Raw genomic sequence first — 54813 nt, forward strand, 5'->3', positions numbered from 1 at the left:
GATGGCGGGCACGGCGGCGCAGCGCTTCCACGCTTTCGGCGGGGCCTGCGGGCGCTGCCTGGTCTTTGGAGGATCGGCCGAAACGGAACTTGAAGAACGCCATGTGGTTGAACCGTATTCAGTTGCCTGGCGGCAGGTGTCTGGCGTTCAGGCGGGGCATGCCTTTTGCAAGGACACCCCCCACCGTGAAGAACGAACCGAAGACCAGAATTCTATCAGCGGGGTCCGCGTCGGAGACGGCTGCGGACAGGGCATCCGTGACCGACGCGTGGGCTTGTCCGCGCACGTCCTGGCGCTTTTCCTGCGCCTGCCAGCGCGCCAGCAGATCGACCGCCTTCGCCGCACGCGGCGTGGGCAGATCGGCGAAATGCCAGCGGTCCACCAGCGGGCCGATGCGCGTGAACATCAGGTCCAGATCCTTGTCGGCCATGGCACCAAACACTGCATGGGTGGTCGGGTAGAAGCCCATGGCGTCCAGGTTTTCCGCGAGCGCGGCCACGGAATGCGGGTTGTGCGCCACGTCCAGCACGAGCGCCGGCTGGCCGGGAATGAGCTGGAAGCGCCCCGGCAGCTCGACCATCGACAGCCCGTTGCGCACGGCCTGCGCGTTGACGGGCAAGACCGGGCGCAAGGCGTCCAGCGCGGCCAGCACGCCGCTCGCGTTGATGAGCTGGTTGGCGCCCCGCAGGGCCGGATATCCCAGTCCGCTGTAACGCCGGCCCCGGCCCGCCCAACCCCATTGCTGCTGGTCGCCCGAAAAGTTGAAGTCGCGCCCCAACCGCCAGAGGTCGGCACCCAGGGCCTCGGCGTGGTCGAGCACGCTTTGCGGCGGCACAGGATCGCTCACCACCACCGGCTTGCCCGCGCGCATGATGCCGGCCTTCTCACGGCCGATGGTTTCGCGGTCGTTGCCGAGGAATTCCTGGTGATCCAGGTCGATGCTGGTGATCACCGCGCAGTCGGCGTCGATGATGTTGACGGCGTCCAGACGCCCACCCAGACCCACCTCGAGAATGGCCACATCGGGTGCGGACTCCGCGATGCGGCTCAGGATGGCGAGGGTGGAAAACTCGAAATAAGTCAGCGACACCACGTCGCCTTGCGTCCGTGCCTGCTCGACGCGCGCGAAATGCGGCACCAGGCTTGCGCCTTCGACGCTTTCGCCACGCAGACGGCAGCGCTCCTCGAAATGCACCAGATGAGGCGAGGTATAGACCGCCGTGCGGTAGCCCGCATGCATCAGCACCGATTCGAGCATGGCGCAGGTGGAGCCCTTGCCGTTGGTGCCGGCCACGGTGATGACCGGGCAATCGAGCTTCAACTGCATGCGCTGCGCGACAGCGTGCACGCGATCCAGCCCCATGTCGATGTTTTTGGCGTGCAGGCGCTCGCAGTGGGCCAGCCAGTCGGCCAGGGTCTGCGGCAGCGGCGTGCGATCGTGCTCGGAATGCTCAGGGGAAGAGATGGCGTTCATGAAAAAGGCGGCTCGCGGGAACCGGATTGTCGCAAAGCGCGGCATGCGGGATGATCCGGCCCATGAGCAACCCCAAGACCACGGTTTACGGCATCCCGAATTGCGACACGGTCAAGCGCGCCCGCGCGTGGCTGACCGGGCACGGCATTGCCCACGAATTCCACGACTACAAGAAGCAGGGTGTGCCCGAAGCGCGCCTGGCTGCATGGAGCCACACACTCGGCTGGGAGCCGCTGGTCAACCGCAAGGGCACGACCTGGCGCAAGCTGGACGCCGCCGAGCAGTCCCGCGTCCAGGATGCCGCCAGCGCGCAGGCACTGATGCTCGCCAATCCGAGCGTGATCAAGCGTCCGGTGGTGGAATGGGCCGACGGCGGACTGACCGTCGGCTTCGACCCGGCGCAGTGGCAGGAGCGGGCCTGAGGCCGAGGTTGTCGTAACAATCTCTTACGGCAACTTTACCCACGGCTTCAGGCTGTCATAAGGCGGGAATTCCTAAAATCCACCTGTGCCGCAAGACATGACACCAGACGCGGCACAGAACAGGGAAGCCACATGAAATCCGTCGTCCGATCCATCGCCCAGCACCCCTTGCGGACCGCCACGCTCGCCCTGCCTTTGCTGGCCGGCGTTACCGTGCCTGCCTTCGCGCAGGAAAACGCGCGCGTCATCTCCAGCACGCCGGTGATCCAGCAGGTGGCTGTACCCCAGCAATATTGCACGCAGCAGCCTGTGGTCACTTCCGCACCGAAGTCCGGCGCGGGTGCCGTGATGGGCGCGATCGCCGGCGGTGCCGCAGGCAATGCGATCGGCAACGGCAGCGGTCGGGCAGCAGCGACGGCCATCGGCCTCATCGGTGGCGCCCTTCTGGGAGACCGTATCGAGGGCTCGCCGCAGCAAGTCCAGAACGTGCAACATTGCAGCACCCAGACCACCTACGAAAGCCGCACCGTCGGCTACAACGTGGTCTACGAATACGCAGGGCGCCAGTACACCACGCAGACGGCGCAGGATCCGGGCCAGTACATCGCGGTGCAGGTTTCACCCGTCGGTGCACAAGGTGGCAGCATGGCCGTCCCGCCTGTCACTTCGCATCCACCGGTCATGTCGCCGCCGGTCACCTACGTGCAGCCACAACCGGGTGTGGTGGTGTCTACCGTACCGGTCGCCCCGGTGATCTACTCGCCCCCGGTCGTCTACCCGTCGCCTTACTACGCCCGGCCGTACTACCCGCCGGTCGGCATCTCGCTGAACTTCGGCTATTCGAACTGGCGCGGCCACCACGGCCCGCGCTGGCGCTGAAAGCCAGCCAACCCGGCTGAAACCGGGCGGCGACCCGGGCACACCGGGTCTGGTACATTTTCCGGCTCACCGAGCATTTCTGGCCGTGCGGCATCGTCGCGCGGCCATTTTCCGTTTCGTCCGTTCCACTGCTTCGTTTCCATCATGTCCAGCATCACCGAATCCCTCCCCGGCGTGGCGGTTGCCACCAAGGCCAACGTTTACTTCGACGGCAAGTGCGTCTCGCACGGCGTTACTTTCGCCGACGGCAGCAAGAAGACGGTGGGTGTCATCCTGCCCTCCACGCTGACCTTCAACACGGGCGCGCCGGAGATCATGGAAGGCACGGGCGGCAGCTGCGAATACCGCCTGGACGGCACCGACACCTGGGTAAAAAGCGGCGCGGGCGAGAAGTTCAGCGTGCCCGGCAACGCGAAGTTCGACATCCGCGTCACCGGCGAACCCTACAGCTACATCTGCCATTTCGGCTGATCGGGAGCGACGAGACATGGCCACGATCCTCCAGTCCCTGCCCACCGGCCAGAAGGTCGGCATCGCGTTTTCAGGCGGCCTCGACACCAGCGCCGCACTGCTGTGGATGAAGAAGAAGGGTGCACAGCCTTTCGCCTACACCGCCAACCTGGGCCAGCCCGACGAGCCCGACTACGACGAGATTCCCCGCAAGGCCACCGCCTACGGCGCCGACAAGGCCGTGCTGGTGGACTGCCGCCAGCAACTGGCTGCCGAAGGCCTGGCCGCGCTGCAATCCAACGCGTTCCACATCAGCACCGGGGGCGTGACCTATTTCAACACCACGCCGCTGGGCCGCGCCGTCACCGGCACGATGCTGGTGGCTGCGATGAAAGACGACAACGTCAACATCTGGGGTGACGGCTCGACCTTCAAGGGCAACGACATCGAGCGCTTCTATCGCTATGGGCTGCTCACCAACCCGAAGCTGAAGATCTACAAGCCCTGGCTGGACCAGACCTTCATCGACGAGCTCGGCGGCCGCAAGGAGATGAGCGAGTTCCTCATCGCCAACGGTTTCGACTACAAGATGTCGGTGGAAAAGGCGTACTCGACAGACTCCAACATGCTCGGCGCGACGCACGAGGCGAAAGACCTGGAGCAACTGAGCTCGGGCATCCGCATCGTGAACCCGATCATGGGTGCCGCCTTCTGGAAGCCGGAGGTGGACGTGAAGGCCGAGGAAGTGACCGTGCGCTTCGAGGAAGGCGTGCCCGTCGCGCTGAACGGCAAGGAATTCGGCAGCCTGGTGGACCTGATCCTGGAAGCCAACCGCATCGGTGGCCGCCACGGTCTGGGCATGAGCGACCAGATCGAGAACCGCATCATCGAAGCCAAGAGCCGCGGCATCTACGAAGCCCCCGGCATGGCGCTGCTGCACATCGCCTACGAACGTCTGGTCACGGGCATCCACAACGAAGACACGATCGAGCAGTACCGCATCAACGGCCTGCGCCTTGGCCGCCTGCTCTATCAAGGCCGCTGGTTCGACCCGCAGGCCATCATGCTGCGCGAAACCGCCCAGCGCTGGGTGGCACGCGCGATCACCGGTGAGGTAGCGCTCGAACTGCGTCGCGGCAACGACTACTCGATCCTCAACACCGAGTCACCCAACCTGACCTACGCACCCGAACGCCTGTCGATGGAAAAAGTGGAAGATGCGCCGTTCTCGCCGGCCGACCGCATCGGCCAACTGACCATGCGCAACCTGGACATCGTGGACACGCGCGACAAGCTGTCGGTCTACACGCGGGCGGGCCTGCTGTCACTGGGTGGCGGTGCGGCGCTGCCGAGCCTGTCGGACGACAGCAAGAAATGATGGTGGTCGACGCGCAGCACTGACGCGTCGTAGCATCAGTCTCCGCCGCAACTGCTGTCACCACTGTCGCCACTGGACGATTCGGAACCACCGAAGCCGTCCGCATCGCCGCTGTGGCTACCGTCGCCCATGCTGCCACCGCAGTGAACGGGCTTGCCGTCTTTCTCCGCATCCGACTTGCGTGCGATGTCGCTGCAGTCTGCCAGGTAGTGGAACCCATCCGGGATGGCCAGCTTCGCATCGAGCGCGAACAGCAGCGGCAAACGCGTGGGTGCACGTGGATCGATCGCCTCTTCCTTGCAGGACCAGAACCAGGCGCGACGCAAGCCGTCGTTGCGCCGCGCATCGCCCCCGAGCGCTTCGGACGGCGTGTGATGCAGGAAGCGGCCAAGCGCCACACGACACCACGCCTCGTAAGCCTTCGTGTGCAGGATGAATTCGTGCCACATCGCGTCGACCACGCGCGAGGGCATTGCCACGAACTTGTGGCCGCTGCGCAGGTAAGCGACGAAGAACTGGCGCAGCCCACGCTCGACGAGATCGCAGTCCTTCTGCGACAGCTGCGGATAAGCTTCGCGCAGTTTCCGCTTGAGGAACTGCGGAAGCGGCGATTCGCGAACGAAATGCTCGCGCTGCCAGCGCACCCAAGCCGCGATGAACCCCAGTGCGAACAGCGAGGCGATGAAGAAGCCGAGCCAACTGCTGCTTCGAAAGCGCCACCAGCCCATCGGGATGCCGATCCACACGACCACCCAGCACAGCACGATGAGCCAGCGCAGCAAGCGGCCCCAGAGCACGACGGAAGACATGTCCCATGTGCTCATCCGCATGGTCACACCACCACCGGTTCGGGTTCGAGCCGGATGCCGAACCGCTCGTAGACACTCGTCTGGATGGCCCGCGCAAGCGTGACCACCTCGCCGCCCGTTGCACCGCCCCGGTTCACCAGCACCAGTGCCTGCTTTTCGTACACGCCCGCATTGCCGACGGACTTGCCCTTCCAGCCGCAGGCGTCGATCAGCCAGCCGGCCGCGAGCTTCACGCTGCCGTCAGGCATGGGGTAGTGCACGATGTTGGGCTCGCGCGCGATGATGTCTGCGCACTGCTCGGGCGTCACGGACGGATTCTTGAAGAAGCTGCCCGCATTTCCGATCACTTTCGGGTCCGGCAGCTTGTTGCGGCGGATTTCGCAGATCCAGTCGAAGATCTGCTGCGCGGTCGGTTCGGCGATGCCCGTCTCGGTCCGCTTGCGTTCCAGATCCAGATAGCCCAGCACCGGTTTCCATGCCTTGGGCAGGCGGAAACGCACATGCGTGATGATGGCGCGTCCGGCCAGGCCCAGATCACCCGGTTGCGCGGCCGTGTGCTTGAACACGGAATCGCGGTAGCCGAAGGCGCATTGCGCGGCGTCCAGCGTGAACGGCTTGCCGGTGGTCAGGTCCACGCCGTCCAGCGAATCGAAGCGGTCCTGCAGTTCGACGCCGTACGCACCGATGTTCTGCACCGGCGCAGCACCGACGGTGCCGGGAATCAGTGCCAGGTTTTCGAGCCCGGGCCAGCCTTGAGCCAGCGTCCACGCGACGAAATGGTGCCAGCTTTCCCCGGCACCGGCTTCGACGATCCACGCGCGGTCGGTCTCCCCGACGAGCCGGCGGCCTGCGATCTCGACCTTCATGACCAGGGGACGCACATCGCCGGTCAGCACGATGTTGCTGCCACCGCCCAGCACGAATTTCGGCACGCCGGCCAGGGCCGGGTCGGCCAGGACGGCCAGGACATCCCCGCCGGAGCCGATGCGCACCAGCTGGTGGGCCTTGGCCACGATGCCGAAGGCATTCCACGCTTGCAGGGGTACGTTTTGCTCGACGAACATGGGACAATTGTCGCATCCAGTTTTCATAGAGACGATCCGGAAAATGCCTTCTTTCGACACGGTTTGCGAAGCCAATCTGGTTGAGGTGAAAAACGCGGTGGAAAACGCGGCCAAGGAGATCGGAACCCGCTTCGACTTCAAGGGAACGTCGGCGGCCATCGAACTCAAGGACAAGGAAATCACGCTCTTCGGCGATGCCGATTTCCAGCTCGAGCAGGTGGACGACATCCTGCGCAACAAGCTCACCAAGCGCAATGTGGACGTGCGCTTCCTGGACAAGGGCGCGGTCCAGAAGATCGGCGGCGACAAGGTCAAGCAGGTGGTGAAGGTGCGCAACGGCATCGAGAGCGAGCAGGCCAAGAAGATCCAGAAGATCGTGAAGGACAGCAAGCTCAAGGTGCAGGCGTCCATCCAGGGCGATGCAGTGCGCGTGACCGGCGCCAAGCGCGACGACCTGCAGGCCGCCATGGCGTTGATCCGCAAGGACATCACCGACGTGCCGCTGTCGTTCAACAACTTCCGGGACTGAGCTTCCTCATGCAGGCCCGCACCGGCTCACCGCTCCTGGCAACGCTGGGTTCGTTCGCGCGGGTCTTGCTGGTGGCGGCCGCGTTGGCGGGCGGTCCGGCGTGGGCCCAGTCCGTGGCCTTGTCAGGTGTGGTCGGGGCCCGGGCGCTGCTCGTCGTGAATGGCGGCACACCCAAGATGGTGGCCGTGGGTGAAACCTTCCAGGGCGTGCGCGTCGTCTCGGCGCAAAGCGACCAGGCCGTCGTCGAAGTGGAAGGCAAGCGCCTCACGCTGCGCATGGGTGACTCTCCGGTCAGCGTGGGCCAGGGCATCGTCGCAGGCCAGGGGACACGCATCGTGCTGCCCGTCTCCTCGGGTGGGCACTTCACCACCGGCGGGTTCATCAACGGCAAGCCGGTGCAGTTTGTCGTGGACACCGGCGCCACAGTCATCTCCATCGGCGTGAGCGATGCCCAGCGCCTCGGCCTGCAGTACACCTCCGGCAGCCGTGTCAACATGCACACCGCCAACGGCAACTCCATCGGCTATCTGATGACCCTCGACTCCGTCCGAATCAACGACGTGGAAGTGTTCGGCGTGCAGGCCGTGGTGACACCACAGCCGATGCCCGTGGTGCTGCTGGGCAACAGCTACCTGTCGCGCTTTTCGATGCGGCGCGACAGCGACCAGCTCGTCCTCGAAAAACGCTACTGAGCCGCAGCGGCGGAATCGGGACAGCGGGAGCGCCGCGTCAGAGCGGTCAGAGCGCCGCGGTCACGACGATCTCCAGGCGCCAATCGGGCTTGCCCAGCGTTGCCTGCACGGTGGCCCGTGGCGGGGCGTTGCCGGCCGGCACCCAGGCATCCCAGACCGCGTTCATGCCCGCGAAATCGGCCATGTCGGCAATGAATATCTGCGCCATCAGGATGCGCGTCTTGTCGGTGCCGGCCTCGGCCAGCAGCTTGTCGACCATGCCCAATACCTGCGCCGTCTGGCCACTGATGTCCTGACTGCCGTCGTCCGGCACCTGCCCGGCGAGATAGACCGTGCCGTTGTGAACGGCCATTTCGGAAAGGCGTGCGCCCACGTGGTAACGCTTCAGGCTGCTCATGATTTCTTCTTTGCTCCAAGTTTCGACTCACGCCCCTGCACGAGGCGTGTGATGTTTTCGCGGTGGCGGTACACCAGCAGCAGGCCCATGACGACGATGGCCAGCGCGATCCATTTATTGCTGAACCACTGCAAGCCATCACCGAGCAGGTAGTAGAACGGCGCGAATACGGCCGATACCAGCGAGGCGAGCGACGAGTAGCGGAAGAAAACCGCGATGATCACCCACGTCAGCAGCGTTGCAAGGCCGAGCCACACCGAGATACCCAGCAGCACACCCGCGGCGGTGGCCACGCCCTTGCCACCCACGAACCGGAAGAAAACCGGATACAGGTGACCGAGGAACGCCGCCAGCCCGACCATGGCCACCGTGCCCTCACCCAGCCCGTAGGGCTCGCCGTACAGCCGCACCAGCAGCACCGGCACGAAGCCCTTGAGCGCGTCGAGCAGCAGCGTCACGATGGCGGCTGCCTTGCTGCCGGAGCGCAGCACATTGGTCGCCCCCGGATTCTTGCTGCCGTAGGTGCGCGGATCGTTCAGGCCCATGAGGCGGCTGACGATGACGGCGAACGACAGCGAACCCAGCAGATAGGCCGCCAGCGCGGCCAGGACGGGATACAGGAAGTCCAACTTGTTCTTCTCCTCGGTTTATCGGGACGGCGTCATTCTGCCAGCGCGCAGTTCACCGGTTTGGCGCCGAGCAGCGTCACGCAGACCTGCCGGTCGATGCCCACCAGATAGCCGCGCCGCCCGCCATTGATGGCAATGCGCGGCAGCGACAGGATGCTTTCCTCCACATACACCGGCATCTCGCGGCGCGTACCGAATGGCGACGTGCCGCCCACAAGATAGCCGCTGTGCCGGTTCGCCACTTCGGGCTTGCAGGGCTCCACCGATTTCGCACCGATCTGTCGCGACAGGTTCTTGGTGGACACCTTGCGGTTGCCGTGCATCAGCACCACCAGCGGCTTCGCGTCCTGGTCCTGCATGATCAGCGTTTTCACCACCGAGAACGGATCCATGCCGAGCACCTCGGCACTGTGCTGTGCACCGCCGTGCTCCAGGTACTCGTAAGGATGTTCGGTGAACGGGACCTTGTTCGCCTTGAGCCACTGCGTGGCGGGCGTCTCGCTCACATGTTCCTTGCGCGCCACGGCTGCTTCAGTTGGCAGGGTCGCGCATCTCGAGGCGGACGCGGTCGATCTTTTCAAGCAGCCCGGCCGGCAAAGTGGTGCCCCAGGCGTCGATGTCCTCGTCGAGCTGGGCGATCGAGGTCACGCCGATGATCGTGCTCGCCACTTGCCACTTCGTGTAGCAGAACGCCAGCGCCATCTGCGTGGGTGTGAGCCCGTGCTCACGCGCCAGCGCGTTGTAGCGGCGTGCAGCGGCGAGTGCCTCCGGACGGCCCCAGCGCTGCTTGCGTACCGATTCGTACGTGGCTATGCGTGCGCCCTTCGGCGCATCGGGCCCTTCCGTACCGCTCTGGTCGTATTTGCCCGTCAAGAGGCCGAAGCCGAGCGGTGAATAAGGAATCAGCGACACGTTCAGGCGGTGCATCGTCTCGTCCAGGCCATTTTCCAGCGCTCGGCTGATCAGGCAGTAGACGTTCTGCACCGTCGCCACGCGCGGCAGGTTGTGCTGTTCGGCCAGACGCACGAACTCGTGCACGCCATACGGCGTCTCATTCGACAGGCCGATATGGCGGATCTTGCCGGCCTTGACCAGCGAATCGAGCGCCTGCAGTTGCTCGAGGATGGACGTGGCGGACTTTTCCAGCGACGGGTTGTAGTACAGGTTGCCGAACGACGGCACATGGCGCTCGGGCCAGTGGATCTGATAGAGATCGATCACGTCGGTCTTCAGGCGCTTCAGGCTGGCATTGCAGGAATTCACGATGTCCTGCGCCGTCATGCCACCGCCCTCTCGCACCCAGGGCATGCCGCGCGACGGGCCGGCCACCTTCGTGGCCAGCACGACCTTGCCGCGTGCGGACGGGTTCTTCGCGAACCAGTTGCCGATGATGGTTTCCGTGGCACCGTACGTGGCTTCGCGCGCCGGCACCGAGTACATCTCGGCGGTGTCCAGGAAGTTGATGCCGCGCTCGAGCGCGCGGTCGAGGATGGAATGCGCCGTGGCTTCATCGACCTGTTCGCCGAAAGTCATGGTGCCCAGGCAGATGGGGGTGACGTCCAGATCGCTCTGGCCGAGACGGACTGTTTTCATGGGAATGCTCCGTGATGCGGTACGGCGCGGACGCGCCGCAGACCACGGAGTTTACGGGTGATGCGTTGCTGTCGCTTGCGGCGCACGCCACAAACCCATGCCCGCCGTATGATGGCCGCGTGTACCAAGTCCAGAGAACGCCGCGCAGCGAATTCGTGCGCATCCGCAACCTGCAGTACCACGTGCTCACCTGGGGCACGCCGTCCAGTGACCGTCCACCGCTCGTCATGGTGCACGGCTGGATGGACGTGGCGGCCTCCTACCAGTTCGTGGTGGACGCCTTCTCGCTGGACCGTTTCGTCATTGCCCCCGACTGGCGCGGTTTCGGCCTGACCGCAGTACCCGGCACCGACAACTACTGGTTCCCCGATTACCTCGCCGACCTCGACCTGCTGCTCGACCACTATGCCCCCGGCCAGGCCGTGGACCTCGTGGGCCATAGCATGGGCGGCAACATCGCCATGTTCTATGGCGGCGTGCGGCCATCGCGCATCCGCCGGCTGGTAAACCTGGAGGGTTTCGGCATGCCGCAGACGCGTCCGGCGCAAGCCCCCGAGCGCTACGGCAAATGGATCGACGAACTCAAGTCGCTGCACAGCGGCACGATGGAGCTCAAGACCTACGACGACGCGGCAGGCGTGGCACGCAGGCTCATGAAGACCAATCAACGCCTCTCGCAGGACAAGGCCGACTGGCTGGCCACGCACTGGGCGCGCCCGAACGCCGCAGGCAAGTGGGAGATCCTCGGCGACGCGGCACACAAGATCATTAATGCGCAGCTGTTCCGCGTCGATGAGGTGCTGGAAATCTACAAGCGCATCACCGCGCCGGTGCTTGCGCTCGAAGCATCGGACGACAGCCTGGGCAAGTGGTGGGCCGGCCGCTACACGCTGGACGAATACCACGAACGTCTGCGCTCGGTGTCAGACGTGCGCATCGGCAGCGTCGCCGATGCGGGCCACATGCTTCACCACGACCAGCCGCATGAAGTGGCTCGCCAGATCGAGGAATTCCTGTAACTGCCGGCGGCAGAGTGTGAGTTTTGGTCTCTGCGCGCCGCATTCCACCGCGCCACCGGACATAGTGGTTCGAAGTTCCCGGAGTAAGGGCTTGGTCGGCGGCCGCCGCCCGGCGTGAGAAAATCCCCGGTTTCCCGGGAACCAGACACATCATGGACGCAGAACGCATCAACTCGATCGAAAGCAAACTGGCCGACCTGGCCGCGCGGACCGCTGACTTACGGAGGTATCTTTGACTTCGATGGCAAGTCGGAGCGCCTGAGGACGGTCAACGCATCCCTGGAAGACCCCACGGTCTGGAACGATCCCAAGAAGGCCCAGGAACTGGGCAAGGAAAAGAAGGCGCTGGACGGCGTGGTCGTCGTGCTCGAGCGCCTGACGCGTGAACTCGCGGACAACGCAGAACTCTTCGAGATGAGCAAGGAAGAAGGCGATGAAGCCGGCCTGCTCACCATCGAGACCGAAGCCGGCAAGCTCGAAGAGGACGTGAAGGCACTCGAATTCCGCCGCATGTTCAACAACCCGGCCGATCCGTTGAACTGCTTCGTGGACATCCAGGCCGGCGCCGGCGGCACCGAAGCGTGCGACTGGGCCAGCATGCTGCTGCGCCAGTACCTGAAGTACGCCGAACGCAAAGGATTCAAGCCGATCGTCGAGGATGAGACGCCCGGCGACACGGCAGGCATCAAGAGCGCCACGATCAAGATCGAGGGCGACTACGCCTTCGGCCTGCTGCGCACCGAGACTGGCGTGCACCGCCTGGTGCGCAAGTCACCATTCGATTCGTCGGGCGGCCGTCACACGAGCTTCGCGTCGATCTTCGTCTACCCCGAGATCGACGATTCGATCGAGATCGAGATCAACCCGTCGGACGTGCGCACCGACACCTTCCGCGCCTCGGGCGCGGGTGGCCAGCACATCAACAAGACCGATTCGGCGGTGCGCCTCACGCACATCCCGACCGGCATCGTGGTGCAGTGCCAGGACGGCCGCAGCCAGCACAGCAACCGCGACGTGGCGTGGAAGCGCCTGCGCTCGCGCCTGTACGACCACGAGATGCGCAAGCGCATGGAAGAACAGCAGAAGCTGGAAGACAGCAAGACGGACGTGGGCTGGGGTCACCAGATCCGCAGCTACGTGCTGGACAACAGCCGCATCAAGGACCTGCGCACCAACGTCGAAGTCTCCGCCACCCAGAAGGTGCTGGACGGCGACCTGGATGTTTTCATCGAAGCCTCGCTCAAGCAAGGCGTCTAAGGAGAAATCGAATGCTGCGTGACGGACAAGGCCAGCCCACGGCCATCCACCGCGAGGACTATGCCGCCCCGGCCTTCTGGATTGACACGGTCGACCTGACCTTCGACCTGGACCCGGCGAAGACGCGCGTGCTCAACCGCATGACGTTGCGCCGCAACGGCGACGTGGCGGCACAGCCGCTCAAGCTCGATGGCGAGGAACTCAACCTCGCGCGCGTACTGGTCAACGGCCAGGGCACCTCGTTCAAGATGGAGGGTTCGCAGCTCGTGCTGGAGAACCTGCCGGAGGGCATGGAGCCTTTCTCGCTGGAGATCTTCACCACCTGCTGTCCGGCCAAGAACACCAAGCTGATGGGCCTGTACGTGAGCAACGATTCGTTCTTCACGCAGTGCGAGGCCGAGGGCTTCCGCCGCATCACCTACTTCCTGGACCGCCCGGACGTGATGGCCAGCTACAGCGTCACGCTACGCGCCGACAAGGCCAAGTACCCGGTGTTGCTGTCCAACGGCAACCTGGTCGATCAGGGCGAACTGGAAGACGGCCGCCACTTTGCCAAGTGGGTCGACCCGCACCGCAAGCCCTGCTACCTGTTCGCGCTGGTCGCCGGCCAGCTGGTGGCGCGCGAGCAGCGCATCACTTCGCGTTCGGGTACGGACCACCTGCTGCAGGTGTTCGTGCGCCCCGGCGACCTCGACAAGACCGAACACGCGATGAATTCGCTCATGGCCAGCGTGGCGTGGGACGAGGCCCGCTTCGGCCTGCCGCTCGACCTGGAGCGCTTCATGATCGTCGCCACCAGCGACTTCAACATGGGCGCGATGGAGAACAAGGGCCTGAACATCTTCAACACGAAGTACGTCCTGGCCAACCAGGCCACGGCCACCGACACCGACTACGCGAACATCGAAAGCGTCGTGGGCCACGAGTACTTCCACAACTGGACGGGCAACCGCGTCACCTGCCGCGACTGGTTCCAGCTCTCGCTCAAGGAAGGCCTCACCGTCTTCCGCGATCAGGAGTTCAGCCAGGACCTGGCGGGCGAAGCCTCGGCCCGTGCGGTCAAGCGCATCGAGGACGTGGGCGTGCTGCGCACCGCACAGTTTCCCGAAGACGCCGGCCCGATGGCCCACCCGGTGCGGCCCGACAGCTACATCGAGATCAACAACTTCTACACCGTCACGATCTACGAAAAGGGCTCGGAAGTCGTGCGCATGCAGCAGACCCTGGTGGGCACACCGGCTGACCCGCTCGGCCGCAAGGGCTTCGCCAAAGGCATGACGCTCTACTTCGAACGCCACGACGGCCACGCCGTGACCTGCGACGACTTCGCGCAAGCCATTGCCGACGCCAACCCTGACTCAGACCTCGCGCGTCTGCTGCCGCAGTTCAAGCGCTGGTACAGCCAGTCCGGCACGCCGCGTGTGTCTGCTTCGGGCACATATGATGCCGCAGGCCGCACCTACACGCTGACGCTCTCGCAAAGCTGCCCGCCCACACCCGGCCAGGCGACCAAGGAACCGTTCGTCATTCCGGTCACGATGGGCCTCGTGTCGGCACAAGGCCATGACATCCCGCTCCAGCTCGCGCATTGGACGCAGGCCGAAGGCGGCTCGCGCACCTTCGTGCTGACGCAGCCGTCCGAAACCTTCCGGTTCATCAATGTGGATTCAGAGCCGGTCCCCTCCATCCTGCGCGGCTTCAGCGCGCCGGTGGTGCTGGAGTTCGACTACAGCGACGCGCAGCTCCTCACGCTGCTGGAACACGACAGCGACCCGTTCAACCGCTGGGAAGCCGGCCAGCGCCTGGCCCTGCGCCGCGCGCTGAACGCGATCAGCGCCAACAACACCGATGCGCCGCTGGACGATGCGTTCGTCCACGCCATGCGCGGCGTGCTGCTGAATCCGTCGCTCGACGCGGCCTTCAAGCAGCTCGTGTTGACGCTGCCGTCCGAGAGCTACATCTCCGAGCAGCTCGAAGTCGTCGACCCGCAGCGCGTGCACGCCGTCCGCGAAGCCATGCGCACGCAACTGGCGACTGCACTGTTCGACGAATGGGAGCAGGTGTACGAAGCCAACCACGAAACCGGTGCCTATTCGCCCAATACCGTGTCTTCCGGCCGCCGCGCGCTCGCCGGCCTGGCGCTCACCTGCCTGTGCATCGCCTCGCGCATGAAGGGCCTGGACGTGTGGCCCGGGAAGACGCTGCAGCGCTTCAAGGACGCAGGCAACATGACCGACCGGTTCAACGCGCTGAGCGCGCTGGTGGTGAGCGGTCATCCGCTGGCGCAGCAGGCGCTGGTGCGCTTCCACGCGATCTTCAAGAACGAGCCCCTGGTGCTGGACAAGTGGTTCTCGCTGCAGGCCGCCGCGCCGGACCGTGGCGGCGACGTGCTGCCCGTGGTGAAGCAACTGCTCAAGCACGCCGACTTCAACCTGCGAAACCCCAACCGCGCACGCAGCGTGATCTTCAGCTACTGCAGCGGCAACCCGGGTGGCTTCCATCGGCCGGATGCGGCGGGCTACGTGTTCTGGAGCGACCGCGTCATCGAGCTCGATGCCATCAACCCGCAGGTGGCTGCACGCCTGGCGCGCGCGCTCGACCGCTGGAAGAAGCTGGCCGAGCCTTACCGCACGGCGGCGCGCGAAGCCATTACCCGCGTGGCCACGCGCACCGACCTGAGCAACGACGTGCGCGAGGTCGTGACGCGCGCACTGGCTGACTGAACGAGAGGAAGCACCATGCCCAAGAAGATTTCCCTCACCCGCTACCTGGTCGAGCAGCAACGCGTCGATGGGCACATCCCGTCGCAATTGCGCCTGCTGATCGAAGTGGTGGCGCGCGCCTGCAAGAGCATCAGCCAGGCCGTGGACAAGGGCGCGCTCGGTGGCGTGCTCGGCACGGCGGAGACCGAGAACGTGCAAGGCGAGATCCAGAAGAAGCTGGACATCATTGCCAACGAAGTGCTGATCGAAGCGAATGAATGGGGCGGACATCTGGCCGCCATGGCCAGCGAGGAAATGGACAGCATTTACCTCGTGCCCAACCGCTACCCGCAGGGCGAGTACCTGCTGCTGTTCGACCCGCTCGACGGCTCCAGCAACATCGACGTGAACGTGAGCATCGGCACCATCTTCAGCGTGCTGAAGAAGCCCGAAGGCCACCCCGGCGTGACGGAGGCCGACTTCCTGCAGGCCGGTAGCAAGCAAGTGGCGGCCGGCTACTGCATCTACGGCCCGCAGACCACGCTGGTGCTGACGGTAGGCGATGGCGTCGCGATGTTCACGCTCGACCGCGAGCAGGGCTCCTTCGTGCTCGTGCAAGAGAACGTGCAGATTCCTGCCGACACCAGGGAATTCGCCATCAACATGAGCAACATGCGCCACTGGGACGCCCCGGTGAAGCGCTACATCGACGAGTGCCTGGCCGGCAAGGACGGCCCGCGCGGCAAGGACTTCAACATGCGCTGGATTGCCAGCATGGTGGCCGACGTGCACCGCATCCTCACGCGCGGCGGCATTTTCATGTACCCGTGGGACAAGCGCGAGCCGGACAAGCCCGGCAAGCTGCGCCTGATGTATGAGGCGAACCCCATGAGCTGGCTCGTCGAGCAGGCCGGCGGTGCCGCCACCAATGGCCGCGAGCGCATCCTGGACCTGCAACCGGGCAAACTGCACGAGCGTGTGAGCGTCGTGCTCGGCTCGAAGAACGAGGTGGAACGGGTCACGGGCTACCACACGAACCCAAGCCCCTGACCCGCTTCTCCGGACCCGCTATAATCTAGGGTTTTCGCCGGTGTAGCTCAGTCGGTAGAGCAGCTCATTCGTAATGAGAAGGTCGGGTGTTCGATTCATCTCTCCGGCACCAAACAAGAAGCCCCTGATTCGCAAGAGTCAGGGGCTTTCTCCTTTAGAGATGCTCTTTGAGCACATAACTCAGAAGCGCCTCCTCAATTTCGGAAAGCTCGTTCTCGAATACGACATTTGCTGGTAGTCGTGAAAACAATGTTTCTGAGCCTATAGACCAAATCGCCATACGAAAGATTGGCACTTGGCTCGTGTGTGTGGATCTGCAGCAAAGTGCGCCGCTGCTTCCGCGATTTGCTGACCTCCGCTAGCAGCCATCCGCCAGCTTGTCTGCATAGGTATCGAGCTTGCTTACCTTCCGGCTGTCATCACAAGATTGAGTAAGCACGCAAAGGGCTACTGCTTTTTTGCGGCGTGCTCTCGCGCGACACTCTCGTTGATATCCATGCCCCATCCCGGCCTGTTGCTCAGGATGAGCTCCCCATTCTGTATGGTAACGGGATGCGTCACCAGATCCTTGCGCCAAGGAACTTCATCAATATCGAATTCGAGTACACGAAAATTCGGTATTAGCGCGCAAAAGTGCGCCGAGATTGCAGTCCCGAGATGGCTGAATGTGTTGTGGGCCGCCGCATTGATCTCGCAAGTCTCCAGCAGCGACGCCATCCGGAGCGACTCCATCAGGCCGTTGAAGACGACGTCCACGATGCCGACATCCACACACTGAAGTTCAGCGAAGGGTCGAATCGCACGCCGACCCAGCATTGTTTCGAGGGATGCGATCGGCGTGCTCGTCGAGGCGCGGATTGTCGATAGTGCCTCCGGCGAATGCGAGTCCATCTCCAGCCATTGGAGTTCCAAGGGCTCCAGGGCCCTCGCAAGCTTCAGGAATCCTTCCGTCTTGTAGTTGAAATTGAGGTCCAGCATGAGCGCCACGTCAGGGCCAGCGCCATCCCGAAGCGCCTCCATTTGCGCCACCGTGTCCCGCACCATCCACGGCTCAATGTTCAACTCTGTCGCACCCGCACCTCTTGCCACACGGGGCGCTCCGCCACCGAGCCTTGCGGGATCCAACAACAACCTGTTGGTTTTCAACGCCCTGAATCCCGCCTTGCTCACCATTTCCCCGGCGGCCTTCACATCATCGAGCGTGCGGACCGCAGGCTGTCCAATGATCTTCTCAAAAACGTCGGGGTTCTTCGCGCGATACATCGCGCAGTGAGACCAGTACAAGGGCAATTTCGTACGTAGCGCGCCGCCGAAAAGGTCATACACCGGAACACCCAGGCTTTTTGCCCTGACATCCAGGAGCGCATTCTCAAAAGCGCCGATTGCCAGCGCCTGTAGCCCGCCAATGCTTCCGAGCGTCTGCGTCCGCAACACCGCGGTGATCAAACCCACTTCACAAGGGTCCTTGCCGATCAAAGAAGGGGCCATGCTCCTGATTACAGCTGTCAACCCCCGTCTTGCTCGCTCATCGCTGAACTCCGACCAGCCGACGATGCCTTCATCTGTCGTGATTTTCAGAAACGACCAGACATCCCAGCCGCCGTCAACGTGAAAGTCTTCGATACTTTTGATTCTCATGAATTCAGATCCGAACGACGTTGAGGAGCGGCTCGCCTTTGCGGTAGCGGTCCAGGTTCTCCCGGACCACCGAAGCAATCCGTATCCCCACTCGCTTGTTTCCTGTCGCGGCGATGTGGGGCGTGATGATGAGATTGGGTGCGCTCCACAAACTGGCTTGCGCCGGCAAAGGTTCGGGCTCGGTCACATCGATGGCCGCGCCTGCGATATGTCCTTCCCTAAGCGCAGTCTCCAGCGCGCTTGAATTTACGACTTCTCCTCTCGCCACGTTGACCAGCAGGCAACTGCTTTTGCAGCGCGACAGCAGCGCAGAATCGAAGAGATGGTGCGTCTCAGGGGTCAGCGCCAACGCCAGAACGATTACGTCAAGCTCGCCCACATGCTTGCTCAGATCTTCAATGCGAAACATGCCGTCTGCAGCGCTGTCTGGCTCGCCCTTCCTGGAGAAGCCGTGGACTGTCGCACCGAACGCGCGCACACGCTTGGCCACTTCCCGCCCGATATTGCCCATCCCCACAATGCCGACGACAGAACCCTCGATTGAGCGCGTCTGCGTCTTCATGATGTCTGCGCGCCAATCCCCTAGCACCTGGCCCGCATAAGCCACGTCCAGCTTTCGGCACAGCGCCAGGAGCAGCGCCACCGCATGTTCGGCAACCGCAGGGGCCGCAGCGCCCCCCTGGTTGGTGAAGATCACATGCTTAGGCAGTGGGTACCCGGTCAAGCCATCGAGCCCCGCAGAAACAACCTGCACCCAGCGTACCGTGCTGCCCTCAGCGTTGAGCGCCGCGGCCACCTTGCCACCCTGGCTACCCCGCGGATTCGCAATGACCAGGACCTCGGCTCCGGCCACATGCGATATCACGTCCTGCACCTCGTCGACCGCGGTCAGTTCGATGCCCTCCGTTGCCCTCAGCGCCGCAAGCACGGGTGCGCGGGCGATCTGCCCTCCGAAGACAACTTTCATGCTGCAACTCTCGGAACGATGCCGCACTGGCCTCGGTTGAAGAAATTCAGTTCGGGCGCGACCGGGCGAAAGTCAGTTGCCTCGATCCAGAATCGAAGGAGATGGCGCGGTCGCTGTGGGTCGTCGTTGTCCTGGAACGTAGTACGCGCGTGCAGGAGCGTCAGGTTGTTGACGAGGAGAAAATCGCCAGGCCCCATGCGAAACGTGATCGCATTGGATTGCGCCAGCTCACGAAACTGCGTCAGCGCCTCCACTTGCAGCGGATCCAGATGCTTTCCCGTTGCATCTGCCGCCCCTCGAATGCGATTGCTGCCGTAGCGGCAGCTAACCTTGCCATCAACAACAGAGAGTACCGGCACCGGGTACTCGGTGATCTCGGGGTCGTCGACTCGCCCTTCGCCGAAGCGGGCATAGGGAAATCCTGAGTACAAAGCCTCCAGCAGATCCGGGCGGCGGCTCTGCAGCTCAGCATGCACCGTGACCGCACTCGCGAGCAAGCTGTCCCCACCCTCCTTCGCCGCTTCAATGCAGCACAGGCCGATCAAGTCCGATGCAGGATCGGTATGCAGGCGCAATTCCGCATTGCTGTGATAGCCGCGCGGGCTCGAGGCACCTTTGATGACGTCCATCACGTCCGCAATTCTTTGGCCTTTCGCATTCTGGGTCACAGGCCGGCCGAAGCGCGTCGCAATCATCCACGCCATCGCGCGCACGTCATCCTTGTCGCGCGATGCAACAGGCAGTCCGCGGAGCAGCACGAAACCTGCCCCATCGCGCACCTCCTCGTACATGCCTCGCAATCTCGTATCAAGCCTTGGCAACTCGAAGTCGTCTTTCCCCGTCTCGGGCCACGACAAGCCCCGGGCTTTCATGACAGCCAAAGCCGCTTCGAGTTCAGCAACCTCGGCCGCGGCCAGCGGGAAGGTCTGGCGCGCGAGGTCCACATCCTGTGCGCGCCAAGTCGAGTCTTTCGTCATGCCATATCTCCTTGCTTTCGTCGAGCTGCGGACTTTAGAATTTAACAGAACGCGTGTCAATAAGTGCGACACGATCTTGATGAGTTCACTTATTTCAGGGTATATACCGAGAGGACTATCGCTCATTCTTTATTGACACGCGTTCTGTTAACTCCTAGATTTCGGCAAACCCAAGGAGACTGACATGCTGAAATTCATCGGCCTTCCCGTGCTCTCGCTCGTATTTGCAAGCTGCCTCGCGCTCCCCAGCCAAGCCCAGGACTTCCCAACCGGTACGGTCAGGATCGTGGTGCCGTTCGCCCCCGGCGGTGCGACCGATACGGTTGCGCGAATCATTGCGGATCAACTGCAAATGCAGTGGAAGCATCCCGTCATCCTGGAGCACAAGCCTGGGGCAGGCACCACCATCGGTGCGGATTTCGTTGCCAAGTCGCCGCCGAACGGGCACACCATCGGCCTGGTGAATTCCGCCTTTCCTCTCAACCCGTTCCTTCGCAAGAAGATGCCGTACGACACAGCGAAGGATTTCAAGCCGGTCTCTCTGGTCGGCGGCATTCATTCGGCGCTGGCCGCGCGCCCGGACGCGCCGTTCAACAACGTCAAGGAAATGGTCGCCTACGCGCGCGCCAACCCTGGCAAACTGAACTACGGGTTGTCGGCCGTGGGAAGCCTGGGGCACCTGACTGTCGAACTGCTCAAGCACCAGGAGCGGCTGGAAATCGTCAACATCCCCTTCAAAGGAGGAGCGCAGGTGATGAACGAGATGGCTGCAGGCCGCGTCGACATTGCCTCCGACTCGTTCACCGTCATGCTGCCCCACATCAAGTCGGGCAAACTCAAACTGCTTGGTACGCTCGGCGAGAAGCGTGTGCCTGGCTACGACTATCCCACTGTCGCCGAAACGCTACCAGGCCTCTCCGCCGAGTCGGGCACGGGCCTTGTCGTTCCCTCGGGAACGCCCGACGCCGTCGTTCAGAAAATTTCCGCGGACGTTGCAAAGGTGGTCGCCCAGCCTGCCGTCAGGAAGCGTCTGGAAGAGTTGGGGATTGAAGTCGTTGGCTCAACGCCAGCGCAGTTCGAGGACTATCTGCGCTCGGTTTCGGCAAAATGGGGCAAACTCATCGCTGAACAGAACATCGTCCTCGATTGAAAACTGAAGCTCCCCCAAAACCCAGAACCCGAGCCCGCTCCCCTGAAGCCAAGGAAAAGGCACGCGCGTCGATCATCGAAGCGGGTCGGCGCGCATTCTCGATGCAGGATTTCGAGAAAGTGTCGCTACGCGGAATCGCAGCCGCCGCCCAAGTTTCTCCGTCCGTCATTTATGGCTACTTCGAAGACAGGCAGGCCCTCTTCCTCGCAATTCGCGAAGAGGACTTGAACGATGCCGTCGGCATCTTCGAGCAGTCACTGGAAGGGCTGACTGACCCTGCAGAACGTTTGCGCACCCTGTTTCTGGTGGCGACCGAATACTGGCGCAACCATCTCGACCAGTACGAAGTGCTATACGCGAAGCCGCTGCGTCGGCAGACACCCCGCTATGCCGATGGCTCCATGTTTGGAGCGAGCAGCATTGCCCGCCGTTCTCACGGAGTCTGGGAGAAAGCGGTGGAAGATTTCCTCAAGGGCACCTCCACCCCGCAAATCACCGTCAAGCTCGCGACGGAGTGCCTGGAGGTCGCCATGCACGGCGTCGTCTCCATCCCCCCTCGCCAGCTTTCTCGTCGCTGGTCGCGGAGCGAGGACATGGCACGCCTTCTTATCGAAAGTCTCATCCAGGCGTGGCGATAGCTCGATATGCACGTATTTGACGCAAAGTGAGCCGCTGTTTCCGCGATTTTTCTGAGAACCAGCCGGTTAGTCCGGCTGCACGCCACACCTACTCTGCTTTAACGTTTGCGTCTCGCACCAGCTTTCCGAACTTTTCAGTTTCTGCACTGATGCGTTGTGCCATCCTGGCCCCGGTGTCGCCCACGGGATCTGCACCGATTTCCTCCATGCGTTTGCGGAACTCAGCGCTCTGAATGATCTTGATCATTTCCGACTGAAGTCGCGCCACGACCTCCTTGGGTGTCTGGGCCGGGGCCAGAACCCCGAACCATGTACCGATGTCAAACCCCTTCAGTCCTGCTTGCTCAAGCGTTGGCACATCGGGCAATGCGGGTGAGCGGGCCGCAGTGGTGACAGCAAGTGGTTTGAGCTTTCCGGCCTTGATATGCGGAAGCACTGGTGTGATTGTGTCAAACGACATCAGGATCTGCCCACCGAGCAGATCAGTCGCCAAGGGGCCGCTGCCCTTGTAGGCGATGTGGGTGAGCGAGATTCCCGTGTTGCCTTGAAACTGCGCCCCGATCAGATGCTGGGCAGTTCCATTTCCGTTCGACCCGAAGTTGGCTTTATCCGGATGTGACTTGATGTACGAAACCAGCTCTGCCACATCCTTTACAGGCGTACTTGCGTTAACAACCAGCACGTTGGGGACCATTGCGATGGTCGTTAGCGGAACGAAATCTTTCTGGAAGTCATAGCCGAGATTCTTGTAGACGCTGGTCGCGATCGTATGGTGCACCGCCCCCACCAACAAGGTGTACCCATCAGGCTTGGCCTTGGCAACGTAATCCGCGCCAATTGTCGCGCCCGCGCCAGGCTTGCTCTCAATGATGACTGGCTGTCCGAGCACGCGGGACAAACGCTCGCCGAGCGCACGCGCCAGGACGTCAGTCGTCCCGCCGGGCGCAAAGGGAACAACAAGGCTGACTGGCTTGGAGGGCCACTCCTGAGCCATGACGCCGCTGCCCAGGGCAGTAAGTGAAATGGCAATAACCTGAAGAGCCCGGCGGCGGGGATGGAAGGTAGTCGATGTCATTTTCTTGTCTCCGTTCTTTCTATGTGTATTGCGTGCTCAAAAGCGGCTCGCTTGCCGAACTCTCAAGTCATGCGCGCTTTCGTTCAGCAGGTTGCGCGAGCAGTGCGCATAGCGCATCCGTGACTTGCTTGGTCGTTGCGCTGCCGCCCAGATCTCTCGTGTGCAACTTGGTATCGGCCGTGATGATTTCGATTGCCTGCATGAGCCGCGCGGCCGCTTCGATTTCTCCAAGGTGCTCAAGCATCATCACGCAGCTCCAGAACGTGCCGACCGGGTTCGCAAGTCCCTTGCCCATGATGTCGAACGCGGAGCCATGGATCGGCTCGAACATGCTTGGATAGCGTCGCTCAGGATCGATGTTCCCCGTGGGGGCGATGCCAAGACTGCCCGCCAGCGCTGCCGCCAGATCGGTCAGGATGTCGGCATGCAGATTGGTCGCGACCAACGTGTCCAGCGACGCCGGTCGGTTGACCATGCGTGCTGTGCACGCATCGACCAGCTCCTTGTCCCAGATCACGTCCGGGAATTCAGTGCTGATCTCGCGGGCAATCTCATCCCACATCACCATCGCATGCCGTTGGGCATTGGACTTGGTCACGACCGTAAGAAGTTTTCTGGGGCGCGACTGTGCGAGGCGGAACGCATAGCGGATCACCCGCTCGACGCCGGCGCGCGTCAACACGCTGACATCCGTGGCGACTTCAATCGGGTGTCCTTGATGTACGCGCCCGCCCACACCGGAGTACTCGCCTTCCGAGTTCTCGCGAACGATCACCCAATCGAGATCTTTGGGAGCGCAACGCTTCAACGGCGCGTCAATGCCCGGAAGAATCCGCGTCGGCCGTACATTTGCGTACTGATCCAGACCCTGGCAGATTTTCAGTCGAAGACCCCAGAGCGTGATGTGGTCGGGGATGTCCGGATCTCCTGCAGACCCGAACAGGATGGCATCCTTGCCGATCAGATTTTTTAGACCATCGTCCGGCATCATGCGCCCATGAGCACGGAAGTAATCCCCGCCCCAGTCGAAGTCTTCAAACTCGAACCCGAAGGTGGAACCTGCGGCACCCGCGAGCACCTGTAACACTTCGCGCCCGGCGGGTACGACTTCCTTGCCAATTCCATCGCCCGGAATACACGCGATCCTGTATGTCTTCATCGATAAGCTCCTTGCGTGTCACTGTAAGCAATCCTCGCTCGACGGAATGCATCACAATTCAATGCATTCTTGATTTGGAGTTCAACAATGGCACAGCTTGTCACGTCGTCGCAGGACATGCAGTTCTTTGCGCAACTCGTGCGATGCGGCAGTCTCACTGCCACCGCTCATGAACTGCAAATCACAACGGCTGCAGTCAGCAAACGTCTTTCACTGCTGGAGGCGCGTCTCAACGTATCGCTCCTGAATCGCACGACTCGACGTCTGGCGCTCACGGACTACGGTCACAGCTACCTTGAAGAATCGAAGCGCATCATCGATGAAATACAGCAGCTGGAGAACCGTTTGCAGTCCGAACGTGGACAGCCATGCGGGATGCTTCGAGTCAACGCGACGCTTGGTTTCGGGAGAATGCACATCGGCCCCGCCATCAGCAGCTTCTTGCGCAAGTACCCTCGCGTAGAAGTGCAGTTGCAACTGACCGCATCACCTCCCTCGATCACCGAAGAGTCCTATGACGTCGGGATTCGATTCGGGGAGCCGCCTGATTCCCGACTGATCGCCAGGCGGCTGGCCGCAAACCGCCGTCTTCTGTGCGCTGCACCCGCGTATCTGGCGCGCAAAGGCGCGCTCACTTCACCCGGCGATCTCGTTCATCACAACCTCATTGCGATCCGTCAAGTCGATGATGCTCAAGGGCTTCTTCACTTGAAGCAGGGCAGGAAAGTCGAAGCAGTGCGGCTGCGAGGCTCACTGAGCACGAATGATGGAGAAGTCGCGGTGACGTGGGCACTAAACGGATTGGGGATTGTGCTTCGCGCAGAGTGGGACGTAACGCGCTATTTGGACAGCGGACGCTTGCAGCACGTACTACCAAACTGGAATGCACCGCCTGCAGACATATATGCGGTGTATCCCGCTCGACAAGCGAAAGTGCTCCGAGTGCAGAAGTTCGTTGAGCATCTAGTTCAGTGGTTTTCGAACTGACCTCGATCACCCGGAGATAAGTCCACCGAGCCGCCCTACCTCAGCACTCACATACCCGCCAGTTGCGAGACCGGCAGGGTGACATCCTGGACCCAGATCGGCAGCACACGTTGGCGGTAAAAATTCGAGATGCCAGCGCGGATCACAACTCTACCGACAACACCACGCGTCGCGTCGACGCTCCGAAGTCCAGCTCCCCCGGCCGCGCAACGCGATCAACCGAATAACCATCAATCCCGCTAAACAAACATCGAAAAACTCGAGCTCGTTGCCCGAACTGCCAGGCAAAAGGTGCGGGTGGAGCAAGCAGTGCTGTTCGTGCCCTATCCCGTGGTGCAGGTCCACAGCCCGGACAAGACTGAGGTGCGGGTACTCAGCGCGTCACAGCGGACAGCCGAGTGGGCGCAGTGTCCCTGGGGGCCTGCAGGCCTTCAAGCTGCATGGTGCATAGCTGCTTTGAACTGCGCCGTATGCCTGCGATAGGGGCCTCTGGATGACATGAACCAGACAGCCGCTCGCTACAGCAACCCACTTGCTACCATGAACTGTTTGTCCGCTCGCGAGTTTTACTATCGGCACTCGCTTCGGAGGATTCCTCGCTTGGCGGAGTCAGCGCGAACGTCAGCATCAGTCGATGCTTGCGCTCAAACGCTCTGATGCGATCAATCAAGTCATCGTTCAGCCGTTGACCCGCCGACAGCAGTAACACGCCTTCCGGCGATTTGAAGTCCTCGATCAAGGTTTGGCCAGCGCGCAAACTGGCGGTGCGCAGGCGAAGAATTGTTACGGTCGACGCCGACTGTATGGATGTGCCAGATGTGGCAATAGGCGCCTGGATCAGATCGGAAGACGAAGTTGGTGGAGTTCCAACTTCCAGATCGAACCCAAATAGGTTGCCCTCCGGCGGCCGGCTCTCAACACGGATTTCGCTGCCCATCAGTCGCGCCAAGCGCTGGCTGATAACCAGGCCGAGTCCGGTGCCAACGGCGCGCTGCTGAGCGTCGCCCAGTTGCTCGAACGGGCGAAATAGCCTCGCCAATTGCTCCCCGGTCATCGCTATTCCGGTGTCCTCGACTTCCATGCACAGAACCGAGGGCGCGCGAAAGCGCACACGCAGGGTAACCTGCCCACGACGAGTGAATTTGATCGCGTTATCGAGCAGGTTCATCAGCACTTGGCGCAGGCGTGTCTGGTCTGCACAGATCGAAAGCGGCCACCTGGCCGGCAAGTCGCAGACAAATTCGAGGTTCGTCTTTTGCTCTGTGCGCATGCGCGCCATCTCAATGATCGATCCGAAGAAATTTTCCGGGTCGAATTCGCTGGGCAAGATGTCGAAGCGGCCAGCCGAAATCTTGGACAGGTCCATCAGATCGTTGACCAATGCCAGCAGGTGCTTGCCACTGCTGTCGATCAACTCGACGGCCCGTTGCTGGCGTTCGTCCATGCCATCCCGCGCCTTGAGAACCTGGGCAAAGCCGAGAATCACATTGAGAGGGGTGCGGAGTTCGTGGCTGATACAGGCCAGAAAGCTGCTTTTAGCTTCGTTGTCGGCCTCGGCGACTTCCTTTGCTGCACGCAGTTGGCCTGTGCGTTCACGCACCAAGTCTTCCAAGTTGTCGCGATGCGCCGTCAAGGCCGCTTCGGCCCGCTGGCGCTCTGCGATCTCGCCGTGCAGCGCTTCGACAGTGCGTCGCAATTCCTCGGTCTGTTGCCGGATCTGGTGTTCGGCTGCGCGGCGCTCGCTCAGGTCATCCATGCAGACATGGGCGAAAGATGCCTTGTCGCTGGTCACAAGACTGACGGAGACATCGACTGGAATCTCGTGTCCCTCCCTGTGCAGAACGTTGGTCTCGAAGCGCAAGGAGCCAAGCTCGCACAACTCGCTCCAGCGCTGCGGCCATTGGCTGGCATCGAACTGGGCGTCAATGTCGGTCACTCGCATCCGCAGTAGAAGTTGACGCTCCATTCCCAGCAGCCGGCAGGCCGCTGCATTGACATCACGAAACACGCCGTCGGGTCCGATCTGCATCAACGCGTCGTTGGACTGCTCAACGGCGTGGCGAGTGAGGCGAAGCTGATCGTGAGCGCTTTCTCGCTCGGTTACGTCGCGCGCAGACGGGATCAGCCAGACCACCTGACCGTCCGCTCCGTACAGGGGGAACAGCGAGAAATCCATGTCAAGTGTCGCTCCATTGCTCGTCGCGACACGTACGTCGAATCGCGAGGCCTCACCGCGCAGTGCGTCCGCCAACGCCTGTTGCAGACGCTGTTGCGATAGCTCGCAGGCGTTCCACCAGGGCGTAGCATCGAAGCGCTGGCCGACAACCTGTGCCTGTGTACGGTCTATGGCTCGCAGTGCCGCCTGGTTGGCATATCGCACCACGCCGTTGGTATCGAGCAGGCCGGCAAAAATGGATGGTCCTAACCTGTCCATCACCTGCTGCAAGGTCATTTTCGGTTCCGTGGGTGGGACGAGACGCGCCTTCACCGGTGACACGGCGTCGCGATGCGGCATATCGGACATCTGCTGTTTTGGCATGCCACCAGTTTGTCCCGCGGCCTGTTTTGGCGGCGTGATCAGTTGCGGGCAAAACCGACCAGATCAGATCGACGATTGCACAGGTCGGGGAGTGGGAGATGCGTCGCCAATCAGCCGTGCCAGTGTGCGCGTCGCACGCTCGAGGGTCGCATCCCACTGTTGACCACAGGTCAGCCGGATATGGTGCTGGAACTCCGCACGCGCAGAGAACATCGGCCCAGGGGCCAGGCTGATGCGCTGTGCCAGCGCGGCGCGGTGGAGTGCCAGCGCGTCGACCCCGGCGGGCAGCTCGACCCACACGAAGTATCCACCTGCAGGCCGCGCGACGCGCGTGCCTTCGGGGAAATTCCGGGTTACGGCATCGAACAGACTATTTCGCTGCGCTTGCAACGACTTTCGCAGACTGCGTAAGTGGCGGTCATAGCCACCTTCCTGCAGATACTCGGCGAGCGCGGCCTGCACGGGAATCGACCCCGACAAGCTGGTCATCAGCTTCAATCGCTCGACCTCGCTTGCCCAGCGCCCAGGCGCGGCCCAACCGACGCGGTAGCCCGGCGCCAGGCACTTCGAGAAAGACGAGCAGTGGAGAACCAGGCCGCGGTGATCGTACGCCTTGGCTGGAAGGGGCGCCGAGTTGCCTTCGTAAAGTTCAGCATAGACATCGTCCTCGATCAGAGGGATCTCGTTGCGCGCGAGCAGTTGCACGAGATCTTTTTTTTTGGCGTCCGGCATCAGGCTACCCAGCGGGTTCTGAAAGCTTGTCATCAACCAGCAAGCCTTGGGCCGATAGAGATCGATCACTTGCGCGAGACGGCCTAGATCAATGCCCTCGCGGCAATGCGTCGGCACTTCAATGGCGTGCAGTCCCAGGCGCTGCAATGCCTGCAGAGCCACGTAGAAAGTCGGTGACTCGACAACCACGGAATCCCCCGGCCTCGTCACGGCGGTCAGGCACAGGTTCAGCGCTTCCATGGCGCCGTGCGTCAATACGATCCCGTCAGGGCCGACAGCCATGCCTTGTCGTACATAGCGCTTGGCGATCTCGCGCTTGAGCCGCAGGTTGCCTGGCGGCAGATCTTCAACCATGTTCCACGGTGCGAGCCGTCTGGTGCCCGAAACGAGTGCTCGGCGCAGGCGGTCGAGAGGAAACAGGACGGGGCTCGGGAACGCCGATCCCAAAGGGATGATGTCGCGCGCACGCGCGGAGCCGAGGATTGCGTACACCAAATCGTTGACGTCCACGGCTTGGGGGCCGGAATGAGGCGCCGAAGTCGGCGGCTCGGCGAGTTGCACGCCGTTTGCGCGGGCCGTGACGAAGTAGCCGGAGCGCGGTGCCGCGCGGACGAGTCCTCTGGCTTCCAGCAGGTAGTAGGCCTGGAATACCGTGCTTGGGCTCACACCCCGATTGGCACAGGCTTGGCGCACGGAGGGGAGGCGATCCCCGGCGTGCAAAACTCCGGCCACAATTTGCTGCTCGATCTCCTGAGCGAGCTGCTGGTACCTCGTAGAACCGATCGCACGATCAGGCATGTGTTTGGCACCGCCTTCAATGACTACCGGCTGTGCAGGCTAAGGATTTCTTCAGTCTATTCGGTTAGTACGGCTACGCAAGACCGATCATCGGCTTAGGCAGCTTCTGTGTGCCAAGACGGATTTAAGCGTCGATCGTGCTCGACACTCCAGGCACAAACTTCATCGCACCTTGATCACCACCTTGCCCTTCGCACGGCCGCTTTCGACGTAGGCCAGCGCTTCATTGGTGGATTCGAAGGGGAAGACCTTGTCGATCACCGGGCGGATGGCACCTGACTCGATCAGTTGCGTGATCTGCCGCAACTGGCTTCCGCTGGCTTTCATGAAGAGGAAGGCGTAGTGAAGCCTGCGGCGTTTGGCTTGCCTTCGAACACCGAAGCTCAGGGCGCGCATGACCTGCTCGACGAACCACGGGGCCTTGATGCTTTCGGCAAACTGCGGGTCGGGTGGGCCGGAGATGGAGACCAGGTGGCCGCCGGGCTTGAGCACGGTCAATGACTTCATGAGTGTCTTGCCGTCCTGGCTGTGCAGAACCACGTCGTAATCGCGCAGATGATCTTCAAAGGCGTCTTTCCTGTAGTCGATGACCACATCCGCGCCCAGACTCTTCACCAATGAGGCGTTACCTGCGCTGGCGGTAGTCGCCACCGTCGCGCCCATGTGTTTGGCCAGCTGGATCGCAAACGTGCCGACGCCGCCTGAACCAGCCTGGATGAAGACTTTCTGCCCCGTCTCGAGCTTCGCGATCTCCCTCAGCGCTTGCCAGGACGTCAGGCCCACCAGCGGGATGGATGCCGCTTCCTCCATCGTGAGATTGCGGGGTTTCATCGCCACCGAGTCTTCCTTGACGGCAATGAGCTCGGCGAACGTTCCGATGCGCAAGTCGTCCGGCCTGGCGTAGACCTCATCGCCGGTCTTGAACTGGCTCACGCGGGGACCGACTCGAACCACCACGCCAGCCACATCGTGCCCCAGAACGAACGGCGGGCGGTACGGCAGGATGAGCTTGAACTCGCCGCTGCGAAGCTTCGAGTCCAGCTGGTTCAACGCTGTCGCGTAAACCTGGATCAGCACCTCGTCCGCATGCAGTTCCGGCTCGGGCAAGTCGACGGCGCGGAGTGCCTCGCTCTTTCCGTAACGATGGACGACAAATGCCTTCATGGTTTTCATTTGGTGAGAGCACCCGGTTCAGCCGATAGCCAGCCCCATCAACCCGCCAGGGTCGAATCAGGCTTTATCGCCGCCACCCAGCGCTTCGCGAAGATCTTTGTGGGCGTCATCGAGCTTCTCCGCGGTCCTGTCGAGCTGCTCCCCCGCGTCTCCTGTGCGCTCCACCGCCAGCTTGACCTCTTCGTCAACTTCCGGCAATCGAGTTTCGAGGACGCTTCGAACAACGGCCAGTTCGTCGGCGACAGCCTTGACCTCTTCCGCCGCAGCTTCGCTTGACGTCAGGGCGTCTTCAATCGACTTGTCCGTGGAGTGCTTGGTCACTGATGTCTGGAGAGGGATGGACAGGGAAGAGAGTGTCCTACACACCTCATGCACAAGCAAGTTTATTGTGTGACCGGTCGGTCGGCGCAAACTCCAGCTCCTTGAAAACCGTCAGGAAAGCCCATAGGTCACCCGCTGTCATCACTGGAAACCATCATGCTCAAGGACTTATCTCTTTGGCCTCGTGGCAAGCGAGCGACATTCGGGGAACGCCTTCACGCTGCGGCCACCCATCTTCTGCTGTGCCTGGTTGTTGCCGGTATGGCGTTTGGCTTGGTCCATTGGGTCTGGTATCCCAAGGAATATTGGGAGATGTCTGGCGGCCGGGAGCTCTTCTTTCTGTTGGTCAGTGTGGACGTCGTCCTGGGCCCGCTCATCACACTTGCAATTTTCAATCCCGGCAAAGGATGGGGGCGAATGAAGTTCGACCTGGCCGTCGTACTGGTCCTGCAGGCCGCAGCACTTGCATACGGCTTGTGGACGGTCGCTTCGGTGCGCCCCGCCTATCTGGTGCACACGGGAGATCGCTTCAACGTGGTTTCGGCGATGTCGATCGAGAAGAGCGAGTTGGCGCTGGCCGCGCAGCCGACATTCAGGAAAGTGCCATGGCTAGGTCCCGAGATCGTTGGCACGCGCGCACCTTCAACCCCCGAAGAATCCAACCAGTTGCTCATGGACGGCCTCGCCGGAAAAGACATTGAAGTCCAGCCGAAGTTCTACCTCCCCTACGAAGAAGTCAAACAGCGCGTCCTGGCTCAGTCCAGGACGCTGCAAGCACTGCGCATGAAGAATCCGGAGACCGCACGGGTCGCGCTGGACGAAAAATTGAAAGCCCTCGGCCGCGAAGAACAAACGCTGAGATGGCTACCTGTCATGGCGCGGGGGGACTGGGTTGCGCTCATTGACGCGGAATCGGCCGAACCGCTCGCCTTTCTTCCTTTGAATGGATTCTGATGAGGCATGACGCGTGTACCCACGGGTCGAACGCGTCTGCGGCTGAACACTATGACGCCCAAAGGATATGAGCTATAAATGCTTAGCAGCGGCGCAGCAGCAGCCGCATGCGCCTGAGGTGAGCAAGCATGGAGGGCGAACGTATGCGCGAATATTTGATGGCCACGGCCTCGACGGCAGATCACGTCAGCCTGGCTGCACTTCAAGATATCTTGAAGCGCGTTCGGGAGTTCCTGAAGATGGATATCGCATTCGTCGCCGAATTCGTTGATGGCCGCCGGGTGTTTCGCCAAGTGGACGCGCATCAACCGCATCAAAGCTTCGTTACAGCGGGCGATTCGCACGCTTTGGAAGACACCTACTGCCAGCGCGCTATCGATGGCCGGCTGCCGTTGGCCATCCCCAATTCCCGCAGGAACAAAGAGGCGCGCGAGCTCGCCGCAACAGACGCCCTGCAAATCGGCTGTTACCTCACCGCCCCGATTGTTCTGGAAGGTGGCGTCGTCTATGGCACGCTGTGTTGCTACAGCCATGAGCCCAAAGACTACTTGGGGCAGAGTGAAGTAGCCGCGCTGGAAGCCGTTGCCAAGCTCTTCACGCAAGCGATCTCGAAGGATCGCGCGCTCTACTCTCGATAGGTGGCAGCGCGGTCGGCAAGGGGGATCGCTGCCGAACCTGCCTTCTCGACCATGCGCCTGACCAATGGATGCACGACGCGCCGTTCGGTGCTGATGCAATAGAAGCGCTCAACCACCCCCTCCAGCGGGCCGATGCGGCGGACGCCATACTGGGCCAGCAGTTGCTGCTCCACCAGTTCCGGGGCAGGAAAGATTCCCATGCCACCGGCCGCGAAGATCTTCAGCAGCGCGGAATCCTCGAACTCCCCGACCGTGCGCGGCGGGATGCCCAGGCGAGCGAACCAATGGTCGATATGGGGTCGCACCTCTGCATTCGACGCCGGCAGCAGCACGGGTATGTCGGCCAGCCCGAGTGGAAACTTCTTTTTTGCACGAAGCGCAAGTCCTGCAACGCCATACCAGGCGAGGCCCGAAGACCCCATCGCATGATTGAACACCGTCAGGCCTGCACGCGGCGGTGCGGGCCTGTCGGCGAGGACCAAGTCCAGTTTGTGGACAGCCAGATTTCCCAGCAGATCCTCGAAATGCTGCTCATGACAAAGCAGGCGCAAACCCGGGGTGTCGAGAACGGGTTGCACCAGATGACGCACCACCAGCTTGGGCAGCGTGTCGCTGACCCCGAGTGCCAGCCGTACCGAAGGCTGTGTGCCGGATCGAGTTCGCAGCAAATCCGGCAGTGCTTCGCCGAGCTCGAAAATCACCTCCGCCTGTTGCATCGCCCGCTGACCTGCCTCGGTCAACACGACGCCCCTGCCCTGCGGGCGCAGCAATTGCACACCGAGGGAGCGCTCCAGTTCCCGTACCTGGGCACTCACGGTTTGCACAGCCATGCCGAGCCGCTCCGCGGCGCGGGAGATCCCGCCCTCCTTGGCCACCACCCAGAAGTAGTAGAGATGCCGGTAACTGAACGACTGGCTCATTCTGCTTTTAAAGGAGTCAATTTCAATAATTGTCTGCTTTTTCAGGAATCAGATCCAGCGTATCTTCCACTGACTGACGCAATCGCGCAGCGGCATTCCCAACAACGACAGGAAAAACATGGAAGTTGTGCTGACCTCTCTCCAGACCCCTTGGCTGGGCACGCCGATCGTGGTCTGGCTGGCATTCCTCTGCATCGTCGCCACCTTGTTGGCGCTGGACCTTGGCGTCCTGCACAAGGAGGAGCGCGAGATCGGTGTGAAAGAAAGCCTTCTGCTGTCCGGCGGGTACATCGGTATCGCGTTGCTCTTCGGCGCATGGGTCTGGTGGTACATGGGCGCACGGTCGGGCATCGAGTACTACACCGGCTTCCTGATCGAAAAATCGCTGTCGATGGACAACGTCTTCGTCATCGCGATGATTTTCTCGACGCTGGGCATACCGCGTCAGTACCAGCATCGCGTTCTTTTCTGGGGAATTATGGGCGTCATCGTCATGCGCGCCCTGCTGATCGGGGCCGGCGCGGCGCTCGTGCAGAACTTCAGCAGCATCCTCTACATCTTCGGGGCATTTCTTGTCATCACCGGCGTCAAGATGTGGATGTCCGCGGGGCAGCAACACGACATGGCCGACAGCCGCGTCCTCGCGTTCCTGCGAAGACATCTGCGCCTCACTGAAGATCTGCATGGCAACGCCTTTTTCGTGAAGCGCGCCGACGCAGGCGGCAACATGGTGCGGTACGCGACGCCCCTGTTCCTGGCGCTGGCGATGATCGAAGTGGTCGACCTCGTATTTGCGGTGGACTCGGTGCCGGCGATTTTCGCCATCACATCGGATCCGTTCATTGTCTACACGAGCAATATCTTCGCCATCCTGGGTCTGAGGGCGCTCTATTTCGCGCTCGCGGCAATGATCCATCGCTTCCACTACCTGCAGTACGCACTGGCACTGGTACTCGTGTTCGTCGGCACCAAGATCTTCCTCGTGAACTTCATCGGGAAGTTTCCGCCAGCCGTATCGCTCGGCGTCACATTCGGCCTGATTGCTGGCGGGGTTCTTTATTCCATGTGGAAGACACGCGCACGGGGAGCGTGAGGCAGAAGCATGAACCAGTTGCTCGATCCTGCCGTCCTGTTCTTCTGCTTCGGGATCGTTGCCGGCCTGCTGCGATCCAACCTGGAGATTCCGCCGGCCATCTCCAGATTCCTGTCGCTTTACCTGTTGATGGCTTTGGGCCTCAAAGGTGGATTCGCCCTGGCGAAGTCGGGGTTGACCTCCGAGGTTGCAGCCAGCCTGGGTGCGGCCATGCTGCTGGCAGTCGCTGTACCGGTGGTCAGTTACACCCTTCTTCGCAAGGCGCTGGGCGGGTTCGATGCTGCAGCCATTGCAGCCACCTACGGTTCCGTAAGCGCGGTCACGTTCATCACGGCCGTGCAGCACCTCGACGCAGCCGGGCTTCCGTACGGCGGGCACATGGCCGCGGCAATGGCACTGATGGAGTCGCCGGCGATCATCATGGCAGTTTTTCTGGCCAATCGCGTCCGCCAGGAGCACGCGGGAGCGGCCAATGCATTGCCACTGCGAGGCGTGTTGCATGAATCGCTGACAGACGGCGCACAGTTGCTGCTGCTGGGTGCCATGGTCATCGGAATTCTCAGCGGGACTGCGGGAGAAGCAGCCATGAAGCCGTTCACGGGCGATCTTTTCAGAGGCATGCTCGCATTCTTCCTGCTCGACATGGGCCTGGCGTGCGCGCGTCAGATCGGGGCACTGCGCGATGCGCCGCGATGGTTGCTCGGCTACGCGGTCGGCGCGCCGCTGGTGCACGCTGCAGTCGCCCTCGGGCTCGGACGGCTTCTCGGTCTGGAGGCAGGCAACACGGCGCTTCTGATGGTTCTGGCAGCATCGGCGAGCTACATCGCAGTTCCCGCCGTGGTGCGCCACGCCATTCCTGAGGCCAGGCCTGCGCTCTACCTGGGGTTGTCGCTGGGGTTGACGTTCCCCTTCAACATCCTCTTCGGCATACCGCTCTACCTGCGTCTGGCGCACGCATACTGAAGTGCAGCCGTGAACCAGGAGCGACCACCCACCGCGACACGCGCATCAAGGGCGACCTTCAGTTCTCGTCGTGCAGGCAGCGCGGATGATGCGCGGCGCGGGGTTTGGCTGCATTCCCCTGAATGCGAGATGCGACCGCGGATTGATCTGCGAAACATCCGATGAGAAAGAATGACCTTTCCACAGCGGGCCATCGAAATAATCCACCCGCTTGAAAAGCCCGACTTTCGTCCTGCAGTCGATTTCTACCTCAGCGGAATACGACCGGAAGACCTGGCCTGTGATTGGCGACCGTCGAGTGCTTGCGCGATTCACCCGTATGACGAGCTGTCGGGACCCGTCGGCTTCCGTGCGGATGGAGGCCGCATCCACCAGGACGGTGTCGGCGATCGGATCCTCCGGGTTTCCGACAATGACGAGCCATGTGGGCTCAGCAGAGGCTGCGCCACAAAACAACACCGCCGACACCACAGCGACCCACCAACGCACACCGTTCCCCTTGAGTTTCCGTCGATTCTAGGCGCCAATCGATGAAGATCGGCTCAGCCGAGGGGTCCCGGTCTGCATCCGGCTCCATCATCGTCACGGCTTCACGAAGGTGAGGACGACTTCGCCCAGCGTGAATCCGAACTTGCTCATCTTCGCGGTATTGAGCATGACCTTGTCTGTCTGCAGGTACATCCAGTCGTCCATCTGCACGTCATAAACCTTGCCGTTCACCGGAAGACTCAGCACGTAGCGCCACTGGAGGGCGTTGCCGCTGATCTTGCCTGTGGCCTCGCCCACGACGTCGCCGGCTTCGCCCGTGACAGATCCATCCGGACCGAGTGTCAACCGCCACACCCGGCGCTCCGTACTGCCATCGGAATACAGGAATCGCTCGTCGAGCACACCTTTGTTGCCGCTCCACTCGCCGCGCATGTCCACGGTGAAGCGCTTGACAACTTTGCCGCTGCGGTCGCGGAAGAATCCATAAGCGCGGAGTTCGCCATTGAAGAAGGAATCCAGCTTGAGGGCCGGCTTCTCGGCGGCATAGGTGTCAACGGACGGTGCTGCACATCCCGTGATGAGAGTTGCCAGTACGACAGACAGGGATACGAGAATTCTTTTCATCATTTGTCATGCCTCGGTTGGGTGGGTGGTTCAAATCCTCAGGCCCGCGCCTCGTCGCGCAACGCAGCGGCCTGTTGCCGGATGCGAGCCTTTTCCTTCGCATCGATACGGTCAAGATTCCTGAGTTGAAGCGACATGCGCGGGTTGCCTTTCAGGCGTTGCTCGTGGCGCATCAGGAAATCCCAGTAAAGGGTGGTGAACGGACACGCGTCCGGGCCTGTGCGCAGGGCCGGGTCGAAGCGGCAGCCCGCACAGTACGGGCTCATCTTCTGGATGTACCGCCCTGTCGCCACGTAGGGCTTGCTTGCCATCCATCCGCCATCGCCATACTGGCTCATGCCCAGCGTGTTGGGCAGTTCCACCCACTCCACGGCATCCACATAAACGGCCAGATACCACTCGTGCACGGCCTGCGGCCTGACCCCGAGCAGGAGCGCATAAAGCCCTGTGACCATCAGGCGCTGGATGTGATTCGCGTAGCCATGCGTCAGGGTTTGCTTCAGCGCATCGCGCAGACACGCCATCGGTACGTCGCCGGTCCAGTACCACGGCGGAAGCGGCTCCTGAGCATCCAGCGCGTTGAGCTCGAGATAACCCGGCATCTCGCTCCAGTAGATACCGCGCACATATTCGCGCCAGCCCAGGATCTGCCGGATGAATCCTTCCGCGCTGGCCAAGGGGACAACGCCCTCCCGATACGCTTTCTGAGCGGCGTCCACGACCTCGCGTGGATTGAGCAGCTTGAGATTCAGCGCAGCCGACAGGTGCGAATGATGTAGCCACGGCTCGTCAGGCCACATGGCATCCTGGTAAGGACCGAACATGGCGAGGCGTTCGTCGATGAAAGCATGAAGCGAGCGCAGCGCGTCTTCGCGCGTGACCGGCCAGTGGAAGCTGTCCAGGCTGCCGCGGTGGTCCGCGAAGCGGGCCTCCACTTGCGAAATGACCTCGCGCGTGACGTCGTCAGGACCGCACTCGAAGCGGCCCGCAACAAACCCCGGCCCAGCGGCACCGAAGCTCGCCCGGTTTTCGTCATCAAAGTTCCAGCGCCCGCCTTCCGGCTGCGCGTCGTCGCCGGCGGCGTCCTCAGCCATCAGGACCCGGTGACGCGTTCTTTGCGCGCGGTAGAAATACTCCATACGTAAGGATTTCCTGGATCTGGCGTACTCGCGGAACTCGTCGATGCCTACGAAAAAATGCCGGTCTTCGAGCACGGTGAGAGGAACGTCGGCTGCTGCGGCCACGTCGCGGATCGACTGCAACACGCGCCAGTCACCAGGCTGCGTCATGCGCAATGCGCGAGGCTGGAGCATTTCGATGTCGGCCGCCAGTTGGGCACCGAGGCTGCCCAGATTCCCCTCGTCGCCCAGCGCCCGGTAGATCAGCGTCTTGTCAGCAGACGCCAGCGATGCCGCAAAGTGCCGCATGGCGGACAGGAAGAGGACGATGCGTGGTTTGCCGGACCAGACATGTGTGGACTCTTCCTCCACTTCTGCCATCCACACGGCGTCTTTCGACGCGTCGAACCCGTCGAACGCAGCGGCTTCCGGGTCGAGCTGATCGCCCAGGACAATGATCAGCGAGCGCAGCTCTGACACCGGAGGCCACCTTCTTCGAGCGTCCGCGTCTTACGTCTTACTTGGGCAGCAGGACCTTGTCGATCACATGGATCACGCCATTGGACTGCATGACGTCAGCGATCGTGACCTTCGCGACGCCACCGCTCTCGTCCGTGACCGTGACGGAAGAACCAGAAGCCTTCGCCACCAGGGTGCCGCCCGCGACGGTCTTGATCGACGCCATGCCATTGCCGTCCTTGATCATTTTGGCGATCGCGGCGGCATCCCACTTTCCGGGAACGACGTGGTAGGTGAGCACGGACGTCAGCTTCGCCTTGTTTTCGGGCTTCAGCAGGGTATCGACCGTGCCTGCGGGCAGCGCGTTGAATGCAGCGTTGGTCGGCGCAAACACCGTGAACGGGCCCGGGCCCTTGAGTGTCTCGACGAGACCTGCTGCCTTCACTGCAGCGACCAGCGTCGTGTGGTCCTTCGAGTTGACGGCGTTGTCGATGATGTCCTTGGTGGGGAGCATCGGTGCGCCACCGACCATGACTTGTGCAGCAGCGGGAACTGCCACCGCGCCTAGCGCGGCGGCCAGCAGGAATGCGGAAGTGCCCCTGGAAAACTTGTTCATCATGCAATCTCCTTGAGTGATGGATGCCGCACCGGATGGGCGGCAAGCGGAGATTAAACCAATTAGTCTGTTTATGACTGATTAGTATATAAATAAACGTATCAGTATGTAATCGTCCGCCGCGCGGCAGACGCGCCATGTCATCGATGACGAAGACAAAGCCGGAGATGCTGTTCGAACGAGGGCACAGCGGTCACGCAGCAGCCAATCGCTCCTTCGCCAGCTTCGTGCCCGCTGCCAGCGCCTGCAGCTTGCGCCAGGCCACGTCCCGCCCCATCGGCGCCAAGCCGCAATTCGTGCACGGGAACAGGCGCTCCTTCGGCACGAACTCCAGCGCCCGGCCGATGGTGTCGGCCACTTCCTCGGGTGTTTCGACCACGTCGCTGGCCACATCGATCACGCCGACCATCACGTCCTTGCCCGCCAGCAGCTTCATCAGGTCGGGCGGCACATGGGAGTGGATGCACTCCAGGCTCACCTGATCGATGCTGCTCCTGGCCAGCGCGGGGAACACCGTCTCGTACTGGCGCCATTCGTCACCCAGCGTGCTCTTCCAGTCGGTGTTGGCCTTGATGCCGTAGCCGTAGCAGATGTGCACCGCCGTCGTGCAAGTCAAGCCTTGCGCAGCGCGCTCGAGCGCCTGCACACCCCAGTCAGCAGCATCCTTCATGTAGACATTGAAGGCAGGTTCGTCGAACTGGATGATGTCCACGCCATCGGCCTGCAGCGCAAGCGCTTCCTGATTGAGCAGTTCCGCAAACGCGAAGGCCATCTTGACCTTGTCACCGTAGAAGCGGTCCGCCACGGTGTCGACGATGGTCATGGGCCCGGGCAGGGTGAACTTCAGTTTCTTCTTCGTGTGCGCGCGCGCCAGCTGTGCCTCGAAGGCATGCACGCGGCCCTTCAGGCGCAGGGCCGACACCACCTGCGGCACCATCGCGTCGTAGCGGTTGTCGCGGATGCCCATCTTCACCTTGTGCTCGAAGTCGATGCCCTCGACCTGTTCGAGGAAGCCATGCACGAAATGCTGGCGCGACTGCTCGCCGTCGCACACGATGTCCAGGCCCGCGTCTTCCTGCGCCTTGATCCACAGCAGCGTCGCATCGGCCTTGGCCTGACGAAGCGCATCGCCTTCAGCCATCCACTTGGGCCAGAGCTTGTTGGTTTCTGCCAGCCAGGCAGGTTTGGGCAGGCTGCCGGCGATGGAGGTTTCAAACATTGAGGATTCCTTTCAGACTGGATGTGTGTGATGGCCGCTTTCGGGACAGCCTGCCCCATCAGCCGAGGGATGCATATTGGGTGAAATGGTGGCCAGTGCCACCGGTGCGAGAGTTTAGTGCGCGAAATCTGCAGCCCACTGGTCAAGCACGTTTTTGTACGGCTTGATGAAGTGCTCTTCCGCAAACTTTCCCTGCTTGACCGCCAGTTGGCTGCGCTCTTCCCGGTCATAGACGATCTGCGTCGACGAGTAGTCCTGGTGCTTCAGGCTCGGTCGATAGATACTCCCGGCCGCAGAATTGGCGTTGTAGATCTCGGGACGGTAGATCTTCTGGAAGGTTTCCATGGTACTGATGGTGCCGATCAATTCGAGATCCGTGTAGTCACCCGGCAGATCGCCGTGAAAGTAGAAAGCCAGCGGTGCCACGCTACCCGGTGGCATGAAAAAACGCACCTGCATCCCCATTTTCGCGAAGTACCGGTCCGTCGAGGACAGTTCATTCTGTTGATACTCGATGCCCAGCACCGGGTGCTGATTCCCGGTCCGCCGATAGGTCTGGCTGGTCGACACGCTGATGCAGATGACCGGTGGCTTGCCGAAGTGCTCGCTGTAAGTATTCGAGTTGGCAAATTGTCTGAACAGCTTGCCATGCAAGTCACCAAACCCGTCTGGAACACCGAATTCCGCGCGATCGGCGTTGTAGCCCGGGAGCACGACGCTGAAGTCGTAGTCGCGCACGTAGGAGGAGAAGTTGTTCCCCACGATGCCGTCGATGCGTTTGTGCGTCATCTTGTCGAGAATGCTGGTTTTCAGTATTTCGATCAACGGGAATGCAGAAGTGCTGCCCTTGTCGCCGAGGCTCATCTCGACGGAAATGATCTCCAGTTCGACGGCGTAGCGATCGCCCGTCGGATTGTCCCAATGCGCCAGGGCATTGAAGCGGTTGTCGATCATCCTCAGTGTGTTGCGCAGGTTCTGCTTCCGACTTGCGCCCCGGGCCAGGTTGGCGAAGTTGGTGGTGATGCGCGTGCTGTCCGATGGTTCATAGTTCTCATCGAAACGGATGCTCTTGAGATTGAAGGCAAGTTCTTCGTTCATGGAAATGTAGCGATGGAGTTCTTCAGAGAGGAGAGGGCAAGGGTCGGTCTGGCATGGCGCGCCAGCCCCATCAACGGCAATGCCCGCTGGATCGCCAACCTGGCCCGCTCGATGAGGGCTTCATCGCGCAGGCGGTAGTCCACAAAATCCTTGTCGGTCGCGTAGACGCCCAGCGGCAACATGCGTGCCTGGAAGAAGCTGAACAGCGGTCGTAGCTGGTGATCGATCACCAGGGCATGGCGCTCACTGCCGCCATTGGCCGCCAGCAGGACGGGCTTGTCGACCAGGGCGTCCTGATGAATGAAGTCGAAGAAGTGTTTGAACAGTCCCGCGTACGAGCCACGGAAGACCGGTGTTGCCACGACAGAACGAAATGGGCGTGTCATTGATCGGATGCTAGCCACCGACATCCATGAAGTAAAATGGTATTACTACATTAATTCATGAATCTGGATCATTGAATGCTTGAGCGCATCCACCTCAACATCGTGCAGCAGGTCGAGAAGCAAGGGTCGCTGACTGCGGCTGCGGGCGTCTTGAACCTGACCCAGTCGGCGCTGAGCCACAGCATGAAGAAACTCGAACATCAACTGGGCACGGACGTCTGGCTGCGCGAAGGCCGAAGCCTGCGGCTGACGCAGGCTGGACAGTACCTGCTGGCAGTCGCGAACCGGGTATTGCCGCAGCTGAATCTGGCCGAGGAGCGGCTCGGCCAGTTTGCGCAAGGCGAGCGCGGCGCGCTGCGCATCGGCATGGAATGCCACCCCTGCTACCAGTGGCTGCTCAAAGTGGTTTCGCCGTATCTCGCCGCCTGGCCGGACGTGGATGTGGACGTCAAGCAGAAATTCCAGTTCGGCGGGATCGGCGCTCTTTTCGGCTACGAGATCGACATGCTGGTCACACCGGACCCGCTGTTCAAGCCGGGGCTCAAGTTCGAACCCGTGTTCGACTACGAGCAGGTGCTTGTCGTGGCAAGGGGCCACGCGCTGGCTTCGGCAGACTACGTGAAGCCCAGGCAGCTGACCCAGGAAGTGCTCATCAGCTATCCGGTGGACATCGAGCGCCTGGACATCTACACCCAGTTCCTGCTGCCGGCGGGCGTCACGCCAAAGCGCCACAAAGCCATTGAAACCACGGACATCATGGTGCAGATGGTGGCCAGCGGTCGCGGTGTGGCCGCGCTGCCGCGCTGGCTTGTCGAAGAGTACGCTGACAAAATGGACGTGGTGCCCGTGCGGCTGGGCGCACGCGGCATTGCCAAACAGATCTTCCTGGGGGCGCGCGAGACCGACACCGCCATTGACTATGTGCGGGCCTTCATCGACCTGGCCCGCGAGCCTGCGGCCCCAAAAGCACGAGAAGCACGAAAAGCCAATCGATGAACACCATTACTGCACGGAACGCACTACCGCAACGTCATGAAGCAGCGGTGGAGATCGCCTCGTAGGTCCGCACCGGAGCGCGATAGATGCCGTCGCTACCCGGAATCGCTTCAATCAGGAGATTGCGGCCGAGCGGCACGACATCTCCGAAGATGGATGCATACGCGCAGTCAGAGGCATCGCGGCCCGAGGTGATGCGCACAAAACCCAGAGGTATGGCCGTACCTGATGGATCAAAGATGTACCAGCGGCCACCGAGATAGGCTTCGACGTAGGCGTGAAAATCCGGTGGTCCGAGTGCGGGATCGGCTCCATAGTCCAGTCCTGTCGTAAACCGCGCCGGTACGTTGACTGCGCGGCAAAGTGCAATCATCAGGTGCGCAAAGTCCCGGCATACGCCCTTGCCTTGCATGAGCGTCTGTTCGGCACTCGTGGTCCCGCTGGAGCTACCGGATTCGAAGGCGATGCGGCGATTGACCCAGTCGCAAATGGCCTGCACACGGCTGTAGCCTTGCCACATGTGACCGAACTCCAGCATCGCGAGTGCATTGAGCTTGTCTGACTCGCAGTAGCGGCTGGGGTACAGGTAAGGAATCACGTCGCCGGGGAGGTCCGAAACCCAGGTTTCGGCAACGACGTCCGGATTCTCACGATGGTGCAGCACATCCACCGTGCCTGAGTACCGCACTGTCAGATCGCCGGCGATTGCTCGCAGGCGGCTGACACGCCGCGCTTGCGGGCCGGTGCTGAGCGTGTGCATCGGAACGTTCTGGCTGAGAGTCAGCGATTCCGTGACGATGGTCTGCTGCTGGGTCTGTGCCGCAAGGAAGTTGAAGAGGAAATCGGCGCCTGCCGTGCGCACCTGATAGTGCAATTCCACTTCATACCTCAGCCGTATGGCTTTCGCGGTGTTCAGTACCGTCCCCCGCCGTTCTGGTAGCCACCACCGCTTCGCTTTTCCATGGGGCGCGCAACGTTGACCGTCAGCGCGCGTCCGCCGACGGACTTGCCATTCATGCCGTCGATGGCGGTTTGCGCTTCGTTGGCCGAAGACATTTCCACGAAGCCAAAGCCTTTGGAACGACCGCTTTCGCGATCGATGACGACCTTGGCCGAATTCACGGTGCCGTATTCAGCAAACTGGTGCTGCAGGGTCGAATCGTCGACGTCGTAGGAGAGATTACCGATATAGAGCTTGTTTTCCATGATGGACCTTTGATGAAACTGAATATGCGCCGCAAGGGCGCGTCGATGGCGTGGGTACGCCCACTATCTGCGTGGAAAGCGCCGTACAGCTGGTGGCGCCCCTCCGACGCGAGGTGCGATATGGCGGAACGTGATCCGCCCCTTGTTGATGTCGTAGGGTGACATTTCAAGGGAAACCTTGTCGCCCGCCAACACGCGGATGCGGTGCTTGCGCATCTTTCCGCCGGCGTAGGCAATGAGTTGGTGACCGTTGTCCAGGGTCACGCGGAAGCGCGAATCCGGCAACACTTCATCCACTTTGCCGTGGACCTCGATGAGTTCTTCTTTTGCCACAGGAACCTTTCAGTTGAGGCCGTGAAGAGCGAGGCTGCGGCCATGGTGGATGGCATAACGCTGAGCCTGCTTGTCGCAACTGAATGTCGGAACGAAGCGGAACACACGGTCGTACATGCCCCGGCGTATCGAAACCGAAGCCGAATAGCTGCCGGTGGGCATCAGTCTGGTGAGCGGCGTGACAACAAACTTGCCCACCGTGAACGTTGCATTGATCATGAGAAATACGGTCCCAACTCGGACCGCATGAAGAAGATGAGCATCCCGGGGATGCGAGAGACGACGCGAGTCGCACGGAACTCCGGCCCGCTGGGATATGTTGGGACTGGAGGAAATTCGCCGCAGGGGACGTTCGACGGGGCGCAACTGGGGGGAGCGCCATTTTGAAACCGCGCGGCAACATAGCCGCGGGAGAGTGTCAGACGGGGCACTGCAAGGGCGAAACGCTGCAGCGCCCGCCCATTGTACTCTCATTCGCACTGCAACGTTCGCGCACAGTGCAACATCCGGCAGAAATTACATCTGGGACTTTCCGGCCGACCGTGCAATCATGGGGCAATCCGCGGTATCTCCACGGCAAGAATGAAAATATCTATCCATATCTTTACTGTGCATGTGGCGCCCTGTTGGGCTGGATCATCAGCGGGTTGAGTGCCGACGCTCAACGCATGTTTCGACTCGAGGCCGTACTTGTGGGGACTGCGGGGGCTGCACTGGGAGGGCTGGTGATCGGGGATATTGTCTGGTCCTCCACCGCGACATCCGATTTCTCGATCGGCAAGCTTGCCCTGGCGACCGCCGGCGCTTCGATCCTTCTTTTCCTGCTCTTCCGATTCAAGAAGGCCGTAGGGCCGCTGCGTCCACACAAACAGAGATCCAGGCACCGGTTCTACGATTGAACCAGCGCAAGGCGCCAGGAGCGACTTCAGCGTGCCGGTGATGCAAGCGCGATCGCATCGGCGCCCGCGGGGAACCTCAGCCGCCCGAGAAAATCGTCCGCCGCAGCAAGAACGGCTTCGGCCACGTCCGCTTCTGTGGTCACGGCGGCCGGGTTCGCGAATGCGGCAAAGATCGGGCGTGCAAAGGGCTCGTAGGCGGGCGGGATCAAACCGCTCATGCGTGCGCCGCCGTTCTCGGTGAATCGGGTGGTCGGCGCATATCCGGGTTCGACGAGTTTCACGCGAATGTCGAAGGACGCGAGTTCGAACGCCAGCGACGCGGTAAAGCCCTCGATGGCCATCTTGCTGCCGGTATAGACGGCGGCCAGTGGCATGGGTGTGAGCGTCACGCTGGAGGTCACGTTGACGATGACGCCGCTGCGGCGCTCGCGCATCTGGGGAATCACCGCTTGCGTCATCGCCATCACGCCGAGCGTGTTCGTTTCGAAGACTTCGCGGACGGTTGCCATCGGCGTGACCTCGAACGCTCCGACGACGCCGATGCCCGCATTGTTGACGAGTGCATCGATGGGGCCTGCGGCCTTGATGGCGGCGGCAATGCTTTGTTCGCAGGTCACGTCCAAGGGCAGCACGAGCAGTCTTCCGGATTCGGGCAGCAAGCCTTCGCGCGGCGAGCGCATGGTCGCCACGACCCTCCATCCATGTGCGAGGAAGTGGCGGGCGGTTTCGAGACCGTAACCGGACGAGCAGCCAGTGATGAGCACGGTTTTCATTGCAGATTTCCTTGGGTGTGTTGAAAGTACCCGAACGATATCTGCCGTGGGAAGAACTATCTACAATGGATAGTCCACATTTCATTTGCGATAGTCCTGTCATGACCGACCCGCTCGCCCAAGTCATCGCGCTCATGAATCCGCGTGCCATCTACTCCAAGGTGATCAGCGGCGCAGGGTCTTGGGCTGTCCGTTATTCGAAGTTCGGCCAGCCCAGCTTCTGCACCATGCTCGAAGGCGAATGCGTGCTGGCCGTGGATGGACAGCCGCCACTGGCGCTCATCGCCGGGGACTTCGTGCTGATGCCCGCCACGCCCGGCTTCACCCTTTCGAGCTTCTCGCCGGCAGTTCCCGTATTCATGGATCCGATGAAGGCTGCGCGCGATGCAACCGAAATCCGGCATGGCAAGCGGGACGGCCCACCCGACGTCCGCATGCTCGGCGGTTACTTCGACTTCGATTCTCCCGACGCCGGGCTGCTCGTGTCCTTGCTTCCGTCGTTGTTGCACATGCGCGGCGTCGAGCGGATGACGCAGCTGGTCCAGCTGGTGCGCAATGAATCGGTGGAGCAAAAGCCGGCCCGCGACTTGATCCTGGAGCGGCTGGTCGAAGTGCTGCTGGTGGAGGCGCTGCGCAGCGCACCTTGTGAGAGTGCGCCGCCGGGTCTGTTGCGCGCGATGGGCGACCCGCGCCTCGCCGCTGCGCTACGGCAGATCCACGGCAACCCTGCACATCCCTGGACTGTCGAAGATCTCGCTGCGGTCGCAGCACTCTCCCGTTCAGCCTTCTTTGCCCGGTTTTCGAAAGCAGTAGGCATTCCACCCATGGAATACCTGATCTCATGGCGAATGGCTGTTGCCAAGAACCTGCTCGGTCGCGATGGCCTCGACATTGCGGAAGTGGCCGGACGCGTTGGCTACAGTTCAGCCAGCACATTCAGCACCGCGTTCGCCCGCCACGTGGGGCAAGCGCCAGGGCGGTTCTCGAGGGTCAGGCGTGCGCACCCGCGCGCAGCGTCAGGAACTCGGCTTCGTATTCCTTCGCCAGCTGCGTTTTCTGGGACGCCGTAAGCACCTTGCCCGCCTCCTGGAAAAATTTGGTTTCCTCTTCCTCGAGGTGGTGCTTCACCTTGTGCGCCAGCTTTTTCGCGTGCTCCATCCACGCGCTGCCTTCGGGGTCGAGCTTCTCCATGTCTTCCACCATCTCGTCCATTTCATGGTGCTCGGCGATGGCATGGCGTGACGCGTCCACGGTGACGTCGTGTTCGAACAGCGGCACGTAGAAACAACGCTCCTCTGCCGTCTCGTGGGCCTTGAGTTCCTGTTTCAAATCTTCGAAGACACGCTGGCGCGCATCCTTCTGCGTGCGGCTGGAAACCAGCTGCGCAACCAGGGCGCGCTGGGTATCGTGGCTGACTCGTAGGGCTTCGAATATGTTCATGCGGCGAGTCTGGCCCCATCCGCCCTCTCCGCCTGTAGGCGGTCATGCCGCGCGGATGCCAGTCACTGCAGGAAAATCCCGTGCGGATCATTTGCCTGCAAAAGCGCGACGCCCGGATTTCACCGGACAGGTTTCATGAACCCGGCGAAGAACGCCGCCAGTTCCGCATGCGCATCCAGCGGCAGCACATGTGCGACGTACTGGTCCGGGCGCACGACAACCAGCGCGCCACGCATCCGGTCCACGCCTCGCATGTCGAAGATGTCCTGTCCGCTCTTCAGGTCCGGGCTGAACACCTTTTCGTAGTCGCGCAATCCGAAACGGCCTTTTTGCGGACGCAGCAACCCGGGCATCCTCTCGAATGCGAGATCGCGGTGCGACTGCTGGAAGATGGCTCGGATGTCGAACACCGAATCGATGTCCTGCCCCTCGCGCGTGTACCTGAGCACGGGTGAATCGGGCGACTCGGCGAGGAAGCGGCACAGCGCCTCGACGCCACCCGCCTGTCCTTCAAACGCATAAAAGCGCCAGCGCCCGTCGGCCTTGCCGACGTGTCCCAGATGCAGCGGCTTCGCGTCAGTGATGCGCACCACGGGCGCTGAATGGAAGCGCGTGCCGATCACGAACCCGCCGGCCAGATGCTGATGCTTCGCCTCGCCGCAGATCATCGATGGCCGGTAGTGCGTGCCCATGCCGGCGGTGAAGCGGCCGTGCTGTTCGAAATACCTCTGGAATTCCTTCGGGTCCACGCCACTTGTTTCTGCGCCCTCCACCTCCGTCTTCTTCGCACGGTCGCTGAACATCCGGGCCCATTCGCGGTCGAAGTCGATCAGCTGTTGCGCGACGACCTGGCGCTCTTCCGAATAGGTATCGAGCAATTCGGGCACTGCCTGACCCCGCAGTACGGACGCGAGCTTCCAGCCGAGATTGAACGTGTCCTGCATCGAGAAGTTCATGCCCTGCCCGGCCTTGGGGCTGTGCGTGTGGCAGGCATCGCCCGCGATGAAGACGCGTGGTCGGCCTCCATTGCGATCCGCATCGTCGTACTTGTGGCAGATGCGCTGCCCGATCTCGTAGACCGACCACCACGGCACTTCCTTCACATCGAGCGTATAGGGATGGAATATCCGCTGCGCGGTCGCGACGAGTTTGTCGATGGTGATGTTGCGGGCAGACACGCGTTCTGCCTCGCCCAGCTTGTCCATCTCGACATACAGGCGCACGAGATAGCCGCCCTCGCGCGGGATGACCAGCAGGTTGCCACTGCCGGACTGCACTGCCGACTTGTAGCGGATATCAGGAAAGTCGGTGACGGCCAGCACATCCATCACACCCCAGGCCTGGTTGGCGGAGTCCCCGACGAGCTGCAGGCCGATGGACTTGCGCACCGCGCTGCGCGCGCCGTCGCAGCCGACCACGTAACGCGCCTTCAACGTCTCCACCTGGCCGGCATGCGCGGCGTCGGTGCGCTCCAGGCGAACGGTGACGGGATGGTCTTGCGCATCGGCATCGACCTTCACATCGAGCAGCTGTCGCGAATAGTGCGGCTCGAGCCGACTGGGCGAATTGCGCATCGTCTCGAGATAGAAATCGTGCACGCGGGCCTGGTTCAGGATGACGTGCGGAAACTCGGAGAGGCCGTCCTCCGTGTCCTGTACACGGCCATGCCGCACGATGTTGCCCGCATCCGTGCCGTCCGGTTTCCAGAAGGTCACCTCGTTGATCCAGCAGGCCTCCGCCATCACCCGCCCGGCGAACTCGAACGCCTCGAACATCTCCATGGTGCGACAGGCAATGCCGTCCGCCTGGCCGAGCTGCATCGGGCCGTCTTTCTGCTCGACGATGCAGGTGCGGATGTCCGGAAACGCCGCAAGCTGCGCGGCCAGCGTCAGCCCGGCCGGGCCGCAGCCCACGATGAGCACATCCACCTCGGCAGGCACGCCGTCGCCGTGCGGCAGCGCCTCTCCTGAAGCTTCGAGATGGAGCGGCTCACCCGGCCTGAAACCGTTCAGATGGAATTGCATGGAATTTGTCTCCTTGGATGCTGATCGAATACTGATCGTCAGCATACTGATGATTAGTATAAGTGCCAGAATGCCGGAAAATCAAGAGGTTCATCCAGAATGAAAGTTTCCGCGAAAGCGTCCGCGCGGGCAGACCTGCAATCCTTGCCCGGCCATGGAATCCGCAGGTTGCACCAGATCGCCGTGGCCATCTTCATGGAAGAGACGGCGGACGACCCCGTCACCCCCGTGCAGTACGCGGTTCTTCACACGCTCGCGGACAACCCCGGCATCGACCAGCGCACGCTCGCGCGTCTGGTGAGCTTCGACACCTCCACCATCGGGGGCGTCATCGACCGGCTGGAAGCCCGTGGCGCGCTGACCCGCAGTCACTCCGACGGCGATCGCCGGGTCAGGTTGTTGCACCTCACGCCTGAAGGTGAAGCCACGCTGGCCGATTCGATGGCGGCCATGAACCGGGCGCAAGTCCGCATGCTCGACCCGCTGTCCGCCGCCGAGCGGAAGAACTTCATGAAGATGCTCCAGCGGGTGATCGGCCACCACGAGGAGAAGTGAGGGCCTCAGTTCCTGTTTTCGGGCCTGAGTGCCTTGCGCGGAATCCAGTAGGCCAGCGTTCCTGCTGCAGCAAACGCGATCAGGCCCGTCGCCGCAATACCCGCCGCCAATGTGAGTCCACCGGCCAGCAGCGACAGCAGGGCCGGCCCGGACGACGAGCCGATGTCGGCCATGAGCCGCCACACGCCCAGGAAATGCGCACGCCCGTGGCGCGGCGACTGGTCCGCGCCGATCGTCATGATCATCCCCGACCCGATGCCATTGCCGAAACCGATGAGCAGCGCCGCGATCAGCAGCGTGATCGCGCCCGTGGTCAGCGGCATCACCAGCATCCCGATGCCCATGATGAGCATGGATGGCACGGCGACCCAGCGCCGGCCCTTCACATCCATCACCTTGCCGGCCGGGTAGAACACCAGCATGTCGATGCCGCCGGCCAGGCCGTAGATCAGCGATGCCACCGAAGGCGCGAGCCCGAGCTGGTCGGCCCAGAGCGGGATCACCGCCTGGCGCGATGCGCGCACGGCACTCACCAGCATCACCCCGATGCCGAGCGTGAGGAACACATCGCGGTGGTCGCGCAAGGTCGCGGCGATGGTGGGCCTGGCGGGTCCGGCCTGCCCTTCGGCGACGACGGGTGCAGGCATGTCGGGGATGCGCGCGCCCACCGCTGCGGCAGCCAGCATCGCGACGATCCCGACGACGTAGGCGGCGGAAAGATCGAACGCATGCACGGCCGCTGCCGCCAGGAAGGGGCCGATGAACATGCCGATGCGCATCACGCCGCCCAGCGTGGACAGCGCGCGCGCACGGTAGGCAATGGGCACGGCATCGGTCAGGTAGCTCTGCCGCGCGAGGTTGTAGACGGCCTGCGACATGCCGACCATGAAACAGCCCGCAGCGAACAGGCCGAGATGCGATGTGCCGATGCACAGTGCCATGCCCAGCGCACTCCAGACCGCCGCAGCAACGATGGCCCAGCGCTCGCCCCAGCGCATGGTGATCAGCGACGCCGGGATGTTGCTGAGCAGCGAGCCGATGCCGATCAGCCCGACCATCAGCGCGGCGATGGGAACTGCAGCGCCGAGGTCACGCGCCGTGAGCGGGATGATGGGAAGAATGGCCCCTTCGCCAAGACCGAACAGCAGCGAAGGGCCGAACGCCGGCAATGCGATTCGTCGCAAGGAAAAACTGTCGGGTAAGTTCGGGGGCAGCGGTTCTGGCGACGACGACATGCGGATAGGGGCGGCAGGAAAGGGGCCGCAGCACGGAATGCATCGCGCATGCGGCGTCGCCATTGTCTCGCCAATACGGATGCCTGCTCGTGAGGACACCTGCAAGCGTAGCGCGCACCCTTGCGGTGCGGCGCTTGCAAACTATTTCAATTTCGTCACCAAGGGCTTCGGGATGTCTTGCGTTGGCCCGGATTCAGGAGCATTCTTCGTACAAATTCTCCCGGGGGTCGATCATGCGTACGCTGCAATGGTTTCGTGTGTTGATGGTCACCACGCTGCTGGCATCGGCAGCGGTCCACAGTGCGACGCCGGCCGGTCCACCCGCGGCCCAGAGCATCATCGACGCGTTGTCCAGGGCCAACGCGGCCGTCGTAGGCGTCGAAGTGAAGGCGGCCGAAGGCGCCAAATCCATCCAGACACTGGGCGCGCAGCGATCGGGCTCCGGCGTCGTCATCGGGCAGGACGGGTTGATCCTCACCATCGGCTACCTGATGCTCGAAGCGCAGGAAATACGCATCGTCACCCAGGACAACAAGGTCTACCCGGCACGTCCGGTCGCCTACGACCTCGCCACCGGCTTCGGCCTCGTGCAGTCACTGCTGCCGCTGCGCGGCGTGCAGCCCGTCGAGCTGGGCAGCCATCGTGAAGTCGAACCCGGCGAGCCGCTGCTCACCGCCACCGGCGCGCAGGCCGACGACGATGCCGACGTCGCCATGACGCAGCTGGTCAGCAAACGCCCTTTCTCGGGCTACTGGGAGTACCACATCGAGACAGCCCTCTTCACCAGCCCGCCCATCGGCAACCACAGTGGCGCACCGCTGTTCAACCAGAAGGGTGAATTGCTGGGCATCGGCAGCCTGTTCGTGATGGATGCGCTCGGCGACAGCCGGCGCCTGCCGGGCAACATGTTCGTGCCGGTGGACCTGCTCAAACCCATCCTGGCCGAATTGCGCCAGACGGGCAGCACCAAGCTCAGCCACCGGCCATGGCTCGGCCTCACGTCCACCGAACAGGGCGGTCGCGTGCAGGTCGTGCGTGTGTCGCAGGAAAGCCCTGCGCAGGACGCGGGCCTGAAGACCGGCGACGTGGTTCTGGCCGTCGACGGCACCAAGGTCAGCACACTCGAGACTTTCTACAAGAAGGTCTGGGACCGCCCGGACCCGAACGGAGAGGTAGAGCTCACCGTGCTGCAAGGCGCGGACATCCGGACCGTGAAGATCAAGGCCGTGGATCGCATGAACACCATGCTCAAGCCGGCGGGGATCTGAGCGGCACGAGGCCCTCGCGCACGGTCGGGTAGTGCAACGCGAGCCTTAGCTCGCGCTTGAGCCGCGTGTTGTCCATGCGGCGGGATTCACCCATGAAGCTCAGCATCGCGAGCGACAGCTCCTTTTCGGCCTGGCTGCGCGGCACACGCGGCGGCTTCGGCATGCCATAGAGACCGGCGACGAAATCGAAGTAGTCGCCCATCCGCATGTCGGTGTCGTCGTTGACGTTCAGCACGCGCTGCGGCTTGCCGCGCCACAGCGCGAGCACGCACGCACGCGCCAGGTCGTCCGCATGGATGTGGTTGGTGAACACATCGTCTTCACGCCTGAGGACCGGCGTGCCGCGCTGAAGGCGCGCGTGCGGCGTGCCGCCTTCACGGTCCGGCGCGTAGATGCCGGGAATGCGCAGCACGTTCGTGCGCATGGTCGTGCGGCCGGCCAGGCGCACGCGATGCTCGGCATCCGCACGACGCAGCGCGCGCGGCGTGCGCGGATTGGCCGGACGGCTTTCGGCCACGCGCGCGCCGCCGCAATCACCGTACACGCCGCTGGTCGATCCGTAGACCAGCGCGGCGGGCACCACGCGCAGCTTCAGCACGTTCAGCAACGCCTGCGTGCGCGGGTCACGCCACCATTGCTTCTCACCGTCCGAAGGCGGCGGCGCGAGATGCAGCACACGGGTCGCGATGCCGGCGAGGCGGCGCAGGCTTGCCACGTCATCGAGGTTGCCCGACAAGGGGACGATGCCGCTTCCCCGCAGCGCCGCGTGCCGGCCGGGGGAGGACGTGAGCGCGAGAACGCGCGGCCGTTTTGCGCGGGACTCTGCGTTGGCGCCGGTCAGCACGCGTGCTGCACGCAGACCCACATCGCCACAGCCCACGATCAGGATCCGCTCGCGGCGGAACCGCGCCGGCAGGGCACCGAGGGGACTTTGATTTGAGGGCAAAATGTCAGGTTTGTCAGCAAGTCCCACAGGATACCCAAAGATGACCACGACGGCGGGGGATACCGCACAGTTCCAGATCACCGTTCAGCCCAGCGGCCGCAGTTTCACGGCCATGCCCGACGAGGCCATCCTCGCCGCCGGCATCCGCCAGGGTATCGGCCTGCCTTACGGCTGCAAGGACGGCGCCTGCGGCTCCTGCAAGTGCAAGAAGCTCGAAGGCATCATCATCCACGGCCCGCACCAGCTCAAGGCGCTCACGCCCGAGGAAGAGGCTGCGGGCTTCGTGCTCACCTGCTGCGCGGTGGCGCAGTCCGACGTGGTGCTCGAATCGCGCCAGGTCACCGAAGCCGGCGCATTCCCCATCAAGAAGATGCCCTCGCGCGTCTCGCTGATGGAAAAGAAATCGCACGACGTGATGCTCATCAAGCTGCAGTTGCCGGCCAACGACACCATGCAGTACCACGCCGGCCAGTATGTCGAGTTCATCATGCGCGACGGCACGCGCCGCAGCTACAGCATGGCGAACGCGCCGCACAACGGTCCGGGCGTCGAACTGCACATCCGCCACATGCCCGGCGGCAAGTTCACCGACCACGTGTTCGGCGCGATGAAGGAAAAGGAAATCCTGCGCGTCGAAGGCCCCTACGGCAGCTTTTTCCTGCGTGAGGACTCCGACAAGCCGGTCGTGCTGCTCGCGTCCGGCACAGGCTTCGCGCCCATCAAGGCGCTCATCGAGCATATGCATTTCAAGGGCATCACCCGTCCGGCTACCGTTTATTGGGGCGGTCGCCGTCCTTCGGATCTGTACATGCACGACTGGCTCCTCGCCAAGGTGGCAGAGATGCCCTCGCTGACGTACGTACCGGTCATCTCCAACGCACTGCCTGAAGACAACTGGACCGGTCGCACGGGCTTCGTGCACCGCGCGGTGCTGGAAGATACGCCCGATCTGTCGGGCCATCAGGTCTATGCCTGTGGCGCGCCCATCGTCGTCGACTCGGCCCGTGCCGAATACAGCGCCAAGGGCAACCTGCCGGCCGACGAGTTCTACGCGGACTCGTTCACAACCGAAGCCGACAAGGCGCGCGAAGCGGCCTGAACGCGGTCCGTGGTCATGGATTGAGCGCGCGGTGAAATTGCCGGGCTCGTCCATCCAGCCCGTGCGTCATCATCAGGCGCGGCACAATCACCGGCATGCGCGTGCCCGAACCCAGAATCTATGAAGGCCCCGTGGGCGTCACGCCCGACGAGTTCCGCGTCCTGTTCGAACGCCTCGTCCTGCAGCCGAACGGCGTGTCGTTCCGCCTGGAGCTGATCGCCGCGGAGGCCATTGCCAGCCGATGGATGCTCGAAGGGACAGCGCCATTCAACGGCGGCTTCTTTGCCACGCCGCCACTCGTCATGCATCACATGTCCAACGGCGCGATCATGCCGGTCAGCCTGCGCCTCAACGTCGACCTCGCCAACGACGAGCATTGCACCGTCACGGCCTTCCTCACCGGAATTGAAAAGAGCGTGACGTGGAAGCTCCACGGCACGCTCGATCGGCTGGGTGTCGTCGAAGACGACTAGCAGTATCAGACGTTGGTGATCGACACCGCGCGCGCATTCAGGTACGCGTCCACCGCCTCCGGGCCACCTTCCGAACCATAGCCCGAATCCTTGATGCCGCCGAAGGGCAATTCGGCCGAGGGCAGCGCGGGCTGGTTGATCCACAGCATGCCCACTTCGACGCGGCGCGCCAGCAGGTCGGCATTCTTCAGCGAACGCGTGAAGGCGTAGCCGGCCAGGCCGTAGGGCAGGCGGTTGGCTTCGGCGATCGCGTTCTCCAGCGTGTCGAACTTCTGGATCGCGGCCATGGGGCCGAAAGGTTCGTCGTTGAACACCTTGGCATCGGTCGGCACGTTGGCCAGGATGGTCGGCTGGAAGAAGTTGCCCGCTTCGCCGATGCGTTCGCCGCCGGACAGCAGCTCGGCACCGCGCTCCACCGCATCCTTGGTGAATTCGGCCATGGCCGTCAGGCGGCGCGGGTTGGCCAGCGGGCCCATCTGCGTGCCTTCGGC

At 62.4% G+C, this 54813-nt stretch carries 58 protein-coding genes, 1 tRNA gene and 1 pseudogene (2 of these 60 running past the window's edge); 25 read left to right on the forward strand and 35 right to left on the reverse strand.

All coding sequences use genetic code 11. The features are described from left to right. A protein-coding gene (locus ACO2Q9_RS02990; protein WP_423308154.1) for an SPOR domain-containing protein crosses the window boundary here: on the reverse strand, window positions 1-103 show its 5' portion. Its footprint begins 674 nt before the window's first position; the window shows 103 of its 777 coding nt (coding positions 1-103); the start codon lies at window positions 101-103; the stop codon falls past the left edge of the window. 15 nt (window positions 104-118) lie between these two features. After that, window positions 119-1474 (reverse strand): bifunctional tetrahydrofolate synthase/dihydrofolate synthase, encoded by a 1356-nt coding sequence (folC, locus tag ACO2Q9_RS02995; protein WP_423308156.1) that lies wholly within the window; start codon window positions 1472-1474, stop codon window positions 119-121. A gap of 50 nt (window positions 1475-1524) precedes the next feature. Between folC and ACO2Q9_RS03000 the strand changes: the two genes are divergently transcribed. From ACO2Q9_RS03000 to argG, 4 genes are all read left to right on the forward strand, one after another. Next, window positions 1525-1896, forward strand: coding sequence for an ArsC family reductase (locus ACO2Q9_RS03000; protein ID WP_423308158.1), 372 nt, complete (start codon window positions 1525-1527; stop codon window positions 1894-1896). Window positions 1897-2028: 132 nt separating this feature from the next. Next, window positions 2029-2775, forward strand: a complete 747-nt coding sequence (locus ACO2Q9_RS03005) for a glycine zipper 2TM domain-containing protein (RefSeq protein ID WP_423308160.1) — start codon at window positions 2029-2031, stop codon at window positions 2773-2775. Window positions 2776-2919: 144 nt separating this feature from the next. Then, entirely contained in the window at window positions 2920-3246 is a 327-nt protein-coding gene (locus tag ACO2Q9_RS03010; protein WP_423308162.1) for a pyrimidine/purine nucleoside phosphorylase, read from the forward strand. Window positions 3247-3262: 16 nt separating this feature from the next. After that, complete coding sequence (gene argG, locus ACO2Q9_RS03015; protein ID WP_423308164.1) at window positions 3263-4603, forward strand: argininosuccinate synthase; 1341 nt, start codon at window positions 3263-3265, stop codon at window positions 4601-4603. A 35-nt stretch (window positions 4604-4638) separates the two neighbouring features. On the opposite strand, the gene ACO2Q9_RS03020 is transcribed toward argG, so the two are convergent. Beyond that, window positions 4639-5427 (reverse strand): glycine-rich domain-containing protein, encoded by a 789-nt coding sequence (locus tag ACO2Q9_RS03020; RefSeq protein WP_423308166.1) that lies wholly within the window; start codon window positions 5425-5427, stop codon window positions 4639-4641. Between the two features lie 8 nt (window positions 5428-5435). After that, window positions 5436-6476: a UDP-N-acetylmuramate dehydrogenase gene (murB, locus tag ACO2Q9_RS03025; protein WP_423308168.1), complete on the reverse strand. Its 1041-nt coding sequence runs from the start codon at window positions 6474-6476 to the stop codon at window positions 5436-5438. 43 nt (window positions 6477-6519) lie between these two features. On the opposite strand from murB, the gene ACO2Q9_RS03030 reads away from it, so the two are divergent. Together ACO2Q9_RS03030 and ACO2Q9_RS03035 are read left to right on the forward strand one after the other, a co-directional pair. Beyond that, complete coding sequence (locus ACO2Q9_RS03030; RefSeq protein WP_423308170.1) at window positions 6520-7005, forward strand: YajQ family cyclic di-GMP-binding protein; 486 nt, start codon at window positions 6520-6522, stop codon at window positions 7003-7005. A gap of 8 nt (window positions 7006-7013) precedes the next feature. Next, window positions 7014-7697 (forward strand): retropepsin-like aspartic protease family protein, encoded by a 684-nt coding sequence (locus ACO2Q9_RS03035; protein WP_423308172.1) that lies wholly within the window; start codon window positions 7014-7016, stop codon window positions 7695-7697. A 46-nt stretch (window positions 7698-7743) separates the two neighbouring features. On the opposite strand, the gene ACO2Q9_RS03040 is transcribed toward ACO2Q9_RS03035, so the two are convergent. From ACO2Q9_RS03040 to ACO2Q9_RS03055, 4 genes are read right to left on the reverse strand one after another with little or no spacing between them, the layout of a single operon-like run. After that, window positions 7744-8094 carry a RidA family protein gene (locus ACO2Q9_RS03040; protein ID WP_423308174.1) on the reverse strand — a complete coding sequence of 117 codons (351 nt, stop codon included), beginning with the start codon at window positions 8092-8094 and terminating at the stop codon, window positions 7744-7746. After that, window positions 8091-8723, reverse strand: a complete 633-nt coding sequence (plsY, locus tag ACO2Q9_RS03045) for a glycerol-3-phosphate 1-O-acyltransferase PlsY (RefSeq protein ID WP_423308176.1) — start codon at window positions 8721-8723, stop codon at window positions 8091-8093. Before plsY ends, ACO2Q9_RS03040 begins: the two co-directional genes overlap by 4 nt. Before the next feature lie 32 nt (window positions 8724-8755). Next, a complete protein-coding gene (locus ACO2Q9_RS03050; RefSeq protein WP_423308178.1) occupies window positions 8756-9247 on the reverse strand; it encodes an aminoacyl-tRNA deacylase in 492 nt (163 codons plus the stop codon). Between the two features lie 7 nt (window positions 9248-9254). Continuing rightward, window positions 9255-10316, reverse strand: a complete 1062-nt coding sequence (locus tag ACO2Q9_RS03055) for an aldo/keto reductase (protein ID WP_423308180.1) — start codon at window positions 10314-10316, stop codon at window positions 9255-9257. A 119-nt stretch (window positions 10317-10435) separates the two neighbouring features. Between ACO2Q9_RS03055 and ACO2Q9_RS03060 the strand changes: the two genes are divergently transcribed. The 5 genes from ACO2Q9_RS03060 (at window position 10436) to ACO2Q9_RS03080 (ending at window position 16456) form a co-directional block, all read left to right on the forward strand. Further along, window positions 10436-11335 carry an alpha/beta fold hydrolase gene (locus tag ACO2Q9_RS03060; protein WP_423308182.1) on the forward strand — a complete coding sequence of 300 codons (900 nt, stop codon included), beginning with the start codon at window positions 10436-10438 and terminating at the stop codon, window positions 11333-11335. Window positions 11336-11487: 152 nt separating this feature from the next. After that, a protein-coding gene (gene prfB / locus ACO2Q9_RS03065) for a peptide chain release factor 2 (protein WP_423308184.1) occupies window positions 11488-12592 on the forward strand; the annotation gives its coding sequence in 2 pieces (ribosomal slippage) (window positions 11488-11568 and window positions 11570-12592; 1104 coding nt in all). Between the two features lie 11 nt (window positions 12593-12603). Next, on the forward strand, window positions 12604-15315 hold the full coding sequence (gene pepN / locus ACO2Q9_RS03070; protein WP_423308186.1) for an aminopeptidase N: 2712 nt from the start codon (window positions 12604-12606) through the stop codon (window positions 15313-15315). Between the two features lie 15 nt (window positions 15316-15330). Then, complete coding sequence (locus ACO2Q9_RS03075; RefSeq protein WP_423308188.1) at window positions 15331-16344, forward strand: class 1 fructose-bisphosphatase; 1014 nt, start codon at window positions 15331-15333, stop codon at window positions 16342-16344. A gap of 36 nt (window positions 16345-16380) precedes the next feature. Next, window positions 16381-16456 (forward strand) — tRNA-Thr (locus ACO2Q9_RS03080). Between the two features lie 335 nt (window positions 16457-16791). Here ACO2Q9_RS03080 and ACO2Q9_RS03085 read toward each other — a convergent pair. From ACO2Q9_RS03085 to ACO2Q9_RS03095, 3 genes are read right to left on the reverse strand one after another with little or no spacing between them, the layout of a single operon-like run. Then, window positions 16792-17982, reverse strand: coding sequence for a mandelate racemase/muconate lactonizing enzyme family protein (locus ACO2Q9_RS03085; protein ID WP_423308190.1), 1191 nt, complete (start codon window positions 17980-17982; stop codon window positions 16792-16794). A 4-nt stretch (window positions 17983-17986) separates the two neighbouring features. Further along, window positions 17987-18949, reverse strand: coding sequence for a D-2-hydroxyacid dehydrogenase (locus ACO2Q9_RS03090; RefSeq protein ID WP_423308192.1), 963 nt, complete (start codon window positions 18947-18949; stop codon window positions 17987-17989). Continuing rightward, window positions 18946-19926 (reverse strand): TauD/TfdA family dioxygenase, encoded by a 981-nt coding sequence (locus ACO2Q9_RS03095; RefSeq protein WP_423308194.1) that lies wholly within the window; start codon window positions 19924-19926, stop codon window positions 18946-18948. The genes ACO2Q9_RS03090 and ACO2Q9_RS03095 overlap by 4 nt, the downstream gene beginning before the upstream one ends. A gap of 184 nt (window positions 19927-20110) precedes the next feature. Between ACO2Q9_RS03095 and ACO2Q9_RS03100 the strand changes: the two genes are divergently transcribed. Both ACO2Q9_RS03100 and ACO2Q9_RS03105 read left to right on the forward strand, forming a co-directional pair. Next, a complete protein-coding gene (locus ACO2Q9_RS03100; RefSeq protein WP_423308196.1) occupies window positions 20111-21076 on the forward strand; it encodes a Bug family tripartite tricarboxylate transporter substrate binding protein in 966 nt (321 codons plus the stop codon). After that, window positions 21073-21714 (forward strand): TetR/AcrR family transcriptional regulator, encoded by a 642-nt coding sequence (locus tag ACO2Q9_RS03105; protein WP_423308198.1) that lies wholly within the window; start codon window positions 21073-21075, stop codon window positions 21712-21714. The genes ACO2Q9_RS03100 and ACO2Q9_RS03105 overlap by 4 nt, the downstream gene beginning before the upstream one ends. A gap of 88 nt (window positions 21715-21802) precedes the next feature. On the opposite strand, the gene ACO2Q9_RS03110 is transcribed toward ACO2Q9_RS03105, so the two are convergent. Together ACO2Q9_RS03110 and ACO2Q9_RS03115 are read right to left on the reverse strand one after the other, a co-directional pair. Further along, on the reverse strand, window positions 21803-22789 hold the full coding sequence (locus ACO2Q9_RS03110; RefSeq protein WP_423308200.1) for a Bug family tripartite tricarboxylate transporter substrate binding protein: 987 nt from the start codon (window positions 22787-22789) through the stop codon (window positions 21803-21805). Window positions 22790-22856: 67 nt separating this feature from the next. After that, window positions 22857-23948 carry a tartrate dehydrogenase gene (locus ACO2Q9_RS03115; protein WP_423308202.1) on the reverse strand — a complete coding sequence of 364 codons (1092 nt, stop codon included), beginning with the start codon at window positions 23946-23948 and terminating at the stop codon, window positions 22857-22859. Window positions 23949-24035: 87 nt separating this feature from the next. Here ACO2Q9_RS03115 and ACO2Q9_RS03120 point away from each other — a divergent pair, with 87 nt between their 5' ends. Beyond that, complete coding sequence (locus ACO2Q9_RS03120; protein WP_423308204.1) at window positions 24036-24935, forward strand: LysR family transcriptional regulator; 900 nt, start codon at window positions 24036-24038, stop codon at window positions 24933-24935. 535 nt (window positions 24936-25470) lie between these two features. On the opposite strand, the gene ACO2Q9_RS03125 is transcribed toward ACO2Q9_RS03120, so the two are convergent. The 4 genes from ACO2Q9_RS03125 to ACO2Q9_RS03140 all read right to left on the reverse strand — a co-directional run bounded on the left by ACO2Q9_RS03125 (window position 25471) and on the right by ACO2Q9_RS03140 (window position 30498). Continuing rightward, a complete protein-coding gene (locus tag ACO2Q9_RS03125; RefSeq protein ID WP_423308206.1) occupies window positions 25471-27474 on the reverse strand; it encodes a PAS domain-containing sensor histidine kinase in 2004 nt (667 codons plus the stop codon). A 63-nt stretch (window positions 27475-27537) separates the two neighbouring features. After that, window positions 27538-29004 carry a PLP-dependent aminotransferase family protein gene (locus ACO2Q9_RS03130; RefSeq protein WP_423308208.1) on the reverse strand — a complete coding sequence of 489 codons (1467 nt, stop codon included), beginning with the start codon at window positions 29002-29004 and terminating at the stop codon, window positions 27538-27540. Window positions 29005-29166: 162 nt separating this feature from the next. Beyond that, window positions 29167-30168 (reverse strand): NADP-dependent oxidoreductase, encoded by a 1002-nt coding sequence (locus tag ACO2Q9_RS03135; protein WP_423308210.1) that lies wholly within the window; start codon window positions 30166-30168, stop codon window positions 29167-29169. A 66-nt stretch (window positions 30169-30234) separates the two neighbouring features. Further along, window positions 30235-30498: a hypothetical protein gene (locus tag ACO2Q9_RS03140; RefSeq protein WP_423308212.1), complete on the reverse strand. Its 264-nt coding sequence runs from the start codon at window positions 30496-30498 to the stop codon at window positions 30235-30237. A gap of 156 nt (window positions 30499-30654) precedes the next feature. On the opposite strand from ACO2Q9_RS03140, the gene tfpZ reads away from it, so the two are divergent. Both tfpZ and ACO2Q9_RS03150 read left to right on the forward strand, forming a co-directional pair. Then, the gene (gene tfpZ / locus ACO2Q9_RS03145) at window positions 30655-31452 is read left to right on the forward strand and encodes a TfpX/TfpZ family type IV pilin accessory protein (protein ID WP_423308214.1); all 798 of its coding nucleotides are present in this window, start codon (window positions 30655-30657) and stop codon (window positions 31450-31452) included. A 128-nt stretch (window positions 31453-31580) separates the two neighbouring features. Next, on the forward strand, window positions 31581-32090 hold the full coding sequence (locus tag ACO2Q9_RS03150) for a GAF domain-containing protein (protein ID WP_423308216.1): 510 nt from the start codon (window positions 31581-31583) through the stop codon (window positions 32088-32090). Here ACO2Q9_RS03150 and ACO2Q9_RS03155 read toward each other — a convergent pair. Then, complete coding sequence (locus ACO2Q9_RS03155) at window positions 32078-33010, reverse strand: LysR family transcriptional regulator (RefSeq protein ID WP_423308218.1); 933 nt, start codon at window positions 33008-33010, stop codon at window positions 32078-32080. The genes ACO2Q9_RS03150 and ACO2Q9_RS03155 overlap by 13 nt on opposite strands. A 118-nt stretch (window positions 33011-33128) precedes the next feature. Between ACO2Q9_RS03155 and ACO2Q9_RS03160 the strand changes: the two genes are divergently transcribed. Both ACO2Q9_RS03160 and ACO2Q9_RS03165 read left to right on the forward strand, forming a co-directional pair. Then, complete coding sequence (locus ACO2Q9_RS03160) at window positions 33129-34103, forward strand: TerC family protein (RefSeq protein WP_423308220.1); 975 nt, start codon at window positions 33129-33131, stop codon at window positions 34101-34103. Between the two features lie 9 nt (window positions 34104-34112). Beyond that, window positions 34113-35066, forward strand: coding sequence for a sodium-dependent bicarbonate transport family permease (locus ACO2Q9_RS03165; protein ID WP_423308222.1), 954 nt, complete (start codon window positions 34113-34115; stop codon window positions 35064-35066). A 45-nt stretch (window positions 35067-35111) separates the two neighbouring features. Here ACO2Q9_RS03165 and ACO2Q9_RS03170 read toward each other — a convergent pair whose 3' ends face one another. From ACO2Q9_RS03170 to ACO2Q9_RS03200, 7 genes and pseudogenes are all read right to left on the reverse strand, one after another. Further along, window positions 35112-35555 (reverse strand): surface-adhesin E family protein, encoded by a 444-nt coding sequence (locus tag ACO2Q9_RS03170; RefSeq protein WP_423308224.1) that lies wholly within the window; start codon window positions 35553-35555, stop codon window positions 35112-35114. 93 nt (window positions 35556-35648) lie between these two features. After that, complete coding sequence (locus ACO2Q9_RS03175) at window positions 35649-36182, reverse strand: DUF3833 domain-containing protein (RefSeq protein ID WP_423308226.1); 534 nt, start codon at window positions 36180-36182, stop codon at window positions 35649-35651. 35 nt (window positions 36183-36217) lie between these two features. Beyond that, on the reverse strand, window positions 36218-37777 hold the full coding sequence (locus tag ACO2Q9_RS03180; protein WP_423308228.1) for a cryptochrome/photolyase family protein: 1560 nt from the start codon (window positions 37775-37777) through the stop codon (window positions 36218-36220). Window positions 37778-37814: 37 nt separating this feature from the next. Continuing rightward, the gene (locus ACO2Q9_RS03185) at window positions 37815-38372 is read right to left on the reverse strand and encodes a fasciclin domain-containing protein (RefSeq protein ID WP_423309906.1); all 558 of its coding nucleotides are present in this window, start codon (window positions 38370-38372) and stop codon (window positions 37815-37817) included. Window positions 38373-38565: 193 nt separating this feature from the next. After that, a complete protein-coding gene (locus ACO2Q9_RS03190) occupies window positions 38566-39591 on the reverse strand; it encodes a methionine synthase (protein ID WP_423308229.1) in 1026 nt (341 codons plus the stop codon). A gap of 114 nt (window positions 39592-39705) precedes the next feature. Next, window positions 39706-40689 carry a DUF1852 domain-containing protein gene (locus ACO2Q9_RS03195; RefSeq protein WP_423308231.1) on the reverse strand — a complete coding sequence of 328 codons (984 nt, stop codon included), beginning with the start codon at window positions 40687-40689 and terminating at the stop codon, window positions 39706-39708. Continuing rightward, window positions 40686-41054 (reverse strand): annotated as a pseudogene (locus ACO2Q9_RS03200) (NAD(P)H-dependent oxidoreductase); the annotation flags it as partial. The gene ACO2Q9_RS03195 and the pseudogene ACO2Q9_RS03200, both read right to left, overlap by 4 nt. A 96-nt stretch (window positions 41055-41150) precedes the next feature. Between ACO2Q9_RS03200 and ACO2Q9_RS03205 the strand changes: the two are divergent. Continuing rightward, window positions 41151-42071: a LysR substrate-binding domain-containing protein gene (locus ACO2Q9_RS03205; protein ID WP_423308232.1), complete on the forward strand. Its 921-nt coding sequence runs from the start codon at window positions 41151-41153 to the stop codon at window positions 42069-42071. A 34-nt stretch (window positions 42072-42105) separates the two neighbouring features. Here the strand turns inward: ACO2Q9_RS03205 and ACO2Q9_RS03210 are convergent, their stop codons facing one another. The 4 genes from ACO2Q9_RS03210 to ACO2Q9_RS03225 all read right to left on the reverse strand — a co-directional run bounded on the left by ACO2Q9_RS03210 (window position 42106) and on the right by ACO2Q9_RS03225 (window position 43829). After that, window positions 42106-42951, reverse strand: coding sequence for a transglutaminase-like domain-containing protein (locus ACO2Q9_RS03210; protein ID WP_423308234.1), 846 nt, complete (start codon window positions 42949-42951; stop codon window positions 42106-42108). Between the two features lie 32 nt (window positions 42952-42983). Then, window positions 42984-43277 carry an RNA recognition motif domain-containing protein gene (locus ACO2Q9_RS03215; RefSeq protein ID WP_423308236.1) on the reverse strand — a complete coding sequence of 98 codons (294 nt, stop codon included), beginning with the start codon at window positions 43275-43277 and terminating at the stop codon, window positions 42984-42986. A gap of 63 nt (window positions 43278-43340) precedes the next feature. Then, a complete protein-coding gene (infA, locus tag ACO2Q9_RS03220; RefSeq protein WP_423308238.1) occupies window positions 43341-43610 on the reverse strand; it encodes a translation initiation factor IF-1 in 270 nt (89 codons plus the stop codon). 9 nt (window positions 43611-43619) lie between these two features. Continuing rightward, window positions 43620-43829, reverse strand: coding sequence for a hypothetical protein (locus ACO2Q9_RS03225; RefSeq protein ID WP_423308240.1), 210 nt, complete (start codon window positions 43827-43829; stop codon window positions 43620-43622). Between the two features lie 407 nt (window positions 43830-44236). Between ACO2Q9_RS03225 and ACO2Q9_RS03230 the strand changes: the two genes are divergently transcribed. Then, entirely contained in the window at window positions 44237-44509 is a 273-nt protein-coding gene (locus ACO2Q9_RS03230) for a GlsB/YeaQ/YmgE family stress response membrane protein (RefSeq protein WP_423308242.1), read from the forward strand. A gap of 26 nt (window positions 44510-44535) precedes the next feature. On the opposite strand, the gene ACO2Q9_RS03235 is transcribed toward ACO2Q9_RS03230, so the two are convergent. Then, a complete protein-coding gene (locus ACO2Q9_RS03235) occupies window positions 44536-45282 on the reverse strand; it encodes an SDR family oxidoreductase (protein ID WP_423308244.1) in 747 nt (248 codons plus the stop codon). Between the two features lie 101 nt (window positions 45283-45383). Between ACO2Q9_RS03235 and ACO2Q9_RS03240 the strand changes: the two genes are divergently transcribed. After that, entirely contained in the window at window positions 45384-46352 is a 969-nt protein-coding gene (locus ACO2Q9_RS03240; RefSeq protein WP_423308246.1) for a cupin domain-containing protein, read from the forward strand. On the opposite strand, the gene ACO2Q9_RS03245 is transcribed toward ACO2Q9_RS03240, so the two are convergent. Both ACO2Q9_RS03245 and ACO2Q9_RS03250 read right to left on the reverse strand, forming a co-directional pair. Then, window positions 46273-46722 (reverse strand): hemerythrin domain-containing protein, encoded by a 450-nt coding sequence (locus tag ACO2Q9_RS03245; RefSeq protein ID WP_423308248.1) that lies wholly within the window; start codon window positions 46720-46722, stop codon window positions 46273-46275. The two genes, ACO2Q9_RS03240 and ACO2Q9_RS03245, sit on opposite strands and share 80 nt — an antisense overlap. A 119-nt stretch (window positions 46723-46841) precedes the next feature. Then, window positions 46842-48746, reverse strand: a complete 1905-nt coding sequence (locus tag ACO2Q9_RS03250; RefSeq protein ID WP_423308250.1) for an FAD-binding monooxygenase — start codon at window positions 48744-48746, stop codon at window positions 46842-46844. 99 nt (window positions 48747-48845) lie between these two features. Here ACO2Q9_RS03250 and ACO2Q9_RS03255 point away from each other — a divergent pair, with 99 nt between their 5' ends. Then, window positions 48846-49301 carry a MarR family winged helix-turn-helix transcriptional regulator gene (locus tag ACO2Q9_RS03255; RefSeq protein ID WP_423308252.1) on the forward strand — a complete coding sequence of 152 codons (456 nt, stop codon included), beginning with the start codon at window positions 48846-48848 and terminating at the stop codon, window positions 49299-49301. A gap of 5 nt (window positions 49302-49306) precedes the next feature. Here the strand turns inward: ACO2Q9_RS03255 and ACO2Q9_RS03260 are convergent, their stop codons facing one another. Continuing rightward, on the reverse strand, window positions 49307-50536 hold the full coding sequence (locus ACO2Q9_RS03260) for an MFS transporter (RefSeq protein ID WP_423308254.1): 1230 nt from the start codon (window positions 50534-50536) through the stop codon (window positions 49307-49309). 233 nt (window positions 50537-50769) lie between these two features. Here ACO2Q9_RS03260 and ACO2Q9_RS03265 point away from each other — a divergent pair, with 233 nt between their 5' ends. Continuing rightward, window positions 50770-51804 carry a S1C family serine protease gene (locus tag ACO2Q9_RS03265; RefSeq protein WP_423308256.1) on the forward strand — a complete coding sequence of 345 codons (1035 nt, stop codon included), beginning with the start codon at window positions 50770-50772 and terminating at the stop codon, window positions 51802-51804. On the opposite strand, the gene ACO2Q9_RS03270 is transcribed toward ACO2Q9_RS03265, so the two are convergent. Continuing rightward, window positions 51785-52750, reverse strand: a complete 966-nt coding sequence (locus tag ACO2Q9_RS03270) for an NAD-dependent epimerase/dehydratase family protein (protein WP_423308258.1) — start codon at window positions 52748-52750, stop codon at window positions 51785-51787. The genes ACO2Q9_RS03265 and ACO2Q9_RS03270 overlap by 20 nt on opposite strands. 40 nt (window positions 52751-52790) lie before the next feature. On the opposite strand from ACO2Q9_RS03270, the gene ACO2Q9_RS03275 reads away from it, so the two are divergent. Both ACO2Q9_RS03275 and ACO2Q9_RS03280 read left to right on the forward strand, forming a co-directional pair. Then, the gene (locus ACO2Q9_RS03275; protein ID WP_423308260.1) at window positions 52791-53849 is read left to right on the forward strand and encodes a CDP-6-deoxy-delta-3,4-glucoseen reductase; all 1059 of its coding nucleotides are present in this window, start codon (window positions 52791-52793) and stop codon (window positions 53847-53849) included. A 101-nt stretch (window positions 53850-53950) separates the two neighbouring features. Further along, complete coding sequence (locus ACO2Q9_RS03280; protein WP_423308262.1) at window positions 53951-54322, forward strand: hypothetical protein; 372 nt, start codon at window positions 53951-53953, stop codon at window positions 54320-54322. Window positions 54323-54327: 5 nt separating this feature from the next. Here ACO2Q9_RS03280 and ACO2Q9_RS03285 read toward each other — a convergent pair whose 3' ends face one another. After that, window positions 54328-54813, reverse strand: partial view of an NAD-dependent succinate-semialdehyde dehydrogenase gene (locus tag ACO2Q9_RS03285; RefSeq protein ID WP_423308264.1) — the final stretch only. It continues 954 nt past the right edge of the window; 486 of the gene's 1440 nt are visible here — the last part of the coding sequence; its start codon lies off the right edge, out of view; it ends in the stop codon at window positions 54328-54330.

This window comes from Variovorax sp. VNK109 (genome assembly GCF_049445855.1).
GTDB lineage: Bacteria > Pseudomonadota > Gammaproteobacteria > Burkholderiales > Burkholderiaceae_C > JAGOCV01.

What these genes read in the sequence shown, in the direction of transcription:
- ACO2Q9_RS03155 (WP_423308218.1), bottom strand. Translation starts at nt 33,010, where the DNA reads ATGAGCCAGTCGTTCAGTTACCGGCATCTCTACTACTTCTGGGTGGTG.
- argG (WP_423308164.1), top strand. Translation starts at nt 3,263, where the DNA reads ATGGCCACGATCCTCCAGTCCCTGCCCACCGGCCAGAAGGTCGGCATC.
- ACO2Q9_RS03010 (WP_423308162.1), top strand. Translation starts at nt 2,920, where the DNA reads ATGTCCAGCATCACCGAATCCCTCCCCGGCGTGGCGGTTGCCACCAAG.
- ACO2Q9_RS03185 (WP_423309906.1), bottom strand. Translation starts at nt 38,372, where the DNA reads ATGAACAAGTTTTCCAGGGGCACTTCCGCATTCCTGCTGGCCGCCGCG.
- ACO2Q9_RS03085 (WP_423308190.1), bottom strand. Translation starts at nt 17,982, where the DNA reads ATGAGAATCAAAAGTATCGAAGACTTTCACGTTGACGGCGGCTGGGAT.
- ACO2Q9_RS03055 (WP_423308180.1), bottom strand. Translation starts at nt 10,316, where the DNA reads ATGAAAACAGTCCGTCTCGGCCAGAGCGATCTGGACGTCACCCCCATC.
- ACO2Q9_RS03090 (WP_423308192.1), bottom strand. Translation starts at nt 18,949, where the DNA reads ATGAAAGTTGTCTTCGGAGGGCAGATCGCCCGCGCACCCGTGCTTGCG.
- ACO2Q9_RS03040 (WP_423308174.1), bottom strand. Translation starts at nt 8,094, where the DNA reads ATGAGCAGCCTGAAGCGTTACCACGTGGGCGCACGCCTTTCCGAAATG.
- ACO2Q9_RS03150 (WP_423308216.1), top strand. Translation starts at nt 31,581, where the DNA reads ATGGAGGGCGAACGTATGCGCGAATATTTGATGGCCACGGCCTCGACG.
- murB (WP_423308168.1), bottom strand. Translation starts at nt 6,476, where the DNA reads ATGTTCGTCGAGCAAAACGTACCCCTGCAAGCGTGGAATGCCTTCGGC.
- ACO2Q9_RS03135 (WP_423308210.1), bottom strand. Translation starts at nt 30,168, where the DNA reads ATGAAGGCATTTGTCGTCCATCGTTACGGAAAGAGCGAGGCACTCCGC.
- ACO2Q9_RS03125 (WP_423308206.1), bottom strand. Translation starts at nt 27,474, where the DNA reads ATGCCAAAACAGCAGATGTCCGATATGCCGCATCGCGACGCCGTGTCA.
- ACO2Q9_RS03100 (WP_423308196.1), top strand. Translation starts at nt 20,111, where the DNA reads ATGCTGAAATTCATCGGCCTTCCCGTGCTCTCGCTCGTATTTGCAAGC.
- ACO2Q9_RS03020 (WP_423308166.1), bottom strand. Translation starts at nt 5,427, where the DNA reads ATGAGCACATGGGACATGTCTTCCGTCGTGCTCTGGGGCCGCTTGCTG.
- ACO2Q9_RS03205 (WP_423308232.1), top strand. Translation starts at nt 41,151, where the DNA reads ATGCTTGAGCGCATCCACCTCAACATCGTGCAGCAGGTCGAGAAGCAA.
- ACO2Q9_RS03275 (WP_423308260.1), top strand. Translation starts at nt 52,791, where the DNA reads ATGACCACGACGGCGGGGGATACCGCACAGTTCCAGATCACCGTTCAG.
- ACO2Q9_RS03245 (WP_423308248.1), bottom strand. Translation starts at nt 46,722, where the DNA reads ATGAACATATTCGAAGCCCTACGAGTCAGCCACGATACCCAGCGCGCC.
- ACO2Q9_RS03190 (WP_423308229.1), bottom strand. Translation starts at nt 39,591, where the DNA reads ATGTTTGAAACCTCCATCGCCGGCAGCCTGCCCAAACCTGCCTGGCTG.
- ACO2Q9_RS03195 (WP_423308231.1), bottom strand. Translation starts at nt 40,689, where the DNA reads ATGAACGAAGAACTTGCCTTCAATCTCAAGAGCATCCGTTTCGATGAG.
- ACO2Q9_RS03000 (WP_423308158.1), top strand. Translation starts at nt 1,525, where the DNA reads ATGATCCGGCCCATGAGCAACCCCAAGACCACGGTTTACGGCATCCCG.
- ACO2Q9_RS03215 (WP_423308236.1), bottom strand. Translation starts at nt 43,277, where the DNA reads ATGGAAAACAAGCTCTATATCGGTAATCTCTCCTACGACGTCGACGAT.
- ACO2Q9_RS03005 (WP_423308160.1), top strand. Translation starts at nt 2,029, where the DNA reads ATGAAATCCGTCGTCCGATCCATCGCCCAGCACCCCTTGCGGACCGCC.
- ACO2Q9_RS03225 (WP_423308240.1), bottom strand. Translation starts at nt 43,829, where the DNA reads ATGATCAATGCAACGTTCACGGTGGGCAAGTTTGTTGTCACGCCGCTC.
- ACO2Q9_RS03110 (WP_423308200.1), bottom strand. Translation starts at nt 22,789, where the DNA reads ATGACATCGACTACCTTCCATCCCCGCCGCCGGGCTCTTCAGGTTATT.
- ACO2Q9_RS03095 (WP_423308194.1), bottom strand. Translation starts at nt 19,926, where the DNA reads ATGACGAAAGACTCGACTTGGCGCGCACAGGATGTGGACCTCGCGCGC.
- ACO2Q9_RS03235 (WP_423308244.1), bottom strand. Translation starts at nt 45,282, where the DNA reads ATGAAAACCGTGCTCATCACTGGCTGCTCGTCCGGTTACGGTCTCGAA.
- ACO2Q9_RS03165 (WP_423308222.1), top strand. Translation starts at nt 34,113, where the DNA reads ATGAACCAGTTGCTCGATCCTGCCGTCCTGTTCTTCTGCTTCGGGATC.
- ACO2Q9_RS03035 (WP_423308172.1), top strand. Translation starts at nt 7,014, where the DNA reads ATGCAGGCCCGCACCGGCTCACCGCTCCTGGCAACGCTGGGTTCGTTC.
- folC (WP_423308156.1), bottom strand. Translation starts at nt 1,474, where the DNA reads ATGAACGCCATCTCTTCCCCTGAGCATTCCGAGCACGATCGCACGCCG.
- ACO2Q9_RS03175 (WP_423308226.1), bottom strand. Translation starts at nt 36,182, where the DNA reads ATGATGAAAAGAATTCTCGTATCCCTGTCTGTCGTACTGGCAACTCTC.
- tfpZ (WP_423308214.1), top strand. Translation starts at nt 30,655, where the DNA reads ATGCTCAAGGACTTATCTCTTTGGCCTCGTGGCAAGCGAGCGACATTC.
- ACO2Q9_RS03120 (WP_423308204.1), top strand. Translation starts at nt 24,036, where the DNA reads ATGGCACAGCTTGTCACGTCGTCGCAGGACATGCAGTTCTTTGCGCAA.
- ACO2Q9_RS03130 (WP_423308208.1), bottom strand. Translation starts at nt 29,004, where the DNA reads ATGCCTGATCGTGCGATCGGTTCTACGAGGTACCAGCAGCTCGCTCAG.
- pepN (WP_423308186.1), top strand. Translation starts at nt 12,604, where the DNA reads ATGCTGCGTGACGGACAAGGCCAGCCCACGGCCATCCACCGCGAGGAC.
- ACO2Q9_RS03075 (WP_423308188.1), top strand. Translation starts at nt 15,331, where the DNA reads ATGCCCAAGAAGATTTCCCTCACCCGCTACCTGGTCGAGCAGCAACGC.
- ACO2Q9_RS03030 (WP_423308170.1), top strand. Translation starts at nt 6,520, where the DNA reads ATGCCTTCTTTCGACACGGTTTGCGAAGCCAATCTGGTTGAGGTGAAA.
- ACO2Q9_RS03240 (WP_423308246.1), top strand. Translation starts at nt 45,384, where the DNA reads ATGACCGACCCGCTCGCCCAAGTCATCGCGCTCATGAATCCGCGTGCC.
- ACO2Q9_RS03115 (WP_423308202.1), bottom strand. Translation starts at nt 23,948, where the DNA reads ATGAAGACATACAGGATCGCGTGTATTCCGGGCGATGGAATTGGCAAG.
- ACO2Q9_RS03250 (WP_423308250.1), bottom strand. Translation starts at nt 48,746, where the DNA reads ATGCAATTCCATCTGAACGGTTTCAGGCCGGGTGAGCCGCTCCATCTC.
- ACO2Q9_RS03265 (WP_423308256.1), top strand. Translation starts at nt 50,770, where the DNA reads ATGCGTACGCTGCAATGGTTTCGTGTGTTGATGGTCACCACGCTGCTG.
- ACO2Q9_RS03255 (WP_423308252.1), top strand. Translation starts at nt 48,846, where the DNA reads ATGAAAGTTTCCGCGAAAGCGTCCGCGCGGGCAGACCTGCAATCCTTG.
- ACO2Q9_RS03160 (WP_423308220.1), top strand. Translation starts at nt 33,129, where the DNA reads ATGGAAGTTGTGCTGACCTCTCTCCAGACCCCTTGGCTGGGCACGCCG.
- ACO2Q9_RS03260 (WP_423308254.1), bottom strand. Translation starts at nt 50,536, where the DNA reads ATGTCGTCGTCGCCAGAACCGCTGCCCCCGAACTTACCCGACAGTTTT.